The following is a 57,040-nucleotide window of genomic DNA, read 5'->3' as shown; positions in this document are numbered from 1 at the left end:
GCGTGGCAGCTGCCCCCGGGCTTCCCCGAGCCCTTCGTCCCCGCGGACAACCCCATGTCCGAGGAGAAGGTGGTGCTGGGCCGCTTCCTCTTCTACGACGAGCGCCTGTCCGGCAACGGCACCATGGCCTGCGCGAGCTGCCACGAGCAGCAGCGGGCCTTCAGTGACGCCAAGGTGACGCCCAGCGGCTCCACGGGACACGCCGTCCCGCGCAACTCGCCCGGACTGGCCAACGTGGCCTACCTCGCCACGTACACGTGGGCCAACCCCGTGCTGGACACGCTGGAGAAGCAGGCCCTGGTGCCCCTCTTCGCCGAGACGCCGCTGGAGCTGGGCATGGGCACGCGCCTGGACGAGGTGCTGCAACGGCTCCGCGAGGACGCGCTCTACCTGGAGTTGTTCCGCGCGGCCTTCCCCGACGAGAAGAACCCCATCCACGAGGACAACGTCGTGAAGGCGCTCGCGTCCTTCCAGCGCACGATGCTCTCGGGCAACTCGCCCTATGACCGGTACCTCCAGGGAGACATCAGCGCGCTGTCACCCGCGGCCAAACGGGGCATGGAGCTGTTCTTCGGCGAGCGCGCCGAGTGCTACCACTGCCACAGCGGGCCGCACCTGACGAACTCCTTCCGCTCGAAGGACACGAAGCTGTCCGAGCGGGACTTCCAGAACACGGGCCTCTACAACGTGGATGGCCTGGGCGCCTACCCGGTGAACAACACCGGCCTCTTCGAGTTCACCAACAACCCGAAGGACATGGGGCGCTTCCGGGTGCCGCCGTTGCGCAACGTGGCCCTGACGGCGCCCTACATGCACGACGGCAGCATCGCCACCCTCGAGCAGGTGCTGGACTTCTACACGTCCGGCGGCCGCGAGGTGACGAGCGGACCGTACGTGGGCGATGGCCGGGCGAGCCCGCTGAAGAACCCGCTGGTGCGGCCCTTCGAGCTGAGCGCCCAGGAGCGCGCGGACCTCATCGCCTTCCTGGAGAGCCTCACGGACCTGGACTTCGTGAAGGATCCGAAGCTGAGCAACCCGTTCATCGAAGTCAACTGACAAGGCCTCGCGCCTGGCTCGTTCCAAGAGCAACCGAAACCCCACGACGGCTACCGGAGAACGCTCCCTCTCCGGGTGCGTGGTGGAAAAGTCCGTTTTCGCATATCCATCTGCATTTGCACGGAGATCGCATCCAGGCGGATGCGAAACGTGCGAGAACGCTGGAACCGGGGAGGACTCATGGCTCGTCACGTTCGCCGCCATCGGTTGCTGGGCATGGGAGTCGTTGCACTCGCGGGTCTGATGAGCGCCTGCACGGGCGAGCCACTGGAGCCCGGCGCTGGAAGCAACCACTCGCCGATGACGCAAGCGGCCACGATGATCGTCTACACCCCTCGGGGTGGGCCCGTGGACGAGTCGGACTTCGTCTGGCTCGGGCCACCGGAGAACCTGGGCGGACGGGTGCTCGAGGGGAATCCTCAAATCTTCGCCCGCGTCGACTACAGCGCGAATGGCGTGACGGCGGGGCTCTTCAAGGCGACCCGGGGCACGCTCGAGGTGACGTTCCCCTTCACGGAGCACGCCACCATCCTCCAGGGAGACGTCACCATCACGGACAGCACGGGACAGCGCCACCTGTACAAGCCGGGTGACAGCTACTTCATCCGCCAGGGACAGGTCATCACCTGGGAAGTCAAAGACAAACAGGTCATCAAGTCGTTCTTCAACGTCGTCGAGCCCCAGGAGGCCCATGTCACCCCGCTGAGGTCGCGTGACATGGAGGGAGCCCGGCATTAGAAACCGGGCTCCATGACTCCGTCGACTGCGCCTCGGACCTGCCTCGTCACGCGCCGCGAGGAGCTGGAGCAGATCCTCCAGCTCCAGGCCGCCAATCTGCGCGACCACGTCTCACCCGAGCAGGCCGTGAGCCAGGGCTTCCTCACCGTGGCCCATACGCTGGACGTGCTGGAGCGGATGCACGCGCTCGCGCCGAGCGTCATCGCGAAGGATGGGGACACGCTCGCGGGTTATGCGCTGGTGATGCCGGTGGAGGCACGTGCCTTCGTTCCCATCCTGGAGCCCCTGTTCCAGCTCCTGGAGACGCTGAGCTGGCGCGGCCGGCCGCTGCGCGAGTACCGCTACTACGTGATGGGCCAGGTGTGCGTGGCCGAGGCCTGGCGGGGCCAGGGCGTGTTCGACGCGCTCTACCGCGAGCACCGCGCGAGCTACGGCGCACGCTTCGACTGCACCGTGACGGAGGTGGCCACGCGCAACACGCGCTCGATGCGGGCCCACACCCGAGCCGGTTTCGAGCCCATCAAGACCTACCGGGACGCCACGGACGAGTGGGCCGTCGTCGTGCTGGGCCTGCGTGACGGCACACGGTAGTCCCCGGGAATGAGCGGCCCGGTTCAATGTTCCGGGCGCGCGTCTTCCGTTGTCTCTTCACCCAAGAGGGCATCACCCATGATGAATCATCGACTCACCCTTCCGACCCTTGCCGCGCTCGTCGTCCTCGCCGCGACCCCCGCGCTGGCGCAGAAGAGCATTCCGCCCGCGAAGGCTCCCGTCAGCCCCATGCAGATGGCGGCGAAGAAGCTGGATGACACCACGTACGTGAAGGTGACGTACCACTCGCCCCGCATCCAGGATCCGAAGACGGGCCAGAAGCGGGTCATCTTCGGCAAGCTGGTGCCCTATGGCGAGGTGTGGCGCCTGGGCGCGAACTCCGCCACCGAGCTGACCACGACGGGCGACATCGAGCTCGCGGGCAAGAAGCTCCCGGCGGGTACCTACGCGCTCTTCACCATTCCCCAGGCGGACAAGTGGACGCTCATCGTCAACAAGGACGTGGGCCAGTGGGGCGCCTACAAGTACAACAAGGACAATGACGTCCTGCGCGTGGACGTGCCGGTGACCAAGAGCGCGGACACCTACGAGGCCTTCACCATCGCCTTCGATGAGAAGGGCACCGCGCTCAACTTCTCGTGGGAGAACACGCTGGTCTCCGTGCCCGTGAGCCCGGCCAAGAAGGGCTGAGCGCGACGCACGGCCGGGGCCTCAGTGCACCGGGGCCCCGGAGCCGGGCGGCTGCTCTCCCAGTCCGAGCGCTGCCCGGCACGTCTTCGTGTAGAGGTCGCGGAAGATGTTGTCCGGGTCCGTCCTCTGCTTCACGGCCTGCCAGGTCTCCTTGTTCCAGATGCTCCAGAAGGTCTGCTCGTCGTAGTAGTTGTACGAGATGAGCGTCTTGGTGCCGTTGACCCGCTGCAGCTCGTCCTCGAATTCCTTGTAGATGTTGCGGCCCGGCTGCTGCTCGAGCCCGTAGACCGCGAGGTCAAGGAACAGGGGATCCTTCACGCCGGCCCACCAGCGGGGCGTCTGCCACTCGTAGTCCCACATCCGCCGGTAGGGCACGCACCACACCGGGTAGAAGTGCATCTCGCGGTGGTACCAGTCCATGAACTCGGCCGTGCGCGAGAACGGGATGAACACGTCCACGATGACCGGCGGGTTCTTCTTCGGCAGCAAGCGGTGGAAGCGCTCCGCGGCCCTCAGCACGCTGTCCGAGTGCACCAGCTTGCCGAACAGCGCCCGGCCCACGAGGCTCCTGGGCGACACGTGGGTGACGCCCCGGTCGTAGCGGTAGAGGTAGTCGTAGAGCGTGAGGTAGTCCTCCGCGCGGCGGGGAATGCTCTCGCAATACGCCTTGAGCCAGTCGTAGCGGCTCACGTACGGGGCGCGCTCCACGAAGCGGCCCACGCACAGCACGTGCTTCGCCGGGGAGAAGATCTGCCCGTCGAGGTAGTCCACATCCCGGGCGTTGAAGTAGCGCCAGATGGCTTGCTGGAAGGCCTCGAGCGTGGCGTACGTCTCGTACGTCATGTGCACGTAGGGCGCGGCGCGGATGAGCTTGAACTTCAGCTTCGAGAGCACACCGAGCGTCCCGAACGAACCGTGGATCATCTGGAACACGAGCGGGTTCTCATGCGGAGAGCAGCGCAGCACCTCTCCCTTCGCGGTGATGATCTCGTATTCCAGACACGTGTCGTGGAAGCCGCCCTCCCGGAAGGACATGGACTCGATGGAGCACCCCGCGACGGCGCCTCCGAGGGTGATGGTCTTGTGCTCGGGGACGATGATGGGCACGAGCCCGTAGCGCCACGTCGCACGGACCACCTGCTCGAAGGTGACCGCGGGCTCGGCCGTGCACGTCATCGCCACGGGATCGATCTCGAGGATCTGGTCCAGGTCGCTCAGGTCGATCTTCTCGTCGGCCCGCCGCTGGTCGTAGCGCTTGGGCACCTGATGCGGAGGTGTCTTCTTCTTGAAGGACACGGGCCGCGTGCTCGTCCGCTGCCGCAACTGCCGCGCGATCCGCTCGATCTTCGCCTCGTGACGCCCATCGCGTCGCGTGGGTTCCTCAGGCAAGAGCACGTCGGGCGCCGAGTCCATTTGCATTTCATTCCTCCGCCTTCTGAGGGTGGGGAAGCTCCCCACGCCTGGGGAGGGAGGACCCGCCCGCTCGGCCCTCGCCCGCCCGGTTGCTCAGCGGGGGTACGGGCCTGCCAGGTTACTTCGCGAGCGTGGCGCCCTCCTGCTGGAGCTGGCGGAGCACCTCTTCCTCGAACTCGCGCCCCTCGCTCCGGGCCTCGTCGGCACCACCGGAACGCACCAGGCCCGCCTTCAGCAAGCTGGAGAGGGCCTGGGAGGGCCCGGCCACCACATGCGCGACCTGGTCGGTCGTCGCCAATGCGAGCCAACGCACCTCGCTGCCCCGCGCCCGCGCCAGCGCGTTGAGGAACGTGAGCACCGCCTCCACGTCGTACCAGTCCCCGTAGGACTGGGCCCTCGTCTCGTAGCGCTTGCCCCCGCCCCAGGCGATGAGCCGGTAGGAGCCCTTGCCGGCCTCTTCCTCCTCCAACGTGGGCGGCACCTCCTCGAAGAGAACACCTGTCAGGGCGCCGGGAGCGAGCGCGGACAGCTCCCGCAGCAGGGAGTCGTGCGCGTTGGGGAACATGCCCGTCTCCGTATCGAAGACGAGGGCCCGTCCTCTCCAGAGGAGCATTTCCTCCGCGGTGGAAGCGGACTCCTCGGCAACGGCCTTGCCCGGAACAGCCGTCAGGCCGAGCCCATCCAGGTAGGCTCCGAGTGCCCCGGAGGCAGGGAAGCGCGTGAGTGCGCGCACCGTGTCCCGCATCCCCTCCGGCACGGCCCCGCGGTCCCTCGTCTTCGCCACCTCCACGGCCTTCTCGCGCGACAGCGTCGCGAGGGCTTCGAGGCAGCGAGCCACGCGCCAGTCCTTCTCGGAAGGCGCGCTGGCGCAGCCGGCGAGCAGCTCGATGCGCTCGGCGCGCGGAACCTCCTCCCGCCGGGCGAATTCATCGGGAGAGAGCGTTTCCTGGCGCAGCTGCTCGCGCGGGTCGGCGGGAGCCTCCGGACGCGAGGGCTCGTTGCGCTCGCACAGGGGCTCGCGGCCCTGGGCGCACAGGGCCTGGAAGAGGGCGCGCGCCTTGGGATGGCTCTGCCGGAACATCGCCGCCGCGAGGGTGTCGCGGAGCGAGGCGTCGGCCGTCTCCGCATGAAGCTTCAGGAGCGCTTCCGCAGCGCCCGGAGCATCCGTCTCCCCGAGCAGCATGGCGGCCGTCCGGGCGTTGATGAAGTACGGGGCCTCCTTCTCCCGGCGCACCACCTCGGCCGCCGCGCGCTCCAGCTTCGGCGAGAACGGCGCCGGAGGACGAGCGGGGTAGACGCGCCAGCGCCGTGCGTCCAGATAGGAGATAGAGGCGAAGGCGGGGGCCTCCTGCGCCTCGAAGAGGGCCTCCGCCTCCGGCTCGTCGCACCGGGCGAGCCCGAACCAGACCACCTCGCGCGCGGCGGCGGAGCGCTTCGCATCGAGCACCACGCCACGCGCCCACGCGCAGCGCCCCATGCCGCACTCGGAGAAGAGGTTCGCGTAGGCCCTGACAACCTCCGGGCTCCTGGCCCCCGAGGCCACCGCTCGATCCACCGACGCGACCAGCCGCTCGCCCATGTCGGGCTCCCCCGCGCACAGGGCATCCGTCACGTACGAGCGAGGAGGATGCTCCGGTGTCCAGGCGTTCTCTTCTCCTCGGGACAGGTCCGGCAGGGGTGCCTGGAAACGGGCGGGGACTTCGCTGTCCCGTACGTCCATCCGCGCATAACGCCAGGGTTCCACGGGAGTCGAAGCGGCTCGAGGCTCCTGACGCAAGGCCGCCGCGCTCTTGCAGGCATTCGCGCCCAGGGAGAGGACGAGCAGCAGGGGCAGGAGCAGGGACATCCGCGAGAGAAGTGAAGGGTGCATAGGGCGGGCGGCACCCTAACATCCGCACCACCCCTTGCGCTCCGCGTCATGACGAACCGCGTCGAGCCGCGCGTGCGGCGAGGACGAGGCACATGTTTGACATCGTGATTTTTTGGTTGTTACTTTCTTCGGGTATCAAAGAAAGTTGCTCGAGGGGCACAGGGAGCACCGTGCAAGGCGCCCGCCCCGTCGCAGCCACTTCCGCAGCACCCCACCTTCGCCGGAGCGTGAATTGCGTGATGACCCCACGGAATCGCCTGGTCGTGTCCTCGCTGTTGCTTCTGACGGTTGTCGTACAAACGGCGTGCGACCCGGCTGAGAAGCCCACCGCCACGCTGACGGGGGTGAGCGTCACCCCGCCCAGCATCACCCTGTCCGCCGGTGCCACCCAGCAGCTCACCGTCACCGGTACCTACAGCGATGGCTCGACGAAGAGCGTCACGGCGAACGCGACCTTCGCCTCCGACACCCCCGCCACCGCCACGGTGAGCAGCCCGGGTGGACGGGTGACCGCCGTCGCCGCCGGGACGGCCCGGATCACCGCCACCGTCTCCGGCAAGAGCGCTTCCACCACCGTGACGGTCAGCGCGTCCTCGGGACCGACGCTCTCGTCCATCGCGCTCGGCCCGAGCCCGGCCTCCGTGGTCCAGGGCGGCACGCTCCAGCTCACCGTGACGGGCACCTACAGCGACGACTCCAGCCGGCCGCTGACCACGGGCGTGACCTTCAGCTCCAACGCGGAGGGCATCGCCACCGTGAGCACCTCCGGCGTCGTCACCGGCGTCTCGGTGGGGAGCGCGACCCTCACCGCAGCGGCGGGGGGAAAGACCACGACGCTGGAGGTGTCGGTCACCGCGGCATCGACCGCGCCCGACGCGAACCAGATCGTCTTCTATGACGGCTATGGCACGGGCGTGTCCTTCGCGGACTTCGGCGGCGCCGCCAACAACGTCACCGTCGACGCCACCGAGACCTTCAACGGCCGCAAGGTCATCCACTTCCAGGTCACCAGCACCGGTACGTACTCCGGCGGCGCCTGGGTCACCTCGACGCCCCGGGACCTCTCCGCCTACAACGCGCTGACCTTCTGGGCGAAGGCGAGCAAGGCCGAGACGCTCAACGTGACGGGCATCGGCAACGACGCGGGCACCGGCTCCGGTACCGGCTTCGCCAGCGAGCGGACCTCGCTCGAGCTCACCACGGCGTGGCGCAAGTACACCCTCCCCATCCCCAACCCGGCCCGGTACAAGAACGTGGGGGGCCTCTTCCACGTCGCCGACGCACCCGACGGCTACACCCTCTACCTCGCAGACGTCATCTACGAGCACCTCGGCTCCGGCGTGCTCGGCGCGGCCACGGCCTCCATCGGCAACGGCAACGCCAACACGGCGTCGGTCGCGACGGCCGGAACCCGCCCCATCGACGCGAGCCAGAACCAGGCCGTCTTCACCGTCGCGGGCGATCCGGGCAGCCCCGTCACCTTGAAGCCGGTGGCCAACACCTTCTTCGACTTCACCTCGTCCGATGCGGCGATCGCCTCGGTCAACAGCAGCGGCGTCATCACCGGCGTGGCCGCGGGCGGCCCGGTGACCATCTCCGCCCGGCTGGGTGACGTGACGGCCAGCGGCTCCTTCGCCATCACCGTCACCGGCGTGCCGAGCCAACCGGCCACGCTGCCTCCCACGCCTTCCCATGCGGCCGGGGCGTCCGTGTACTCGCTCTACAGCTCCGGGCCGGGCGGCTACTCGGGCACGGCCTCCGACCAGAGCGCCAAGGTGGACACGTGGCGGACGAGCTGGAGCGCCGGGTCCGGTGGTGAGCCGTTCACCCTCACCACCAGCGAGGGCAGCGCCGCCCCCCTCAAGTACGTCTTCAGCAGCCCCTCGGCGACCTACATCGGCGTCGAGTTCTACGGCACCAGCGGTGCCAACCAGATCGACGCCGAGGGACGGGGGCTCACCAAAATGCACCTGGACCTGTGGACGCCGGACAACACGACCAACTTCCAGGTGAAGCTGGTCGACTTCGGGCCCGACGGCGTCTACAGCGGCCCCGGTGGCGACGACACCGAGGGAATCGCCACCCTCACGGCCGACTCCACGCCGCCGCTCTCCGCCGGAACCTGGCTGTCCTATGAGCTGACGCTGGCCAGCGACTTCCCGGGTCTGGCGAACAGGCACCACCTGGCCCAGATGGTCCTGATCGCGCCCAACGGCGGCACGATGTTCATCGACAACATCTACTTCCACCCGTAGCGGCAAGGGTGTTCGCCGGCGCCGTGGCCTCGAGGGGCCCGGCGCCGGCATCCACCTGCCATCCCATGCGTTCCCTCGTATTGGAGGGAAAGCCGAATTTTCGCGTTGCGTATCGCCCGGGGACGCGAATCCGCGCAAAATGGAGGGAGAGCCGTCCGTGTCCGAGTGGAACCAGGGCAGCCGGGCGGCAGGGGAGGCTCACGAATGGAAGTCAAAGGCGTTGCGTTCCTGGCCCGGCAGGCCCACGCGGAGCAGACCTTCGGCACGGCGACGTGGCGCGCGTTCCTCGCCGAGCAGGCGCAGAGGGACCCCATCTTCTCCCAGCCGGTAATGCCGGTGACGCGCATTCCGGCGGACGCCTTCCTGCGGCTCAACGACGCCATGACCCAGCAGTTCTACGCGGGGGATCCGCAGGCCTACTGGAAGTACGGCGTGAAGTCCGCCGAGTACGCGCTGAGCCTGGGCCAGCTCAAGCCACTCTTCAGCAAGGGAGAGTACCAGCGCTTCGCCATGTTCACCCCGGGCATCTGGAAGGGCTACTTCACCCAGGGCGAGCTGACGGCGCAGCTCCAGGGGAACGTGTTGGAGTTGCGCATCACGGGCGTGCCCCGGCCGCACATCTACTTCGAGCTGTCGGTGATGGGCTTCGCGTCCGGTGGGCTCTCCTACCTGAGCAGCAAGGAAGTTCCGCACGAGGTGGGCAAGGGCTTCAGCCGGGGCGACATGGAGGTCGCCTACCGCTTCACCCTGCCCTCCTGAGTCGAGCGCAGCCGCGGCTCAGCACAGTGCAGGCGTATCTCCTGCCCCGGTACTCCGGGCGGAGTATCTTCGCGCCCCGCATGAGACGAACGCTCCCGTTGTTCCTCCTCCCGTTGTTGCTGGCCAGTTGCGAATGGGTGGCCGACCCGCTGTCCTTCACCCGGGAAGACGTTCCCCGGTACAAGGCCCGGGCCGAGCACCCCGCACCGGTGGCCAACCCCACCTCACTCAAGGTGATGGCGTGGAACGTGAAGTACGGTGCCTGCCGCATCGACTTCTGGTTCGACTTCTGGGGAGACCGCGTCCAGATGTCCGAGTCAGAGGTGACGGACTGTCTCACCCGGGTGGCGGCGCTCATCCGCGAGTACGACCCGGACATCCTCATGACGGAGGAGATCGAGGTCGACTCCAAGCGCAGCGCCTACATCGACCAGGTGCGCTTCCTGCTGGAGAACACGAACCTCCGCTATGCGGCCTACATGTCCACGTGGGACTCGCGCTACGTGCCGTCCGAGGGCGTGGGCCGCATCAACCTGGGCAACGCCATCCTCTCGCGCTACCCCATCACCAAGGCCGAGCGCATCCGGCAGCAGGACCGCACGGATCAGGATCCGGTGACGTCGACGTTCTACATCAAGCGAGCCATTGGCCGGGCCGAGGTGGACGTGGGCAACGGCCGGACCATCGCCGCGTACGTGGTGCACACCGAGGCGTATGACCAGGACGGCACCAAGCAGAAGCAGATCCAACAGATATATGACGTCCTCCGGGCGGAGACGCTGCCCTGGGTGATTGGAGGAGACTTCAACGAGCTGCCGCCCGTCTGCGACGAGCGCGCGGCGGCGGGGACCCCCGGGTCCTGTGAGGGCAAGATGAGGCTCTCGGGCTTCCTGGACGAGCGCGAGAGCAGCAAGGGCAGCGATTACGAGCAGCCGCCCTACACGCCCAGCGTGATGAAGCGCTTCCATGACGACTTCGAGCCCTCCATCTCCCTGGCCCGCTACGGCGTGGGCGAGGAGAACCAGCGGCCCTTCTTCACGCACTCGGTGCTCGGACCGGACAGCGTGAATGACCAGGGCGTGCGTGGCACGTGGAACCGCACGTTGGACTATCTCTTCATCCGCAAGGGCGAGGTGTGGACGGACACGGACGTCATCCAGGGGCCCGGGCGTCTCGGGGTCCAGAGCGATGCCAGCCGTCTGTCCGATCATGCCCCCGTCGCCGGTACCTGGAGGCTGCCATGAGAGCCCTGTTGATGGCGGTACTGCTGTGCAGCGCCCTGATGGGCAGCACCGGGGCCCTCGCGCAACCGATGCCGGCCCGGGACACCGCGGACGTGGGCCCCCGGGGCTCCTGGAGCGTGGGCGTGTTCAACCCGCTGCGCATCGCGTTCCACGACAGCGTCGAGCTCCAGACCCATCCCCTGCTCTTCTTCGTGGCGCCCCACGTGGATGCCCGCTTCGCGCTGCTGCGCTCGCCCCTGCGGCTGACGGCCGAGGCCGGACTGTCCATGCCCACGCTCGCCATGCGGCTGGTGAAGGGCTACCTCTTCCCCAGTTGGGACACGAGCCAGAACGACATCGGGTGGATGCTGATTCCGCGGGCGGGGCTGTTGCTCTCGGGGAACGTGCTCGAGCACGACGTGTGGACGCTCCGGGCGGAGGCGGCCTTCCGGGTTCCGCTCGGCCCCAACAGCGCCACGCCGCTCAACTCCTTCCTCACGCCGTTGGATCTCGTGCTCGCGGCACCGCTCACGGGCTTCCGCTCGCGGGTGGGAGGCGCCTATGACCACGCCTTCAACGACCGCCTGCGCCTGCGCGGAGAGCTGAACCTCTACGTCACCGGCTCCCAGGGCCACCTCATCGCCTCGGGCCAGGACGAGGGGCCCATCGCCTCCGTGTCCCCGCTGGTGCTCACGGCCCACGTGGGCGTGGACATCGCCCTCTTCCAGCACAGCCGCCTCACCGCTGGCGTCCTGTGGGCCAACGCGGACCAGGGCGCCACTCGCGTGCTCGAGGGCGCCGATGGTTTCAGCGAGCGCGTCCGCGTCCGGAGCAACGACTTCCTCCCGACGCTGGACTTCATCTGGCAGGGGTTTTGAGCGGAACGCTCAGCTGTCCTTCTTGATCTGCTGGGCGAGGTAGTGCGCCTCGCCCACCTGCTTCATCAGCTCGAGCTGCGCCTCGAGCCAGTCGATGTGCTCCTCGGTGTCCTCGAGGATGGTGTCCAGCAGCTCCCGGCTGCCGTTGTCCCCCAGCGTGCGGCACAGCTCGATGCCCTCGTTGAGGCGCTTCTGCGAGCCGAGCTCCAGCTCCAGGTCCAGGCGAAGCATCTCGGGGATCGTCTCCCCCACGTTCACCTTGCCCAGGCGCTGCAGGTTGGGCAGGCCCCCCAGGAAGAGGATGCGCCGCACGAGCCGGTCGGCGTGCTTCATCTCGCCGATGGACTCCTCGTAGATCTTCTTCTGCAGCCGCTCGTAGCCCCAGTTCTCCGCGATGCGCGCGTGGAGGAAGTACTCGTTGATGGCCGTCAGCTCGGTCGTGAGGATCTCGTTGAGCAGGTCGATGATCTGGGGGTTGCCTTTCATAGGGCCGGGGACGCTAGTTGCAGCGCGGGCACCGCACAACCGTCCCGGCAGGCGGAACGGGCGTTGGCACCCTGACGGCACTCCTTGATCAGATCCGCGATCTGCTCCTGGCAACCCCCACACCCGGTGCCCGCCCGGCAGGCCTGCCCGATGGCTTCCACGCTCCGGGCTCCCTCGGAGATGCGGGCGCGGATGGTTCGGTCCGAGACGACATGGCAGAGGCAGACGATCATTCGAGGCTCACACGACGAAGGGCCACACCACGTGGCCCCAAGTTGCAATTGAGAATAATTCGCAATACCGACTCCGTCAAGCACCCCCCCGGGCGGGCCGGAGACCCTGGCGGCTCCATCTCGTGCTCCCGAAGTGGAGGGGAATCGTTCAATCTTTCCGGGCTGTCCGCGTTTTCCCCCGGTACGCAAAGGAAAGAACCCCATGAAGCTCTTCACGAGAGGATCAGCGCTGTGTGCGTTGATCCTGGCGGTCTCGAGCGCCCCCGCGCTCGCTGGCACGGCGACGGTCTACTACTACACGCCCTACAAGGCCTGGACGTCCGCCTACATCCATCACGACGCCAGTGGCACCTGGACGGCCGTGCCGGGCAACGCGATGAGCGCGGCCTGCACGAACTGGGTGACGAGGGTCATCACCACGGGCTCGGCCACCACCTTCCAGGCGGTCTTCACCGACGGCCAGAACCGCTGGGACAATCTCAACAACCAGTCGGGTGCCAACTACGTCATCCCCACGACGGGCACCCACCAGGTCAAGAACGGCCAGCTCCTGGCCAACACGGGCTCTCCGTGTGCCGCCGATACCCAGGCGCCCACCGCGCCGGGCGCGCTGACCGCGGGCACGGTGACGTCCACGTCCATCTCCTTCTCGTGGACCGCCTCCACCGACAACGTGGGCGTGGTCCGTTACGACGTCTACCGCGCGGGCACGCTCATCGGCTCGGCCACCAACACGAGCTACACCGATACCGGACGCATCCCCTCCACGGCCTACAGCTACACCGTGAGGGCCGTGGACGCAGCGGGCAACGTGTCCGCCGCCAGCCCTGCCCTGTCCGTCACCACCCCCGCGGGCAACAAGGCCGAGGTCTATTACTACACGCGCACCCGCGCCTGGACCGCCGTCAACATCCACTACGCGCCCACCGGTGGCGCGTGGACCGCCGTGCCCGGCGTCGCCATGAACGAGACCGCCTGCACCGACTGGGTGAAGAAGACCGTGGACCTGGGCCCGGCCACCGGCATGAAGGCGGCGTTCAACAACGGCACCACCTGGGACAACAACAACGGCACGGACTACTCCCTGGGCACGGGGCTGATCACCGTCAGGGAGGGTGTCGTCACCGCCAATGCCTCCACTCCGTGCGTGACGCTGCCGCCGGATACCTCCGCGCCGTCCATTCCCTCGGGCGTCATCGCCACGGCCTCGGGGACGCAGATCAACCTCTCCTGGAGCGCCTCGACCGATGACCGTGGCGTCACGGGCTACGAGCTGGTGCGCACCGGGGGAACCCAGGGCACGCAGACCTGGACCACCTCGCTCACCCGCTACAGCGACACCGGCCTGACGGCCCAGACCGCCTACAGCTACACCGTGAAGGCCTTCGACGCGGCCGGCAACAAGTCCTCCGCCAGTGCCTCGGTGTCGGCCACCACCGGCAACGCGCCGCCTCCGGCTCCTCCGGGAGAACCCCTGGGCGGAGACATCCGCGAGGACTCCATCTACTTCGTGCTCACCGCGCGCTTCTACGATGGCGACTCGTCCAACAACCGCGGGGGCAGCATGCACGTCAAGTCGGGCAACGCCGCCAACAACGACCCCATGTTCCGCGGTGACTTCAAGGGCCTCATCCAGAAGCTCGACTACATCAAGGCCCTGGGCTTCTCCGCCATCTGGATCACCCCCGTGGTGCTCAACCGCTCGGACTACGACTACCACGGCTATCACGGCTGGGATTTCCACAAGGTGGATCCGCGCCTGGAGTCCGCGGGAGCCACCTACCAGGATCTCATCAACGCGGCCCACGCCAAGGGCATCAAGATCATCCAGGACGTGGTCTACAACCACTCCAGCCGCTGGGGCGCCAAGGGGCTGTGGAGCGCCAAGGTCTACGGGGTGCGCGACAGCCAGTGGAGCTGGTACTACGACGCGCCCGTCTCCGGCTTCACCTATGACGGGCTCACCGTCGAGCCCACCAGCGGGAAGTCCTATTACAACGGGGACCTGTGGTCGACGTCCGAGCCCGCGGGCAACACGTGCCGCAACTGGGGCGTGCCCACGGGGGGCTACAGCGCCGAGGGCTACAAGCTCTACAACTGCCAGTGGCCCAACCCCACCTCGGGCATGTTCCCCTCGCAGTACTTCCACCAGTGCTGGATCGGAAACTGGGAGGGCGAGGACTCGCGCAGCTGCTGGATTCACGAGGACCTGGCGGACTTCAACACCGAGAGCACGCCGGTGCAGCAGTTCCTGGTGGACGTCTACAACAAGTACATCGACATGGGCGTGGACGGCTTCCGCATCGACACGGCGGTCCACATTCCGCGCGTCACCTGGAACCGGCGCCTGCTGCCGGCGGCCCACCAGCACGCCGAGGAGAAGTTCGGCGCCAAGGGCCGGGACTTCTTCATGTTCGGCGAGGTGGGCGCGTTCGTGAACGACAAGTGGAACCGCGGCTCGCCCAACCACTCGGCGCAGTTCTTCACGTGGAAGGAGCGCAAGACCTATAGCGCGGATGACACCGCGGCCGCGCTCGAGCAGTACAACTACGAGCAGACCCAGGGCACGGCCAACCAGCCCACGTCCACCAATGCCTTCCTCCAGGGCAACCTGTACCACGCTCCGGATCACAGCCAGTTCTCCGGCATGAGCGTGATCGACATGCGCATGCACATGAACTTCGGCGAGGCCAGCAATGCCTTCTGGAACGGCAAGGACTCGGACGACAGCTACAACGACGCCACCTACAACGTGGTGTACGTGGACTCGCACGACTACGGCCCCAACAAGTCCGGCACCCGCTACGCCGGAGGCACCGACGCCTGGGCCGAGAACATGAGCCTGATGTGGACCTTCCGCGGCATCCCCACGCTGTATTACGGCTCGGAGATCGAATTCCAGGCGGGCAAACAGATCGACTGCGGCCCCACCTGCCCGCTGGCCACCACCGGCCGCGCCTACTACGGCGACAACCTCGAGGGCAGCGTCACGGCCTCCGACTACGGAGTGGTGGGCAGCGCCTCCGGCAAGGTCTCGGAGACGCTCGGCAAGCCGCTGGTCAAGCATCTGCAACGCCTCAACCAGCTGCGCCGTAGGATTCCCGCGCTCCAGAAGGGGCAGTACTCGACCGAGGGCGTCACGGGGACCATGGCCTTCAAGCGGCGCTTCACCGATGCGGCCAGGGGCGTGGACAGCTTCGCGCTCGTCACCGTCTCCGGGGGAGCCACCTTCAGCGGCATCCCCAATGGGACCTACCAGGACGCCATCACCGGTGATGTGAAGACCGTGACCAACGGCTCGCTGACGGCCAGCGTCACCGGCAAGGGCAACCTCCGCGTGTATGTGCTCGACCTGCCCGGCAACCCGGCGCCTGGCAAGGTGGGCTCGGATGGCCCGTACCTGAAGCCCTGACGGGCGGTGGCTCCAGGAACCCGCGGGCTGCTGCTTCGCGGGTTCCCGGGGCACGGCGGTCGCCGTGGCTCGTGCCGGTTGCCGCCGTTTCCGCCTGCTTCGCCTTGGCCATTGCCGGCTGCTGCCGCTGGCGGGCGGTCCACCTCAGCTGAGGGTGGTGACGAGGCCTCCCTCGGCGCGGAGCACCGCGCCGTTCGTCGCGGCGGACAGGGGGCTGGCCAGATAGGCGACCAGGCTGGCGATCTCCCCCGGCTCGATCATCCGCTGCAGGAGCGAGGACGACCGGTGTCTGGCGAAGAACTCGGCCACGATCTTGTCGGCCGGGGCCTCGGGCTCGCTGGACACGCTGCGCAGGAAGTCGACGATGCCCTCCGAGTGCGTGGGTCCCGGGAGCACCGAGTTGACCGTCACCTTCGTCCCCTTCGTCAGGTTGGCGAGACCTCGCGAGATGGAGAGCTGCGCCATCTTGGTCGTCGCGTAGTGGATCATGTCCGGAGGAATGGTGAGCGCGGACTCGCTGGAGATGAAGATGATGCGTCCCCAGTTGCGCTTCAGCATGCCCGGGAAGTAGGCCCGCGACAGCCGCACACCGCTCATCACATTGACGTGGAGGTAGGAAAGCCAGTCGGCATCGGTGATCTCCGCGAAGGGCTTGCTCTCGTAGATGCCCAGATTGTTGACGAGGATGTCGACGCCGCTCGCCTCCTTCTGGATCAAGGCCGCGCCCTCGGCGGTCGCCGCATCCGCCAGCACGCCGCGGATGTGCTTGCCTCCGGAGGCGCGGATGTCCTCCACCGCTTGATCGAGCTTGGCCCGCGAGCGGCCGGTGATGAGGACCTCGGCGCCCTCGGCCGCCAGCGTCCGCGCGATCTCGAGGCCGATGCCAGCTGTGGCGCCAGTGACCAGCGCGGTCTTCTTGTTCAATTGCAGGTCCATGAGAGCTCCCAGTCGGGGTGGAGGAAGGGGCGGCGTGAGCCGTGCCGTGGTGCAGATGGAATAACCCTTGCGTACCGGGACGACTATTCGCAGGATGGTCGCAATACTTGTGAACGGGATTCACGAATGGCGCGCATCCTCATGGAGCGCTCCGGAGAGCTGGAGGTCTTCCTGCGGGTGGTACAGGAGGGCGGATTCTCCGCGGCCGCCAGGAGCGTGGGCCTCACTCCCTCGGCGGTCAGCAAGCTCATCACCCGGCTCGAGAAGCGGCTCGGCGCCCGCCTCTTCATGCGGACGACCCGCGCGCTGAGCCTCACCGAGGAAGGAGAGGCCTACTACCGGGCGGGACAGCGCATCCTCCAGGAGCTGAACGACGCCGAGCAGGCCGCCGCCGCGGGGGCGGTCCGGGGCCGCCTGCACGTCAATGCGTCGATTCCCTTTGGTTCCCAGTTCGTCGTCCCCGCCCTTCCCGCCTTCCTCGCGCGCTACCCCGACGTCATCGTCGATCTCAGCTTGACCGATGACGTGGTGGACCTGCTCGCCCAGAAGACCGATGTCGCCATTCGCACGGGCGACCTGCCCGACAGCGCGCTGCTCGCGCACAAGCTCGGGCAGAGCCGCCGCGTCATCTGCGCCTCACCCGCCTACCTCCAGCGCAAGGGCACGCCGAAGACGCCCGACGAGCTCCGGCACCACGACTGCCTGACCTTCAACTTCCGGCGCGCCCGCAGTGGCTGGCCCTTCCGGGAGGCAGGCGGCATCACTCAACGGGTCGTCGCGGGGAGCGTGTTGGTGAACAACGGCGAGACCCTGAAGCAGATGCTGCTGAACGGGGTGGGCATCGGCCGCCTGTCCCTGTGGCATGTGGCCGCGGAGCTCAAGGCCGGCCGCCTCGTCCCCCTGCTGGAGAAGTACAACCCGGGCGACCTGGAGCTGATCCACGCCGTCCATGTCGGAGGCGGGCAGGTGCCCCACCGCGTGCGTGCCTTCATCCGCCACATGGTGGACACGATGAAGGCCTCGCCGCTAACGGGTTAGCGCGAGCGTGGCTCTCACGGCGCGGGCGAACATGTCCTATGAAAAAGTGCGGTGCAGGACGGAGCTGAAAAGTAGCGCCTGGGCGTTGTCCCCTGATTGAAATGAACTCCTGGAGGACGTCATGTCGTTTCCACTGATGACTCGGGTGAAGCCAGCCGTGCTCACAACCATCTTGCTGGTGTCAGCCCTCGGCTCTGCGGGTCCTGCCTTGGATTCGGCCACGAGCGCCTGTCGGCAGAACCCGAACTACTGTGCTCGCGTGGCAGGCGAGGAGGCTGTGGTCCCCACCATCCAGGGAGCTGCCGAGATTGTCTCCGTAGGGGCCACGCTGCGAGTGCTGGACTCCAACACGCAGGCCGACATCGAGAGTTCCTTGGAGAAGTGCGTCGATTGGGCGAATGACCAGGTCAACCGCCGCCGATTCAGCGGCAACAGCCCCTCACGCAAGCAATGCCAGGAGGAGGTATCAGGAACGGACCCGTGTGGAAGAAGAATGACCCGGGCCATGCACTTGGGCACGGAGAAGCATGCCCTGGCCCTCCAGTGCGCGGAGGAGAAACTGGGCGAACTGATTCCAGGGCGCTTCAGCCGGGAGCCGCGATACCGCTACGACCCCCAGACCGGGCAGAAGCAGTTGGTCAGCCGCGAGGAGGCACGAACCCTCCTGCAGCAGGGGTGCGGCAACGAACTCGAGGGGACGATCGTGCCCGACATCGTCATCCACTCGGGCAATCCGCTCGAGGCCCTGGCCGTCTACGACTTCAAGTTCCCTTGCCCCGACACAAACAAGCCCACCTGGAGAGAGTATGAGAAAGGACCCTTCGCAGGCTCGACCCAGGGGAAGATGTACTTGGAGATCTTGAAGGTAGGGCCCAACCTGATCGCACCGATACGAGGAATCATCCGGTGGCTCGAATCCCAGAAATAAGGCTCCACACGAAGCAGGGGGTGCTCGTGGCACGTGAGGGCGTGAGCATTTGTTTCTACATGCGCCGCTCCCACGAGGAGATTGCCCGGGCGGTGATGCGTTCACTGGAAACGTATTCGCGCGCGGTGGGACAACAAGCGCTTGGCTGGTATGTGGACCCGGAGGGGGACTGGCAGGAACTCGATGATGCGGGCTGGAACCTCACCCGTCTCAAGTTGCAGGAGCGAAGCAGCCCCATCCTCAGACTGCGAGAGACTCCGAGTGGTGTCAGCCAATATGCCTTCGATTATTACGGCAAGTCGCTCGACTCCCCTTTGTTCGTGAACAACCCGGGCGCGGTGTGCGCGGTCTCCTTCTGCCTTCCTCCCGAATACCTGGAGACGCATGGACCCGCCCACGTCCGTGAGTTGGCGCTGGAACTGGCAACGCCGCTCCCCTTCAACTCCGGTCACGCCAGCCTTGCATTCAATTCCTTGATGCAACTCCCCGGCGGCTCAGCGGAACTCCGTCCGTGGTGCTTTCGCTACCCTGGAATGAACATCCAGACCCTGGAAGACACCGCCTGGGACATTGGCACACGGGTGCGGGGGGCCTACTGGCTGACCTTCCTGGGTCAGCCGGTGCTTGGCGAGCTGGGTGGGGCCTCGGGTCTACGTGCCCGCCTGTCCTCTCCGGATATCTCCGTGCGGGAACTGGAAGGTGAGCGAGCCGTCGTCACTCTGGGGGACTGGCCCGAGGCTGGCGATACCGAGGAGGGGCGCGAACTGCCGTTGCACCGCGAGTTGGCGCGCATCCTGGAGCCATGGCTCCATCATCGGCAGAACCCCTGGAGCGGCTTCACCCAGGAGGACATGCGTCGATGGGAGCGCCGCTTCCTCGACTGAGCACGCTCCTGCCTCCCCGTCGATTCCCTGGAACCGCATCCCATTTCATATTATGACCATAATACAAAGAAGGGTCTGCACCCGAACGAGGAGAAGTCATGAACGGCCGAATCTCCGCTCCCAAGTCCACGCGGCACCTCCAGGCTCTCGAGCGGATCATGCGAGGAGAGGCACCACCTCCTCCGATCGCGAAGCTGCTGGGCCTCCTGCTCACCAGTGCCGAGACAGGCCGTGTCGTCGTCGAGCTCGACGCCTCGGCGCGCCAGGCCAATCCCATGGGGACGCTCCACGGGGGCGTCATCTGTGACCTGGCCGATCTCGCCATGGGCGCTTCCATGGCCACGACGCTCGAGGACGAGGAGAGCTTCACCACGCTCGATCTCACGACGAAGTTCCTCAAGCCCATCTGGAACGCGCGCCTCCGGGCGACCGGGCGTGTGGTGAAGCGGACGCGGACGCTCGGGCTGATCGAGTGTGACGTCGAGGACGAGAAGAACAGCCTCGTGGCCAGGGTGTTCAGCTCGTGCATGGTCCTCCGTGGAGACGAGGCGCGCGGGCGATGAGTGCCACCCTGCCCGCGGTGGAGGTCCTGCCATGGCTGTGCGCGGCGCCGTTGTGCCTGGGGCTGAACACGTCTCGGCTCAGGACTCCTTCGAGCGCATGACTTCCCGAGTCGTTTCCCCTGCCCCGCGCCGTGGCGATCGCCTAGGTTGCCCCTGCCTCGACAAGGGGGAACACCATGGCAGCGAAGTCACCGCGCAAGAAGGCAGCCACCCGCACCACGACGCGCCGGCCCCGCCGCAAGAAGGCCGAGCCCGCGTCCAAGGGACTCACGGCCGCCGAGGTGGCCAGCGAGGCCGCCACGCCTCCCGTCGAGCTGGTGCAGGGCATCCAGGAGGACGGCGGCCAGGTGCTGAGCGTCTACCGGGATCCGCTCGGCGCGCACACGGTGGTGTTCGCCGCCCTGCCCATCGACAAGGTCGAGCCCACGCCCTACCAGCGCGACGTGTCCGAGCCCCACGTGAAGCGGCTGGCCGGCGCCATGGAGCGCCTGGACCGGTTCCTGGATCCCATCATCGCCATCCGCAAGGAGGGCCGGTACTGGACGCCCAACGGCAACCACCGGCTCCAGGCCTCGAAGCTGCTGGGCGGCAAGTCCATCATGGCGCTGGTGCTGCCCGAGGAGGACGTGGCCTACCAAATCCTCGCCCTCAACACGGAGAAAGCGCACAACCTGAAGGAGCGCTCGCTCGAGGTCATCCGCATGCACCGGGGCCTCACCGGGGCGCGGGCCGGGCGCGAGTCCGAGTTCGCCCACCTCTTCGAGGAGCCCGCCTTCCTCACCCTGGGCGCCGCCTACGAGAAGCGGCCGCGCATCTCCGGAGGCGCCTACCACCCCTTCATCAAGCGCGCCGAGTCCTTCCTGGACCTGCCCATGGCCGAGGCCCTCCGGGTGCGCGAGGCCCGCGCCGACAAGCTCCTGGAGCTGGACGACGCCGTGGTCACCGTGGTGGACGGCCTCAAGGCCCGGGGCCTGCAGAGCCCCTACCTCAAGAACTTCGTGGTGGCCCGCATCAACTTCCTGCGCTTCAAGAAGGAGGGGCCCGTCGAGTTCGAGCCCACCGTGGCCCGGATGATCTCCAGCGCCAGGAAGTTCAACCTGGACAAGGTGAACCGCGAGGACATCGGCCGGATGAGTGGCCCCCTCCTGGCCGAGGATTCGGAATAAGGATTGCAAGGCAGCCCGCACCATGACGACACCGCCCACCACCGTCCTGGTCGTCGACGACGACCGGGCCAACCTCGACTCGGTCTCGCGCATCTTCCAGCGCGAGGGCCTGGAGACCCTCACCGCCAGCAACGGCACCGAGGCCTTGGAGCTGCTGCGCCGCCCCGAGGTGAGCGTCATGGTGACGGATCTGATGATGCCCGGCATGGACGGGCAGGAGCTGCTCAAGGCCTCGCGCACCATCCGCCCGGACGTCGAGGTCGTCCTCATGACGGCCTACGGCACCGTGGAGACCGCCGTGGCCGCCATGAAGGATGGCGCCTACGACTTCATCACCAAGCCCCTCAAGCGCCACTCGCTGGTGAAGTCCGTCCAGAAGGCCCTGGAGCGCCATGAGCTCGCCGCGGAGAACCGCGTCCTCAAGGCGAAGCTCGCGGAGATGGGCAGCACCGGCGGGCGCTCCATGGTCGGCCAGTCCCCCGCCTTCCGGGCGATGATGGACACCCTGCGCCAGGCCGCGCCCTCCACCGCCACCGTGCTGCTGCTCGGTGAGTCGGGCACCGGCAAGGAGCTGGCCGCCCGCGCCCTGCACGAGCAGTCCAACCGGGCCAAGGGCCCCTTCGTCGCCATCAACTGTGGCGCCCTCCCGGAGAGCATCCTCGAGGCGGAGCTCTTCGGCGTGGAGCGCGGGGCCTTCACCGGCGCCGTGGCCCGCCGCGAGGGCCGCTTCGAGCGCGCCAGTGGCGGCACCCTCTTCCTGGACGAGGTGGGTGAGATGCCCCTGTCCGCCCAGGTGAAGCTCCTGCGCGTCCTCCAGGAGGGCGAGCTCGAGCGCCTGGGTGGCACCCAGACGGTGAAGGTGGACGTCCGCATCGTCGCCGCCACCAACAAGGATCTGCAGCGCGAGGTGGCCGAGGGCCGCTTCCGCGAGGACCTCTATTACCGCCTCAACGTGGTGGAGGTGCGCATCCCCGCCCTCGCCTCCCGCCGCGAGGACATCCCCCTGCTGGCCGACGCCTTCCTGCGCCGCTTCGCCTCCAAGAATGGCAAGGTGTTGCGCGGCTTCTCCCCCGAGGCCCTCAGCACCCTGGAGAACTACGCTTGGCCCGGCAACGTGCGCGAGCTGGAGCACGCCGTGGAGCGCGCCGTCGTGCTCGCCCGGTCGGACGTCCTGGAGGTGGGAGATCTGCCCGAGACGGTGCGCAAGGGCCCCCTCGGCTCCGCCGGACAACTCGTCATCCCCATCGGCACCCCCATGGAGGAGATCGAGCGCCGGGTGATCCACGAGACCCTGCGGCACACCAAGGGCGACAAGACGCTGGCCGCCCGCCTGCTGGGCATCGCCGCCCGCACCATCTACCGCAAGCTGGAGCGCGAGGCCTCCGAGACGCCCGGCACCGGCGAGGGCCCCGGCTCGCCCCCCGCCGAGTGACAGCCCGTCAGGCTCTCTGCTCGGCCGCTGACATTTTGTCCCACGGCGCCACGGCGTCCGCTCCTGCCACCAGCGGCCCGGCTTATTCCGGAATGAAATCAAGGACTTGGCTGTAAGGCTCGGGTTGCCCGCCCCCCTTCGCGGGTGGCACCCCGCTTGCTCAATCCCGAGTAGGCCCTCTCTGGACGCGTGATGGAACTCTTCTTCCGCAAGTACTTCTGGACCGTGAACCTGGTCTTCATCCTGCTCGTCGCTCTGCTGGCGGCGCGCACGGTGAACCTGTTCGTCGAGTCCGCCATGACTCCCCTGCCGTCGGGCGAGGTGTCAGCACGGCAGAAGGCGAAGCCCACGGTGACGTTGGCCTCGCTGGATCTCAAGCGCCTGTCGGACCTCACCGGCATCGCCATCCCCGAGCCCGACCCCGTGGTGGCCGAGCCCTCCGGCCCGCCCGAGGTGGATCCCAACGCCGCTCCCGTGAAGAGCGGTCTGCGGGTGAAGCTGCTGGGCACCCTGGTGGCCAGCGACAAGATGTGGTCCGTGTCCTCCATCCAGGACATGAACAACCAGCGCTCCACCACGTACATGGTGGGTGACCAGATCCAGGGCGCCGAGGTCATCGACATCGAGCGCGAGCGCGTCATCATCATCAACGCCGGCCGCAAGGAATACATCGACAACCAGCCGGGTGACGGAGCCGCCGTGGCCTCCTACACCCCGCCGCCGCTGCCCGCCGGGCCCGCCGTGCAGGCCCCTCCCAATGGCAGCGGCATCCGCGCCATGAGCGAGAACGACTACGAGGTGCCTCGAGCGGAGATCGATCGCACGCTGGCCAACCTCAACGACGTGGCCATGCAGGCGCGCATCGTGCCGGCCTTCAAGGACGGCCAGGCCCAGGGCTTCAAGCTCTTCTCCATCCGTCCCGACTCCATCTACTCGAAGATCGGCGTCCAGAACGGTGACGTCATCAAGCGCATCAACGGCTTCGAGCTCAACAGCCCGGAGAAGGCCCTCGAGGTCTACACCAAGCTGAAGGAAGCCTCGCGCATCGAGATCGAGCTGGAGCGCAACGGTTCGAGCGTCCGCAAGAACTACACCATCCGCTAACCCCGCATTACCCCGCCCCTCCATGAAGACGCTTCCGTCCTGGTTGCTCCTGCTGTGCCTGGCGATCGCCGCGCCCGCGCTGGCGCAGCGCGCCCCCGGTTCACCTCCGCCCGCGGGCACCCCCGCCGAGCGGGAGATCACCCCGCAGACGTCCCCTGAAGGCGGGAGCACGGGCGTGCGTCGGACGCCCACGTGCGAGGAGGTCCGCCGCCGCGCCCGCTACGGCATCTACTTCGACAAGGTGGACATCGAGAAGCTGGTGCAGACCGTGTCGGACGCGACCTGCCGGACGTTCATCCTCCCGGAGAACGTGCGCGGGAAGATCTCCATCATCGGCCCGGAGAACGGGCGCGTGGAGGTGGACGCGGATCAGTTCTACGCCGCCTTCCTCGCGGCGTTGGATGCCAACGGCCTGTCCGTCTACCAGCACGGGCGCTTCCTGAAGATCGTGGACAAGCGCGCCGCCAAGCAGAACCCCATCCCCACGCTGGTGGATCCGGACGCGGCGTACACCACCAACGAGCAGATGATCACCAAGCTGTTCCGCATCAAGAACGTGGAGGTGGAGCCTCTGCGCGGGGTGCTGCAGCAGCTGGTGTCCAAGGACGGCGACACCATCCCGTACCCGCCGGACATCGTCATCATCAACGACGTGGGCTCCAACGTGCACCGGCTCGAGCGCATCATCGAGCAGCTGGACACGCGCGCGGCCAGTGACGAGGTGCGCATCATCCAGGTGCAGTACGCCACCGCCGCGGACGTGGCCGCCACGGTGCAGAAGCTCTTCGAGCAGAAGGGCGGCGGAGGCCGTCCCGGCGCCAACCGCGGCGGCCCTCCCGCCGTCATGCCCCCCGGCGGCCCCGACGCCATCCCCATGCCCAGCCAGGAGGGCGGCAGCGGCTCCGGCGGTCCGGTGACGTTCTCGCAGATCATCCCCGACGAGCGCACCAACAAGCTCATCGTCGTGGCCAGCCCCGCCGCCTTCGAGCGCATCCAGGGCATGGTGCGCGAGCTGGACATCCCCACCGCCGGCACCGAGCGCATCAACGTCTACCCGCTGGAGAACGCCAACGCGGAGGAGATCGCCAGCACGCTGCAGACGCTGTCGCAGGGCACCTCCAGCCGTCCGCGCACGCCCATCCCCTCGCCTCCTCCGGGCGTGCCCCGCCCCGGTGGCACCTCGGGCGGCTCCGCCGAGCTGTTCGCCGGTGAGGTGAAGATCTCCGCCGACAAGGGCACCAACTCGCTCGTCATCATCGCCAGCCAGAGCGACTACCGCAGCCTGGTGCGCGTCATCCGCGAGCTGGACAAGGCGCGGCGCCAAGTGTTCGTCGAGGCCGTCATCATGGAGGTCAACCTGGACCGCAACAACGAGTTCGGGCTGAACCTGCACAGCGGCTACTCGCTGGGCACCCCGCTGGGCACCGGCTCCGGCATCCTCGGCACCAAGTACACCACCCAGGGCCTGCCCCCGTCCTTCTCGCTCGCCAACCTGGCCCAGTTCGGCGGCTTCCTCGCCGGCCTGCAGGGCCCCGTCATCCCCGAGCTGAAGAACCTGGGCATCGACATCCCCGCCTTCGGCGTGGTGCTGCACGCCTTCCAGCAGAGCTCGGACGTCAACGTGCTCTCCACCCCGCACATCCTCACCAGCGACAACGAGGAGGCGGAGATCACCGTGGGCCAGAACGTGCCCTTCCAGTCCGGCTTCTCGCCCTCCTCGCTGGGAGGCGGCCTGGGCACCCCCGGCACCAATGGCGGCGTCACCCCGTCGCTGCTCGGCGGCCTGGGCGGCCTGGGCAGCTTCTTCGCGCCCATCACCCGCCAGAACGTGGAGCTCAAGCTCACCGTCAAGCCGCAGATCAACGAGAGCGACTACATCCGCATGACCATCTCCGAGCAGACGGAGGAGATCGCCTCCACGGATCCCGTGCTCGGCCCCACCACCTCCAAGCGCAGCGCCAAGACGACGGTGGTGGCCAAGGATCAGGAGACGGTGGTCATCGGCGGCATCATGCAGGAGCGCGTCCTGGAGTCCGTGGCCAAGGTGCCCATCCTGGGTGACGTGCCCCTGCTGGGCCACCTCTTCCGCCAGACGAACAAGCGCAAGACGAAGACGAACCTGCTGCTCTTCCTCACGCCCCACATCATCCGGGACCAGTCGGACTTCCGGCGCATCTTCGAGCGCAAGATGGCCGAGCGGCAGCAGTTCGTGGAGCAGTTCTACGGCCAGGTGGCCGGCTACGACGTGCCGGTGGACTTCAGCCGCAAGAGCGGGCCCCTGGGCCGCATGCGCCGGGTGCTGGCCACCGAGGAGCAGAAGGTGGAGAACGGCGGTCCCGGCCAGCCCGGCGAGCGCGTCCTGCGGCCGGGCGGACCGGCGGCCGGCTCCTCGCAGCCCTCTTCCACCGGTGGGGAAGTCTCGCCGTCCGAAGGGGGTTCCTTGACTCCGGCGGCGGAGCCGGTCCCCGTGCAGCCTCCGCCCGCGCCCGAAGACCCGGAGCGCCTGCGCATCCAGCCGGACACCGGGGACGAGAGATAGAACATGAGCCTGCTCGCTGACGCCCCACTCGCCAAGCCCGCGGCAGACGCCGCCACCCAGGTCGTCTCCCATGGCCCCGCCTTCCTGTGCGGCCGGCCCCTGGGGGAGATCCTCCGCCACACCTCTGGCCTCACGGAGGACAAGCTGCAGGAGGCGCTCCAGCTCCAGGCCGAGAAGGGCGGCCGGCTGGGCGAGGTCCTGGTGGGCATGAAGGTCATCAGCGAGGAGGACGTGGCCAAGGCGCTCGGCCTCCAGCTGGATCTGCCCTACCTCGCCCGCATCTTCCTGGAGGAGGTGGACGCCGAGCTGATCAAGCGGATGCCCATCAACTTCGCCAAGCAGGCGCGCATCCTCCCCCTCTCCGTGGAAGGAGATGGCGTCACCCTCGCGGTGGCGGATCCGCTGGACACCACCGTGTTGGACCACGCGCGCATGCTGCTGGGCCGGGACATCCACCCGCGCATCGCGCTCGCCTCCACCATCGTGGACGCCATCAACAGCGTCTACGACCGCGCCACCAACGAGGCCGAGCAGCTCGTGGACGAGCTGCATGCGACGGACCTCGACTCGCTCGCCCAGGAGATCGAGGAGGTCAAGGACCTGCTCAACGACGAGGGGGATGAGGCGCCCATCATCCGCCTCATCAACTCCGTGCTCTTCCGCGCCGCCAAGGAGCGCGCCAGCGACATCCACATCGAGCCCATGGAGCGCGAGCTCCTGGTGCGCTTCCGCGTCGACGGCGTGCTGCAGGAGATCATCAAGCCGCCCAAGCGCTACCAGAACGCGATCATCGGCCGCGTGAAGGTGATGGGCCAGCTCAACATCGCGGAGAAGCGCCTGCCCCAGGACGGCCGCATCCGCATCAAGCTGGCCGGACGCGACATCGACATCCGTCTGTCCACCATCCCCACCACCTATGGCGAGCGCATCGTCATGCGCTTGCTGGACAAGAACACCACGCTGCTGGACTTGACCGAGCTGGGCATGGCGTCGCAGATGCTCGCGCAGATGGAGCACGTCATCCGCCGCCCGCACGGCATCATCCTGGTGACGGGCCCCACCGGTAGCGGCAAGACGACCACGCTCTACGGCGCGCTCTCGCGCATCAACACCCCGGACCTCAACATCCTCACCGTCGAGGATCCGGTCGAGTACCAGCTCAAGGGCATCGGCCAGATGGCCATCAGCCCGAAGATCGGCCTCACGTTCGCCCAGGGCCTGCGCTCCTTCCTCCGCCAGGACCCGGACGTCATCATGGTGGGCGAAATCCGCGACAAGGAGACGGCGGAGATCGCCATCCAGGCCTCGCTCACGGGCCACCTGGTGTTCTCCACGGTGCACACCAACGACGCGGCCAGTGCCATCACCCGTCTGGTGGACATGGGCGTGGAGCCCTTCCTCGTGGCCTCCTCGCTCACGGCCGTGCTCGCCCAGCGTCTGGTGCGCCGCGTGTGCCCGGACTGCCGGGTGCAGTACTCGCCCACCGACGAGGAGCTCAAGGAGCTCACCCTCAACCGGGCGCTGCTCAAGGAGCGCTACGGGGTGGAGAAGATCTACAAGGCCGCCGGTTGCCCCTCGTGCAACCAGAACGGCTACCGCGGCCGCACCGGTATCTACGAGCTGCTGCTGGTGGATGACAGCGTGCGCCAGCTGGCCCTGAAGAACGTGGACGCCTCCACCATCAAGAAGGCCGCCATGAGCCACGGCATGCTCACCCTGCTGGACGATGGCGCGCGCAAGATCGCCCTGGGCGAGACCACCATCGCCGAAGTGCTCAGCATCACGCAGGAAGACCTCTAACGGACTCGCGCCCCACCTATCCCGGAAGGGAGAGGCCCGGGGCGCGGTTCTACTCCGCGACCCACCATGCCAGTCTTCGAGTACAAGGCCCTTGATCAGGCCGGAAAACCCATCCGTGGAATGCTGGAGGCGGACTCGCCGAAGACCCTGCGCTCGCAGCTGCGCAAGGACGGCAAGTTCCTCACGGAGGTCCTCGGCCAGGCCGAGGGCGGCCGTGCCGCCGTGCGCAAGGGCGCCAACGCGGCCCAGGCGGACCGCGAGGTCAACTTCGGCAAGATGGCCCGCGGCCGCATCACCACCGACGACATCGCCATCACCACGCGCCAGCTCGCCACCCTGCTGGGCGCTGGCGTGACGCTGGTCGAGTCCCTCTCCGCCCTGGTGGACCAGGTGGAGAAGGAGCGGTTGAAGATCATCCTCTCCGAGGTGAAGAGCCGCGTGAACGAGGGCGCCTCCCTGGCGGACGCGCTCGCGGTGCACCAGAAGGTCTTCGGCTCGCTCTACGTGAACATGATTCGCGCCGGTGAGCACTCGGGCGCGCTCGATGCCGTGCTGCTGCGGCTGGCCGACTTCACCGAGAGCCAGTCCAAGCTGCAGCAGAAGATCATCGGCACGATGACCTACCCCGCCATCATGATGCTGGTGGGCGCCGGCATCCTCACCATGCTGATGGTGGTCGTCATCCCGAAGGTCACGAAGATCTTCACCACGATGAAGGCCACCCTGCCCATCACCACCCGCATGCTCATCTGGGGCAGCAACTTCCTGCGGGACTGGTGGTTCATCATCTTCCCCGCCATCTTCGGCATCATCTTCGCGGCCACCACCTACTTCCGCAGCCCCAAGGGCAAGCCGGCGTGGGACCGCTTCGCCCTCAAGGCGCCCATCTTCGGCAGCCTCTTGCGCCTGCTGGCCATCTCGCGCTTCGCCCGCACGCTCGCCACGCTCCTCAAGAGCGGCGTGCCGCTGCTCACGGCCATGGACATCACCCGGGCCGTCATCACCAACTCCATCCTGGCCAACGTGGTGGAGAAGGCCCGCGACGCCATCCGCGAGGGCGAGAGCATCGCCACCCCCATCAAGCGCTCGGGCGAGTTTCCGCCGCTCGTGTACCACATGATCGCCATCGGCGAGCGCTCCGGCCAGCTGGAGGACATGCTCCTGTCCGTGGCGGACAGCTACGAGAACCAGGTGAACGTGCGCATCGGCGCCCTCACCTCCATGCTCGAGCCGCTGCTCACCGTGTTCATGGGCGTAATCATTGCATTCGTGGCCTTCTCGGTCCTGATGCCGATTCTGCAGGTGAACTCGGCCATCCGGTAACGGAGGCTTCCCGATGAACCACACGCTCGACCGGTGGATCCAGCGCGTCACCCTCGTGGCGCTGCTCGCCCTGACGGCGGCGCTGCTCACCGTGGGGGTGACCCTGTACGCCTCCGACTCCCAGGCCGACACGGCCGGCGGCACCTCCCCGCCGCACGACATTTTGACAGAGACAACCCGATAACGGCCCGGTGGCTTGCCGAAAAGTCACGAGAGGAATGACCATGAGCGACAAGAAGACGAAGCAGCAGCGCCGCCGCCGCGGCATGACCCTCATCGAGATCATGGTGGTGATCACCATCCTCGGTCTCATCATGGCCGCCGTGGGCGTGGCGGTGATTCCCAAGCTGGACGAGGCCAAGCAGGACACGGCCCGGCTGGACATCGCCAACATCCACAACGCGCTGAAGCTCTACTACACGAAGAAGGGCAAGTACCCCGACACGGGCACCGGCCTGAAGGCGCTGGTGGACACGCAGAACCTGGAGAAGATCCCCACGGATCCCTGGGGCAACGAGTACGTGTACATGAACGAGGGCGGCAAGCCCGTGCTCATGTCCTACGGCGCCGACGGCACGCAGGGCGGCGAGGGTCCCGACGCGGACATCTCCTCGCGCGACGCGGGCAAGAAGTAGTCAGGAGACGGCACCATGACCCCCGAGCACGCTCCCACGCAGCAGCAGCATGAAGAGACGGCGCGCCCGTCCCGCGTGGGGCGGCTCCTGGTCGCCGCCGTCATCCTCCTGGCCACGGCGGGCGCCTTCGCCATCGCCAGCCTGACCTTCGACAGGACGCTCAGCCCCCTGCAGCGCCAGGCCCGCGCGGAGATCCGCGGGCTGGAGGGTTACTTCAAGTCCTACCACCGCATCACCGGACGCTTCCCCTCGCAGGCGGAGAACTTCTATCCGCTCCTGCAGGTGGGCCTCATCAAGGAAATCCCCAACGATCCCTGGGGGCGCACCTACCAGTACCGGATGTCGGATCAGGGCAAGGGCTACATCGTGTCCTACGGCTCGGACGGAGTGCCCGGCGGCACCGGCGACGCCTCGGATCTCATCAGCGGTGGCGTGCTGAACAACGCCATCGTCGGGACGCCTCAGCAGCAGGAGGCGGCGCAGGGGGGAGAGCAATGACCGCACAGGGAAGCATCGCGCGGCGCAGGGCCCGGGAGCGCGGGTTGACACTCATCGAGGTGTCCATCGCGATCGGCATCGCCGCGGTGCTGTTCGCCGCCGTCACCATCTCCATCGGCGCCATCACCGGCTCCAAGGCCAAGGCGTCCGCCGCCGAGCTGGCGGGCACCATCCGCTCCATCTACGACACCGCCGCGCTCAGCGGGAAGACGTGCCGGCTCGTCTTCGACCTGCCCGACCCCAAGGACGAGGACGGCATCACGCGCTACCGCGCCGAGTGCGCCGCGGGCAACGTCACCACCTCGCGCGACCGCGACGACATGCTGCGCGAGGAGAGCCGCGCCCGCGAGGACGAGAGGAAGGGCCAGAAGCGGAGCGATCCGCGCCGCAACTTCACCCGCGGCAGCGACGACATGCCCGGCCTGGATGAGATCCTCGCCCAGGAGGAGGGCCGCGTGGAGAACGCCGCGCGCTTCTCCGAGTACACCGCCGAGGAGGTCCGGCCCCGCGAGCTGCCCGCGGGCGTCAACGTGTCCGTGTGGACGCGGCACCAGCGCGAGCCCGCCGAGAAGGGCGTGGCCTACCTCTACTTCTTCCCCCAGGGCTTCACCGAGAAGGCCCAGGTCTACGTGCGCCAGGGTGACAACGTCTGGACGCTCGCCGTGTCGCCGCTGACGGGTAAGGTGGAGATCGTCGGCGAGGCACTGGAGGTGCCCAAGTCATGAGACGCTCCCGTGGCTTCACCTTGTTGGAGACGGTGGTGGCGCTCGCCATCCTGGCGCTGGCGCTGATGGCCATCTTCGACATCAACTCCGGCGCGGTCTCCAACCACGCCTACTCCAAGAAGCTCACCGTGGCCACGCTCCTGGCCCGCTCGAAGATGACGGACCTGGAGCAGAAGCTCTACGACGAGGGCTTCTCCAACGACGACGACGAGGAGTCCGGCGACTTCTCCCAGGAGGGGTGGGACAACTTCAAGTGGCGGGCGAAGATCATCGCCCCGAAGACGGACGGCGTGTCCCCCGAGCAGCTCATCGGCGCCATCTTCAACCTGCCCATCGGCGAGGGCGGAGACATGGGCGGCCTGGCCGCCATGTTCGGCGGGGGCGGCGCGGCCGGCGGCAAGGACGGCAAGAGCGGTCCCTCGCAGGCCACCTCCAACCCCATGGCGGGCGCGGCGATGGGCATGGCCCAGCCCATGTTCACGCAGATGATCCAGCAGATCACCCAGACGGTGCGCGAGGTGCACCTCACCGTCTACTGGAGGGATGGCACGCAGGTGGAGAGCCTGGACCTCGTCACCCACGTGGTGTCGCTGGGGCCCGGCTCGGACCGCAATGGCAACAGCGCCTTCACGCCGCAGGGCGGCCAGCAGCCCGCCGAGGCCAACAACCAGTGGGTGGACCCCGCCAGCGGGATGATCGTCTCGGGCGTGCCCGGCCCCAACGGGCAGATGACGAATCCGCAGACGGGGCAGCCGCTGATGCGTCGCTCGGACTGGCTGCAGCAGCGCATGGGCAGCAACCCGCTCGGCGCCATCCAGGGAGGCACGCGATGAAGCGCTCCGCGCGTCGTGGCTTCACGCTGATGGAGATCATGATCGCCGTGGCCATCACCGCGCTCATGGGCGCCATGGTGGGCATGGCCTTCCAGACGGGCTTCAACGCCAAGGAAGTGGTGGAGGAAGAGGCCGACCACTACCGCATGCTGCGCGCGGCCATGAACCGCATGGCGCGGGAGATCGGCTCCGCGTACGTGAGCGACCGCTACGACGCCCAGCGCTACCGCGACCAGAACGACCGGCCCACCAACTTCATCGGCGAGGAGGACAAGCTGACGATCACCACCTTCGCCCACCAGCGCCTGTACACGGACGCCAAGGAGTCCGACCAGGCCATCGTGGAGTACTCCGTCGAGACGTCCTCGGAGCGAGGGGCCAACGGCCGCATGGACCTGATGCGCCGGGTGAATCCGAATGTTGAAGGCCGGATGGACCGGGGCGGAACCAAGGATGTGCTCTTCGAGGGAGTGAAGAAGCTGGAGTTCGCCTACTGGGACTCCGAGCGCAAGGAGTGGGAGGACGAGTGGGACACGCGCCGCACGGAGCTGAAGTCCAAGCTGCCCACGCGTGTTCGCATCACCCTGGTGGCGCTCGACGAGAATGGCAAGGAGACGCGCTACACCACCCAGACCCGTGTGATGCTCAACACGGAGCTACCCAGGTACTGAGATGACGAGCCCCCACCACACAGAGGCCCGGCCGGCCAACGCCCGCCGCGATGCGCGGGGAAACCGCCGCCGCCGAGGCGTGGCGCTCATCATCGCCGTCGTGGCCATCACCATCCTCACCGTCGTGGCCACGGAGTTCGCCTACAACACCCGCGTGGACCTCCAGCTGGCGGCCAACCAGCGCGACGAGGTGCAGGCCATGTACATGGCCCGCTCCGGCGTGGCGCTCTCCCGGCTGCTGCTGCGCTTCCAGAAGCAGGTGGACCAGACGCCCATCCCCAACATCGGCGGGATGCTCTCCCAGCTGACGGGTGGCGGTGGCGCGGGCGCGGGGGCGGGCGCGGGCGGACAGCAGCCGGCCTCCTCGCTCAACATCCAGCTGTGGAAGCTGGCGCGTGTGGACTGCCACATGCTCAAGGGCCTGGTCGCCGGTGGTGGTGCCGAGGGCGAGGAGGAGAAGGACGACCCCCCTGCCCTGCCGCCCCTCGACGAGGAGGACGACAAGGCGGGCGGTGAGCTGTCCCTGGGTCCCTCCCGGCGCTCCTTCGGCGGCTTCTCGGGCTGCTTCCTCGCCACCATCCAGGACGAGGAGGAGAAGCTCAACCTGCACCGGCTCAACGCGGGCACGGGTGATGCGCTGCCCACCGCCCTGCGGTTGATGGACCTGCTGGGAGACAAGCGCTTCGAGTTCCTGTTCTCCAAGGAGGACGCCAACGGGGTGCGCGTCCTGCCGCAGGACGTCGTCATCGCCATCAAGGACTGGGTGGACGAGGACAAGACGCAGTCCGCGTTCGACCCCAACAACACCGTCAACCCGTTCGCCGCCGGCTTCTCGGATGAAAACGGGCCCTACAGCCGTTTCGATCCCCGCTACGAGTCGAAGAACGCGCGCTTCGACAGCATGGACGAGCTGTACCGGGTGCATGGGGTGAATGACCGCTTCATGGCCGCCTTCCGGGACCGCCTCACGGTGTACCCGGACGTCAACTCCAAGCCCAACGTCAACACGGATGACCCGATGATGATGTACATGGCCATCCTGTCGGCGGCGGATCCCGCGCGGCCGGACCCCCGGTTGAGGGACCCTGTTTTCGTCCAGGAGCTCATCACCCGCATCCGCGCGGCGCGGGCCTTCAGCTTCTTCGGCATGGGCGTGGCGGACTTCGTGACCGCCATCGAGTCCGCTGGCATCGCCGTCAATCCCCAGCTCAAGGCCAACGTGGCCGGCAACCGCCTGCTGGGCGACAAGAGCAACACCTTCAGCATCAAGTCCGTGGGAGAGGCGGGGTCCGTCCAGAAGACGATCACCGCCGTGGTCCGGCTCGACGATGGGCTCGGCAAGCTCCTGTATTGGAGAGAGGAATAACGATGGCCCGGATTCTAGGTCTGGACCTGGGCAGCCACTCGGTGAAGGGGCTGCTCCTCGACGCGAATAGCCGCAACCCGGCCGTGAGGGCCTGGGCCGAGGTGCGCCGCAATCATGAGGGCGAGCGGCAGGACACGCTGCGCACGGCGCTGCGCGAGCTGCTGGCGCGCCCGGAGTTCCACCACCCGGATCAGGTGGTGGTGGCGCTGCCCGGCCCCGCGCTGGTCACCCACCAGCTCGCCCTGCCCTTCACGGATCCCAAGCGGATCGAGGCCACCATCCCCTTCGAGGTGGAGAGCCAGATTCCCTTCGACCTGGGCGAGGCCGTCTTCGACTACCAGGTCGCCTCGCAGGTGAAGGACAAGGGCAGCGAGCTGCTGGTGGGCGTGGTGCGCCGCGAGGAGCTGGCCACGCTGCTGCAGGTGCTCAACGAGGTGGGCGTGGACCCGCGCGTGGTGACGCACCCGGGCATCACCTACCAGAACCTGCTGCTGCAGCAGCCGGCCCTGTTCGCGGGCACGGACGCGGAGGCGGTGGCCATCGTGGACATCGGCCACGAGCGCTCGACGCTGGCCATCGGCCGGCCCGGCGGTGGCGTGGAGTTCGCCCGGACCTTCGCCGGTGGCGGGCAGAACCTCAGCCGCGCGCTGGCCGCCGAGTTCCAGACGCCGCAGCCGGAGGCGCACCACTGGAAGGAGCAGCACGGAGCGCTGGCGAGCGCGGCCACGGCCCAGGGGCCGGATGGTGAGCGGGCGGCGGCGGCCTTCGTGCGCGGCCTGCAGCCGGTGCTGCGCGAGCTGCGCCCGTCCTTCAAGGCCTTCACCGCGCGCACCCGCCGGCAGGTGGGCGCCGTGCTGCTGTGCGGCGGCTCCGCGCGCATGCCCGGCCTCGCCGAGCAGCTGAGCAAGGACCTGGGCATGCCCGTGCGCGTGCTGGCGCTGCCGCAGGAGGCGTCCACGGTGGTGCCCGCCTCGGAGCAGCCGGCGGCGCTGCAGGCGTACTCGCTCGCGCTGCGCGGCCAGGCCTCGGGCCCCAAGGCGCCGCGCTTCAACCTGCGCCGCGGCGAGTTCGCCTTCAAGGGTGACTACGACTACGTGAAGGACAAGCTGGGGCTGCTGGCCTCCTTCGCCGCCACCCTGCTGCTGCTGCTCATCGCCAGCGGCGTGGTGCGCAACTCGGTGCTCGCGCGCCGCGAGGCCCAGGTGGACGCCGTGCTGTGCGACGTCACCCAGCGCATCCTCGGCTCCTGCGAGAAGAACTACGACATCGCGCTCAACCGCCTCAAGGGCGTGGAGAGCCCGGCCGCCGCGCTGCCGAAGATGTCCGCCGTCAACCTCCTGGCGGAGATGTCGCAGCGGGTGCCCACGGACATCCAGGTGACGTTCGACCGCATCGACATCGACTTCGAGCGCATCAGCGTGCGCGGCCTCACCGACAGCTCCAAGCAGATCGACACCATCGCCACCGCGCTGCGCGGCCACCGCTGCTTCAAGGAAGTGAAGGAGGGCAAGGTGGAGAAGACGAAGGATGGCAGCAAGGTCTCCTTCCGCCTGGACATCCAGGTGGAGTGCCCCGAGCAGGCCCAGGGCGGGGAGGGTTAGCACATGGAAAAGCTTCGAGGACTCCTCAACGACGCCAAGGCCTGGTTCGATCGGCTGAGCGGCCGGGAGCGCCAGATGGTGATGGGAACCGGAGGCGCGGTGCTGGCCTTCGTCCTGTTCGTCATCATCTTCTCCTTCGCCAACAGCGCGGACGGCTACCGCAAGCGCACGGACCAGAAGCTGGCCAAGCTGCGCGAGGTGCAGGCGCTGGCGGCCAGCTACCGCGAGGCCACCCAGGAGCGTCAGGTCGTGGAGCAGCAGCTCACCGGCAGCGACGTGCGGCTGATGACGTACATCGAGGAGAAGGCCACCCAGGCGGGGCTGACCGTGCCCAACATGACGCCCAAGAACGACGTGGGCATCGGGGACGGGAAGATCGTCGAGAGCTCGGTGGAGCTGACGTTCACCGACGTGGATCTGCGCAAGCTGCATGACTTCCTGTCCTCGGTGGAGCGCGGGCCCGGCGTGGTGAAGGTGAAGAGCCTGCGCCTCGAGCCGCGCGACGCCTCGGAAACCCTGACGGCCTGGACGACCGTCGCCACCTACAAGATGAAGCAATGACCATGGCTGCCGAGACGACCAAGATCGCCCGCTGGAAGCTCGCCCTTGGCTACGGTGCGTTCTCGCTCGTGGCCTTCATCGTCTGTCTGTTCCTCACGTTCCCGTACGATACGTTGCGCAAGCGCGCCGTGGACGCGGCGGCGGACGCGGGGTACGCGCTGCGCATCGGCTCGCTGCGGCCGGGACTGCGCGGGCTGACGGCCACCCAGGTGCGCATCAGCAAGGTGCCCAACGGCATGACGCCCGAGCTGCACGGCATGCTGGCCAGCAACACCCCCATGCTGCCCGGCCCCGAGGAGCTGGGCGAGCCGCTCATCGTCGACTCCGTGGCGGTGCGGCCCGCGCTGCTGCCGCTCGGGGTGGCGTTCCACGCGGACCTGCTGGGCGGCAGCCTCAGCGGCAACGTGGGCGCCCTGGGCGACATGCGCGTGGCGGTGAAGCTGTCGGACCTGGACACCTCCGAGGGCAACCTCAAGGGCTTCAGCGGGGTGGACCTGACGGGCAAGCTCAACGGCTCGCTCGACCTCACCCTGCCCAAGACGCGCGGCCAGCCGGACCTGAGCCAGGCCAACGGACAGATCGCGCTGGACACCAAGGGCCTGCTCATCCAGGGCGGCAACGTGATGGTGCCCATGTACGGCACCCCCACCCCCATGGACCTGCCGAAGATCGCGCTGGGTGACATCGACGCGCGCATCAAGATCGACAAGGGCCTGGGCACCGTGGAGGCACTGCAGGCCCGGAGCGAGGACCTGGAGATCCTCGGCTCGGGCACGGTGAAGTTCGGCCAGCGGCTGGACGTGAGCCAGCCGGACATGGAGTTCAAGCTGAAGGCCGAGCCGGAGTTCGTGAAGCGGCTGGGCATCATGGGCGCGGGCCTGTCCATCCTGCCCCCGGACAAGAGCGATCCGAAGTACCGCGTGGCGCACCTGGGCGGCTTCTTCAACCGTCCCAACTTCGGCCCCTCGCGCCAGCAGTCGCCGATGCGTTAGTCCCCCGCGCTGGCGGACCCGGACCGGGAGACGGTCCGGGTCTCCCAGGTGGACGACGCCGCGAGTCATCTCCCAGAACACTACCTCAAAAATCATCCCGGAGGGTTGCACGCCGGTCGCTCCACGGATTAGGAGTGTCCCCGCAACTGACTTCTGAGGGAGGGTTCGTCGATGCCGGAGCTGGTGTTCTTTCGTCGAGGCGAGGAGGTGCTGCGGGTGGGGTTGGGGCGCGAGCGGATGGTGCTCGGCCGCGGCGAGAAGAGCGACGTCGTCATCCCCGACCCCGAGGTGAGCCGCCGGCAGGTGGCCCTCGTCTTCGACGGTCAGCGCTGCACCCTGGAGGACCTGTCCGGTAAGGGCACCCAGGTGGCCGGCGCCTCCATGAAGAAGGGCGAGCTGGCCGATGGCGCGGACATCACGCTCGGCCAGTGGCGCGCCGTGTTCCGGCTCCACGGCAGCGGCCAGTCCGACGCCGCCACCGAGGTGGGCGACCGCACGGAGCTCCAGCCCCGCGACTCCGCGTCGCGCTGGCAGCCCGCCCAGGTGCGCATCCGGCAGGGTGGCAACGAGACCGTCCAGAAGCTCAACGCCGACAGCTTCACCGTGGGGAAGGATGCGTCCTGCGATCTCGTCATCCAGGACTCGTTCATCTCCAGCCGCCACCTCAAGGTGACCCGGCGCGATGGCCACTTCCACGTGCTGGACACCAACTCCACCAACGGCACCTGGTTGGGGCCGGTGCGCGTCTTCGAGGTGCAGGTGGGGCTGCCCACCACGCTGCGCCTGGGCCAGACGGACCTCGTCCTCGAGCCCATCACCCCGGCCCGCAAGGAGCTGTCCTTCCACGGCATCATCGGCGCGGATCCGTCCGTGAAGCAGCTCGTGGACCTCATCGAGCGCGTGGCCCCGTCCTCCGCCGCGGTGGCCATCCTCGGCGAGTCCGGCACCGGCAAGGAGCTGGTGGCCCGCGCCATCCACGCGTGCTCCCAGCGCGCCGACAAGCCCTTCATCCCCGTCAACTGCGCCGCCATCTCCAAGGAGCTGATCGAAAGCGAGCTGTTCGGCCACGAGAAGGGCTCGTTCACCGGCGCCACCAACGCGCGCAAGGGCGCCTTCGAGGAGGCCGATGGCGGCACCCTCTTCCTCGACGAGATCGGCGAGCTGCCCGTGGACCTGCAGGCCAAGCTGCTGCGCGCCCTGGAGAGCGGGGAGATCAAACGCGTGGGCGCCAGCAAGCCGTCCAACGTGGACGTGCGCGTGGTGGCCGCCACCAACCGCGACCTGATGGCGGCCTCCCGCGACGGCCGCTTCCGCGAGGACCTGTACTACCGCCTGTGCGTGGTGCCCCTGCACCTGCCGCCGCTGCGCAACCGGCGCAGTGACATCCTCGGTCTGGCCGAGCACTTCCTGCGCATGTACTCGCCCCGGGGCCAGACGGTGCGCCTCACCCCCGCCGCCATGGAGCGGCTCCAGCAGCACGGCTGGCCCGGCAACATCCGCGAGCTGCGCAACGTGGTGCACCGCGCCCTGCTGCTGCGCAAGGGCGACGCCATCGACGCCCCGGACATCACCTTCGACCAGGAGGTGAACCGCGAGACGGGCGTGTCCGTGCCCGAGCTGCCCCCCGGCATGACGCTGGAGCAGATGCTCCTCAAGCTGGAGCGGCAGATCGTCGAGGCCGCCCTGCGCCGCTGCAACAACAACCGCGAGCGTGTGGCGCGTGAACTGGGAGTCGCACGCTCCACCTTGTTCAAACGGCTCAAGGAGTGGGGCCTCACCCGCCAGGAAGAAGAGACGGAGTAGGTCCGCTCCCGCTTTTCATACCCTTTAGATCCTTTTCGCGGCCCATTCGTTCCCACCTCCAGACATCCGATGAGGGTGTTCAGGAGGCATACATGATGGATGCCGCGGTCATCGCCCTTCCTCCCTTCGCCGAGCTGTACCGCCAGTACCGCACACGGGCACTGGCCATCGCACGCCGCATCGTGGGGGATGCGGACGAGGCGGAGGATGTGGTGCAGGACGTTTTCACCCGGCTGGCCCAACGCCCCAGCGGCTTCGACGGCCGCTCGTCGTGCTCCACGTGGTTGCACCGTGTGATGGTGAACAGCAGCATCAACTGGTTGCGGGCCCGCAGGCGCCGCGAGCGGTTGCAGCACGAGCCCGAGAGCCCGGCCTCCCCGGAGGCCCAGGCCGTGGGCTCCGAGATGCAGCGTCACTTCGAGGAGGCCCTGGACAAGGTCAGTGAACAGCAGCGCCAGGTGCTGTGGCTGCGCGAGATGCGCGGCTACAGCTACCCGGAGATCGCCGCCATGCTGCGCATCCCGGAGGGCACCGTGAAGAGCGCCCTGCACCGGGGCCGGCAGCGCGCCCTCGCCGAGCTGGAGGAGCGCGGTCAGCAGCCGTGAAGCCGCGGTGGTGAAAGTACGGGGGGGTGCCACGGTCCGCAACCCGGGATGCGTGGCACCCTCACCCCATCAGTCCTCCGACTTGGAGCCCACGAAGTGGTCTTCCTTGTCGCGGAACAGCAGGTTGAAGCTCGTCAGTGAGCCGTAGATGCGGGTGATGTAGCTCTGCATCTCCACCTTCTCGGCGTCCGTCAGCTTCGGGTGCGCGTTGAGCTTCTGCTCCATCACCCGCAGCTTGTCGCGCACCATGACGATCTTGTGGAAGAAGGCGTCGATGGGCAGGTCCTTGCCCTGCACGTCCGACTTGCCGGGCACCAGCTTGATGCTGCCACCCTCCCACTTGTTGGCCAGCGGCGGCGCCTCACCGCCCTCGCCCACCGCCTCCCGGATCAGCTCCATCAACTCCGCGCGCGTCATGTTCAGCTCCAGGCCTTCCAGGTCCACCACTTCGTTCGGGTCCCGCTCCCGCCGCCGCACCACCGGCCCCACGCCGCGCACCGTCCGCTCGCGCCGCGACGAGTCCGGGGGCAGCGCCTTGGCCGCCACGCCCCGCGGCAGGAACTTGTTGCACAGCGGCGCCGAGGGCGGGAACAACCCCCGCTCCGCCTGCAACCGGCAGACGCCCACCCAGCCCCGGTGATCCACCGAGTGCGCCGCCCACAGCTTGCAGTTGCCGCACACCTTCTCCTCCGGTCCGAAGACCGGCAGGGGCGGCGGGTTGCTCCCGGCCCCGTCCGTCATCAGCGGCGCTCCTGGGCCTTGGGGTCCTTGCGCACGCCCAGCTCGCGCAACAGCCCGTCCGCATCCTCGACCTGATCCAACAGCCACAGCACGTAGCGCACGTCCACGTTCACGTTGCGCGCCACGTCCGGGTTGTAGCCGAAGTCGTTCGCCACGTTCTCCCACACGCGATCGAAGTTGACGCCCACCAGCTGGCCCTTGCCGTTCACCGTGGGGCTGCCCGAGTTGCCGCCCGTGGTGTCCGCGTCCGCCAGGAAGTTCACCGGCACGTCCTTCAACTGCGCGTCCACCCAGGGCCCGTACTTCTTCGCCTCGGCCGCGGCGGCCACCTTGGCCGGCACGTCGAAGGGCTCCTGGCCCGTGTGCTTCTCCATCACGCCCGCCAGCGTCGTCTGCGGCGTGTAGAAGGCCCCATCCCGAGGCGTGTAGCCCTTCACCTTCGCGAACGACACCCGCAGCGTGCTGTTGGCATCCGGAGCAATGGGCTTGCCCGCGTGCGCCATCACCGCCCGGCGCCACTCGGGCATCAGCCGCGTGGTCGCGCCCGCGCGCCGATCCCGCTGCTCCTCCAGCGCCACCACCTCCGCCGACAGATCCAACCCGAAGTCCAGCAGCGCATCCTTCCGCGCCCGGAGCTGCGCCTCCGTCTCACCGGCCATCTTCTGGCGCTCGGCCAGGTTCAGCACCTTCGTCTTCGCGTACAGGGTGTCGAGCTTCGCGGACACCTTCTTCGCGTCGTACGTCTTGCCGAAGTGCTTGTCGATCGCCGCGATGCGCTCGCCCTCGCCGAGCCCCTGCGCCCGCCGCACCAGCGCGAGGAACATCCGCTTGTCCGCGGCCGTGAAGAGGTTCTTCTGCTCGCGCTCCAGCCGGTCCGCCAGCCGGGGCAGCTCGCGCTCCATGAACTCGGGCCGGCGCTCGAGGTCCGGCTTCACCCGCTCCTGAGACAGCCGCGCCAGCAGCACCGCCAGGGCCGGCGCCTTCACCGCGCCGCGCACCGTGTCGAGGAGGAACTCGCGCTCGAACGTCTTCGCCCGCGCCGCCTGCAGGGACAGCAGCTCCGAGCGGGCCGCGAGTGCACCCGCGTACTCCTTGCGCTTCTCCGCCCAGGCCACCACCGCCGCCTCGGACTCGCGCTGCTTCTCCACGATGCGCCCACGCTTGAGCCCCGCGAGCTGCCCGCCCGAGTTCTTGTAGCGGTTGTGCATGCCCTTGAGGTGCGAGGCCACGGCGATCTTCCCCGCCGGATCCTTCTCGCCCTCCTCCTCGAGGATGCGGATGAGCTCGCCGTACACGTCGATGACGCGCGGGTAGAAGCGCGCCTGGCGCTCGGCCATCTCCTCGGCCAGCAGCGTGCGGTAGGTGGTGCCCGGGTAGCCCAGCACCATCACGAAGTCGTCCGGCTTCACGCCCTCGGTGGCCAGCGGGAAGAAGAACTCGGCCTTGTAGGGCACGTTCTTCGTGTCGTACTTCGCCGCCGAGCCATCCGGCGCCGAGTAGGCCCGGACGATGGAGAAGTCACCGGTGTGGCGCGGCCACATCCAGTTGTCCTCCTCGCCCCCGTACTCGCCCACGGCGCGCGGCGGCGCGTACACCAGCCGCACGTCCGCCAGCTCCACCGAGTCGCTCAGCACGAACTGCACCCCGCCGTCGAAGCTGGCCACCCGGCAGCGCGTGGCCGGACGCTTCTCGCACTCGGCGACCAGCTCCTTCTCCTTGCGCTCCAGCGCCTTCTGACGCGTGAGATCATCCGCGCCCGCGGGCACCGCGGCGTACATCTCCTTCGTCACGTCCTTGAAGCTGCGCGGCACCTGGATGCGCGAGCCCTTGCCCGGCAGCTCCTCCTCGCGGCTCTTCGCGAGGAAGCCCTGGGTGATGAGGTCGCGCTGGGTGGTGCTGTGCTCCTGGATGATGGAGAAGACGCAGTGGTGGTTGGTGATGACCAGGCCCGTCTCGGCGATGAAGGCGCCCGTGCAGCCGCCCACGTTCACCGTGCCGGCCAGCAGGCCCGTGCCGCGCTTGGGATCCCACAGCCGCTCGGGCGGCACCTGGAGCCCCTGGGCCTTGAGCCACGCCGGGTCGAGTTCGAGGACCTGTTGGGGGGTCCACTTCCCTTCCCCGGCCAGGGCCGGGGCAGCCACGAGTGAAAGGAGCAGGAGCGTCTTCTTCATCGTGCTCCCCTCCCTACCGCGTCTTCCGCCCGCAGGCGACCGTCTTGGACATCCGTGACGCCTGCCCACCCTCCTGCCGTCCCAGTCCGAGTGCGTGGACCCCTGGAAGAACCCGGGGGCAGGCGTGTTCTGGGACCCGCATGCAGACCTCGAGCGGCTCCAAGTTGGACTCTGGCCGGGTGGCCCTTCTGCTCGTGCTCCTGGGCGCGGGCTGGTACTTCTGGGACTCCCCCGTGGTGTGGCCCCTGAAGTTGCTGGTGGTGATGATGCACGAGGGCGGTCACGCACTCGCCACCCTGCTGGCCGGAGGCGCGGTGGACCGCGTCACGCTGGCGGCGGCCGATTCGGGGGCCTGCCTGTCCCACCTGCCCCAGGGCCTGATGGCGCAGGTGGCCGTGTACTCCGCCGGCTACGTGGGCAGCGCGCTCGCCGGAGCCTTCCTGCTGCTGGCCACCTACCGCTTCCGGATGCGCCGCCTCGTGCTCGTCACCGCGTGCGGGGGCCTCGCCGTCATGGGCGTCCTCTACGCGGGCGACGGCATCACCCTGGCCTTCTGCCTGGGCACCGCGCTCGTGCTGGGGCTCGCGGCGAAGTACCTCCCGGATGGGGGCGTGGACATGCTCAACCTCCTGCTCGCCGCCTTCTCCGCCCTCTACGTGGCGGTCGATCTGCGCTCGGAGCTGTGGAAGGGCGCCGCCCACTCCGTCAGCGACGCGGCCCGGCTCGCCCACCTCACTCCCCTGCCCTCGTGGGCTTGGGCCGCGATCTGGTCGTTCGCCTCGCTCGCGCTGCTCGGCCTCTTCGCCCGCTGGTCCCTGCGCGCCGCGAAACCCGAGGGCCTGGGCAGCTCGCTGCTCTCCGGCCGCCGCTAGGGGCGCTCAGCGCCTCGGGCGCATCCGGTAGGCCACGAAGGAGGCCACGTCCGGGAAGGCGAAGTACGGGTTGTGCTGGCGCACGTCGCTCATGGCCGCCACCGGCACGCTCGCGTAGTCATGCCCGGGGAAGAGCCGGGTGCTGTCCGGCACCTTGAGCAGCACCTGGGACAGCGAGCGGTACATCGCCTCCGGGTCTCCCCCGCGCATGTCACACCGCCCGCAGCCGTTGATGAAGACGGTGTCGCCCGACACCAGCGCGTCCTGGGCCAGCAGGCAGTGCGAGCCCGGGGTATGCCCGGGGGTGTGCAGGGCCTGGAAGTTCCGTCCGCCCACCGTGAGGGTGTCCCCCGGCCCGAGCGGCCGCAGCGCCCCCGACGCCAGATCGCGCAGGTCCGCCGAGAAGTCCACCTCCGCGCGCTGGGCGTACACGGGGACGTCATGCTTCGAGAGCAGCTCGGGGATGCCGTTGGTGTGGTCTCCGTGGCAGTGCGAGACGAAGGCGCCCACCAGGCGCTTGCCGTCCTCCACGAGGGCCTTCTCGATGGCGGGCACGTCCCACGCGGGGTCCACCACCAACACCTCGTCCGAGTCCTTCGGGCCCACCAGGTACACGAAGTTGTCCATCGTCCCGAGCTTCAACTGGCGCACGTACAGAGCTTCCATCGGCATCCTCCAGGCGGCGCACTGCATCACGGCGTCCGGCCCTCCATTCTATGCGCCACGGGCGGGCCGGGGGGCAGCCCTTGAGGAGGAACAGCGCTTCGCATTTGAATGCGGCCCCCTTCCCCCGTCGAGGAGACGCCCTTGAAGAGACCGCTGCTCCCCCTGGCCCTCACCCTGCTCGCCACGAGCGCCATGGCCAAGGACCGGGCCACCTTCCGCCATACGCCCTCGGCGGACGAGGAGCGTCCCGTCGTGGTGGACGCGACGGTGGGCCCCCAGGGCGGTGACTTCGCGCTGCGGCTGCGCTTCCAGAAGCCCCCGTTCGGCCAGGAGTGCGGCTCGCGCTGCGCCAACGCGACCCTCCTGCTCGACACGGATGCCAACCCCCGCTCGGGCCTGAAGCTCTCCGACAAGGCCCCCGAGAATGGCGCGGACCTGGCCATCATCGTCCAGGGCACGCGCGACATGTCCGGCGCGAGCTCGGACCATTACGTGCGCGTGAAGGTGAGGCAGCTCGCGGACGGAGCCCGCACCCTCGAGCAGGGGGAGTTGATCGCCGAGTTGGATCACCTGCGCGACCCGGACCGCGTCCACATCGAGGACAACACCGTGTTCCTGCTCATCGACGCGAGCAACAACGTGCCCTCGGGACGCAAGGCGCGCGTCGTGTATCACCCGCCCGGCGGCAAGGCGGTCCAGGCCACCCTCCCCGGCATGCTCAGCGGCAGTGCGAACAGCAAGGTGATGATCTTCCGCCGCGGCGGCTGGGGAACGGCACGCCAGGGCGGTCGGCGCGTCGGGGGCGAGAGCAAGTAGGCGCGCGGCGAGCTCTCAGGGAGACGGAAGGGAGACGGAGCACACATCCTCGGCAGGAGGGCGGAAGGCCCATGCTCACGCTCTTCCGCTCGCCTGATGTCCTGCCGGGTGGGTGAACCACGCAGGTTGTGTCAGACCCCCGAGGCAGTATCCGCCCATGCCGTGGGAGGCGGGTCCATGCCCTCCAGGCGGGTTCCTCCTCCCACCCTCCGTACGGCTCCGAGCCCACCCGTCGTCCCGGTCCCAACCCAGGCAGGCGAGCGCGGCGACCCCACCTTCGAGGCCCTCCATGACCCGATTTCCTGGCCCCAAAACCTGAACATATGTATAGAAACCCCACCCCCGAGGCGTCGCAACCCCTCGAATTTGTTCCCTTTCACAGTGGGCCGTGCTACTCCCGCCGGCTCATCACCTTCCGTCCCGGGCCCGGAGTGCGCGAGCCGCGCCCCGCGTTCCAGAGGGATACGGACGGTCCTGACCTGAACACATGAGCATGCTCGCACAAGCGGATAACAAGACGCGGAAGAAGCAGGGGGCCTCGGGTGGCGGTGGCGATGGCACCGCCTCGGCCGCGGGAGGCGGTGGCGGTGGTGCCACGCCCGCCGCGCTCGCCGATGAGGCCCGCCGCCGCTACCTCAACTACGCCCTCTCCGTCATCACCTCGCGCGCCCTGCCCGACGTGCGTGACGGCCTCAAGCCGGTTCAGCGCCGCATCCTCTACGGCATGTGGAACGACCTGAACCTCACGCACGACGCCAAGTACAAGAAGTGCGCCCAGGTCGTCGGCGCCATCATGGGCCCCTACCACCCGCACGGCGACACCGCCATCTACGATGCACTCGTGCGCATGGCGCAGGACTTCTCCCTGCGCTACCCCCTCGTGGACGGCCACGGCAACTTCGGCTCGCTCGATGGCGACGCCGCCGCCGCCTACCGTTACACCGAGTGCCGCCTCGAGAAGCTCTCCGACGAGCTCCTCAACGAGCTGAGCCAGAAGACGGTGGACTTCCGGCCCAACTACGACGGCACGCGCACCGAGCCCATCGTCCTTCCCTCGCGCGTTCCCCACCTGCTGATGAACGGCACCACGGGCATCGCCGTGGGCATGGCCACCAACATCCCGCCCCATCACCTGGCGGAGCTGTGCGACGCGCTCACCGCGCTCGTGGACGACAGCAACCTCACCGTCAAGCAGCTGCTCAAGTGGGTCAAGGGTCCCGACTTCCCCACCGGCGGTGAAATCCTCAACTCCCAGAAGGAGCTGCAGGAGATCTACGAGACCGGCCAGGGCAGCGTGCGTCTGCGCGGCGAGTACGAGTTGGAGGAGCTCAAGCGCGGTGGCCAGCAGATCGTCATCACGTCCATCCCCTACACGGTGAACAAGTCCACGCTGGTGGCCAAGTTCGGGGAGATCGTCCGCGAGCGCAAGCTGCCGCTCATCGTGGACGTGCGCGACGAGTCCACCAAGGACGTGCGCATCGTCCTGGAGCTCAAGAAGGACGCCAGCCACGAGCTGGCCATGGCGTACCTGTACAAGAACACGCCGCTCCAGACGAACTTCAACGTCAACCTCACCTGCCTCGTGCCCAACCCGGAGAACCCCGAGGTCGGCACCCCCAAGCGCCTGGGGCTCAAGGAGATCCTCCAGTACTTCCTGGACTTCCGCCTGCTGGTCATCAAGCGGCGCATCCAGTACCAGCTCGACGAGCTGAAGAAGCGCGTCCACATCCTCGAGGGCTTCGAGAAGGTCTACGACGCCCTGGACGAGATGATCCGCATCATCCGCGCCTCCGAGGGCAAGCAGGACGCCGCCAAGAAGCTGATTGCCCGCTTCAAGCTCGATGAGATCCAGGTGGACGCCATCCTGGAGATGAAGCTCTACAAGCTGGCCCGCCTGGAAATCCTCGTGGTCCAGAACGAGCTGAAGGAGAAGCGCAAGCAGATCAAGGACCTGGAGTCGCTGCTCAAGAGCGAGTCGCGGCTGTGGGGCACGGTGAAGGACGAGCTGGCCGAGGTGAAGGCCGCCTACGGCATGCAGAAGCGCCGCACCAAGGTGAGCCGCGGCGGCGCCGAGGAGATGACCTTCGACGCCGAGGCGCTCATCGCGGACGAGGACGCCCACGTCGTCATCACCCGCGATGGGTGGATCAAGCGCGTGCGCGAGGTGAAGGATCCCGCCTCCACCCGTCTGCGCGAGGGCGATGCGGTGATGACGGTGCTCGCCGGCAGCCTGAGGGCGAACCTGGTGCTCTTCAGCAACTTCGGCACCGCCTACGTCACGCGCTTCAACGACGTGCCGGCCTCCACGGGGTACGGCGACCCGGTGCAGAAGCTGTTCAAGTTCGACGACGGCGAGCGGATTGTCGCCGCGCTGTCGCTCGACACCCGCCTGTGGCGCCCGGAGAAGCTGCTGGGAGTCACGAAGCTGGGCATGGGCATGCGCTTCCCGCTGGCCCCGCACCTGGAGCTCTCCACCCGCGCCGGGCGCCGCTACGCCAAGACGGGCGAGGGCGATGAGATCGTCGGCGTGCAGCCGGTGGAGGACAAGGACCTGGTGGGCGTGCTTACCGAGCGGACCGCCGCCCTGGTGTGCAAGGTGGCGGAGATCAACGAGCTGGCCGGCCCGGGCAAGGGCGTCACCGTCATCAAGGTGGACGAGGGCGACCGGGTGGTGGACTTCGTGGTGGCCCCCCAGGGCAACAAGGAGGCGGGGGTCGCCTTCGAGACCCAGAAGGGCCGCAAGCTCGTCCTCCACACGGGCCGCTTCGAAGTGACGGGCCGCGGTGGCAAGGGCCACGAGATGTCGCGCAAGGACGCGGTGAAGGAGGTGGCGCGTGCGCCCCTCTACATCCCGCTGCCGGAGCAGAAGAAGGACTAGCCGGAGACTGTCATGGCGACGACCAAGAAGACGACCTATACGGGCGCGGACATCCAGGTCCTCGAGGGCCTGGAGCCGGTCCGCAAGCGCCCGGCGATGTACATCGGCGGCACCGACGGCACGGGCTATCACCACCTGCTGTGGGAGATCCTCGACAACTCGGTGGACGAGGTCATCAACGGCTATGCGTCCACCGTGGAAGTCACGCTCCACAAGGACAGCCGCACCATCACGGTGGTGGACGATGGGCGAGGCATCCCCATCGACATCATGCCCAAGTTCAAGAAGCCCGCGGTGGAGATCATCCTCACCACGCTGCACGCGGGCGGTAAGTTCGAGCAGGGCAACTACATCCACTCGGGCGGTCTGCACGGCGTGGGCAGCTCGGTGGTGAACGCCCTCTCGCGCAAGCTCGTCGTGGAGATCAAGCGCGACGGCAAGCGCCACGTGCAGACGTACAGCAAGGGCAAGCCCACCAGCCAGCTCAAGCCGGAAGGGCCCGCCCGGGGCACCGGCACGTCGACGACCTTCGAGCCGGATCCGGAGATCTTCGGCGAGAAGCTCAAGTTCGACGCGAAGCTCATCCGCGAGCGGCTCGAGGCGAAGAGCTACCTCCACAAGGGCATGACCGTCATCTGGAAGGACGAGACGGCCACCCCGCACGTGAAGGAGGAGTTCAAGCACGACGGCGGCATCGCCGAGTACCTGTCCAAGGTGGTGGGCGAGCGCGGCAAGCCGGTGGTGCCCTCGGGCAGCACGGCCATCTTCTACCACTCGCGTGACAACGGGGTGCGCCTGGAGGCCGCGCTGGTGTGGACGGAGGCCACGGACGAGCACATCCGCTCGTACGTCAACGGCATCCCCACGCCCCTGGGCGGTACGCACGAGGCGGGGCTGCGCAGCGCCGTGGTGAAGGCGGTGCGCAACTACATGGAGACGCACGAAATCACGCCCAAGGGCGTCACGCTCACCGCGGAAGACATCCGCGAGGGCGTGACGGCCATCCTCTCCACGTACGTGGTGGAGCCGCAGTTCCAGGGCCAGACGAAGGGGCGCCTCAACAACCCGGAGACCTCGGCCCAGGTGGACGGCGTCATCCGCCCCGCGCTGGAGAAGTGGCTCAACGACAACAAGTCCATCGCCGAGTCGGTGGTGGCCCGCATCACGCTGGCCGCCCGCGCCCGCGAGGCCAGCCGGGCCGCCTCCCAGGCCATCAGCCGCAAGACGGCCGTCAGCCACCGGCTCAACCTGCCGGGCAAGCTGGCGGACTGCTCCTCGACCGATCCGGCACAGAGTGAGCTGTTCCTCGTGGAAGGTGACTCCGCAGGTGGCAGCGCCAAGCAGGGCCGCGACCGGCGCACCCAGGCCGTGCTGCCGCTGCGCGGCAAGGTGCTCAACGCCGAGCAGGCATCCACCGACAAGGTGGTGGGCAACAAGGAGCTCACGGACATCGTCAGCGCCCTGGGCTGTGGCATCGGCAGTGACTTCGACATCACCAAGCTGCGCTACGGCCGCATCTTCCTGATGATGGACGCCGACAGCGACGGCAACCACATCGCCACGCTGCTGCTCACCTTCTTCTACCGGCACCTGCGCCCGCTCATCGAGCACGGCCACATCTACCTCGCCCAGCCGCCCCTCTTCCGGGTGGACATCGGCAAGGAGACGTACTGGGCGCTCGACGAGGTCCACCGGGATCGGATCATCCGCGAGAAGACCAAGGGCAACGCCAAGCCCAGCGTCATGCGCTTCAAGGGTCTGGGCGAGATGACGCCGGACGAGCTGAAGGAGACCACGCTGGATCCGAAGCTCCGCCAGAGCCTGAAGGTGACCATCGACAACCCGCTCCTCACCGATCAGGTCATCAATGACTTGATGGGCCGGGACGTCAGCGCGCGCTTCAAGTTCATCATGGAGAGCGCCAACGAGGTCGAGGACCTGGACGTGTAGGAGCCGAGGGGCCCCGGCCGGGGCATGGTGCACGGGCCCCTGGCTCGGTTAGCATCGTGCCCCGTGCGACTGAAGACCCCCCTCGCCCTTTCGCTCGCGCTGCTGCTGGGCACGGCCTCCGGTATCACCGAGGCCGCGCCCCGCCGTGGTTCGTCCGCCTCGGCCCGCAAGGCGAAGAAGAAGAAGACGCCCGCCGCCGAGCAGAGCGCCCCCGCCGGGGAGTCCACCGAGACTCCCGCCAGCGAGGAGCCCCCTCCGGCCGCGGATGCGCCCGTGGCCCCCCGGACGACGCTCGCACCGGCCCCCGCCGCTCCCGTGGAAGCCGCTCCCGCGGCTCCGGCTCCGGCGCCCGCCCTCCAGCCCGCGCCCCCCACCTGGTCGGGCAGCGTCGCGGTGCTGGCCGTCCCCTCGAAGCCGGACGCCACCCCGTCCGCCGCCCGCGTCGAGACCGACCTGCGTGCCGCGCTCGGCGCCCGGACGGAGGTGCGGCTGGTGGACCTCGCGGCCCTCTTCCCGCCTCCGCCCCCCGCGTCCCTTCAGCAGGGCGACGCCCTCTTCGATGAGGGCAAGGGCTTCTACGACAACCTGGACCCGGAGGCCGCGGCGAAGAAGTTCACCGAGGCGGCGGCCTTCTACGAGCGCTACCCGGTGGAGACGAAGCCGGAGCGGCTGGCCCGCGTCTACGTGTTCCTGGGTGCCTCGCGGCTGCTCAACGGAGACACCACCGGGGCCCAGGAAGCCTTCACCCGGGCACAGCTCGTGGCGCCCTCCCTCCAGCCCGAGTCCGAGCTCTTCGGGCAGGACGTGCACGAGGCCTTCGACGCCGCGAAGGTGGCCCTCTCCCAACAGCCGCGCGGCACGCTCACCATCGACTCGGTGCCCTCCGGTGCGCAGGTGTTGATGAAGGGCGAGAACCTCGGCACCACGCCGCTGAAGGACGTGGAGCTCGCGCCCGGCCCCCACCCCGTGGTGCTCACCCTTCCCGGTTACGTCCCCTTCGGCGTCTTCCAGCCGGTGGCGCCCTCCCAGCGCGGCGAGCTGCGCCCCACGCTGGAGCCCACCCCCGCCCTGGCCGAGGCACGGCGCCTGGCCGCCGACGTGTCCACCTCCCGCGCCCTCACGTCCGACACGCTCCCAGCCGGAGTGGCGGAGCTCGGCGAGAAGCTCGGCGCGCGCTATGTGGTGCTCGCCCGGGTGGAGCAGGATCGCCGGGGCCGCGCCGAGGCCGTGCTGTATGCCTGGGACGTGCGGCAGAAGAACCGCCTGCGCGGCGTGAAGCTCCATCCAGAGGATCCCCGTAGCCGCGAGGACGCCGTGCGTCAGGTGCATGCCTTCCTCACCGGCCAACACGTGCCCGGCCCCTCACTGCCCGTGGCGCTGCCCGCGGTGATGAAGAAGCCCTGGTTCTGGGCGGCGGTGGGCGGCGTGGCGGCGGCCACCACGGCGGGCATCCTGCTGGCATCCCAGCCCCAGAAACCCCTGGGCGCCCGGCTCGGCAACTTCGGTGCTGGTTGGTAGCGCTCCCCACGGCCCTTCCTCGAGGACCACGTCATGAAAGCCCTTGTGCTTCTGCTGCTCCCCTCCCTCGCGCTGGCGGCTCCCCCGCCTCCCAAGCCCCAGCGCATCACCTCGCTCCTCGTCCCCATGGACCCCACGGCCGAGTCGAGCGGCCCGAAGATGGAGAGCTACATGAACGAGGCCCTGGCCGAGTTCCAGGGCTACACCCTGCGCAAGCCCGAGGATCTCTTCGGCCTGCCGCAGGATGACGAGGCGCTCGTCGCGCTCAAGCGCGGCAAGCAGGGGTACGAGGAGAGCCTCGCCGCCTTCGACAAGAAGCAGTACGAGGAGGCGGAGCTGAAGATCCGCGCCACGCTGAAGGAGCTGCAGAAGGCGGCTCCGGCGATGACGGCCTCCTGCAATCCGCTGTGTGACGCCACCGCGCTCTACGCCGCGGTGATGTACCAGCGCGGTGACGTGGAGGAGACGAAGCTGGCGCTGTTGGATCTGATGGCGCTCAACCCCACCTACGAGCTGGACACCAAGCGCTACAGCCGCGACTTCATCTCGCTCCGGGTGCAGGTGGCCACGGGCGTGCACGCGGCGCTGCGCGGAGGGGCCACGGTGAAGTCCCGCCCGGCCGGGGCGCGCGTCTACATCGACAACGAGTTCAAGGGCTACACGCCGCTGACGGTGTCCACGCTGCCGGTGGGCAAGCACCTGCTGCGCCTGGAGCGCCCCGGCTTCCGCATCTACGGGCAGCTGCTCGAGGTGAGCCCGGAAGACGTGGAGGCGAGCGCCGCGCTGCAGCCCACGGACGACTACAAGGCCTATGACGCCCGGCTGGACTCGGTGGCCAGCGAGGTGATGCGCGCCAACGTGACCTCCAGCCAGGCGGTGGCCGGGCTGGGCAAGGCGCTCGGGCTGGAGCGGGGCTTCGTGGGCACGGTGCGCGACATTCCGGACAGCGGCACCACGGAGCTGGTGCTGGGCTTCTTCGACATGAAGGACGGCAAGCGGCTCGGCGTGCGGCGCGTGGTGCTGCAGGGCGACGAGTTCGGCCAGCTCAAGTCGGAGATGGCCCGGCTGGTCAATCACCTGCTGAACAATGCCGAGGGCGGCACGGAGAAGCGGGTGAAGTCCTCGGATCCACTGGAGAACAACCACGGCATGGAGGAGTGGAACCGCGAGGACCGTGGCGGCAAGCGGCGCGACCAGGAGAAGAAGGCCAAGAAAGGCGATCCGCTGGAGGGAGTGAACGGTACCGAAGATTGGTGAGTCACGGCGCTTGTACCCGGGAGCGCGGCGCCTAGAGTCGGAGGGCCATGCGTGCCCTCTCGCTGATGCTGTTGCTCCCCGGCCTCGCGCTCGCACAGACGGGGCTCATCGTCCAACCCGCCTCGCCGCCGCGCGGGGTGACGCTGCCGCCCACCTCCGCCGCGCTGGTGGACGAGGCCACCGCGCTCTCCGTCAACCCGGCGGGCCTGCGCTTCGTCGGGCCCGCGCAGCTCTTCTACCTGCACGAGCGCAACCTGGTGCGGGACCAGTTGGGTGACGGCGTCTACCTGGGCACGACGCTGGGCGGACTGGGTGCCGGCGTCAGCATGGAGTGGATGCGCGGACGCGGGCTGCCGGACTACCGCAAGACGTCCTTCGGCCTGGCGCTCGGCTCGCGGAGGCTGTCGCTGGGCGTGGGCTACCACACCCTCTCCTCGCGCGACGCCTCGCTGGACAGGCTGTCCGGCTTCGACCTGGGCCTCACGGTGCGTCCCACGCGCTTCCTCTCCGTGGCTGCGGTGGTGAAGGATGTGAACGCCCCCATGGAGGGGCCCTTCACCCTGCCCCGCCGCTACAACCTCGCCGTGGGCGTACGGCCCTTCGGCGAGCGCGTGACGTTGGGCGCGGACTACCTCGCTTCCGAGGGCGCCTGGGACGAAGGGCGCCTCACGTACACGGTGCAGGCCGCCGTCGTGCCCGGCTTCGGACTGGGCGCGGGCCTGTCGCATGGGCTCGGGGGCGACCGCACCCTGGCGCTGCAACTGGCCGCCACGCTGGACAGCTCGCGCTTCGGCCTCACCTACGCGGGTGGCGGCGCCGAGGGCGGCGGGATGGACCATGTGGTGGCGGTGCGGCTCTCCAGCCAGAAGTACCCGGCCCTGGACTTCGGCGGGGGCACGGTGGCCATGCTGGACCTGGATGACGAGCTGAGAGAGCGGGGCGGAACCCTGTCGCTGCTCGGCTTCTCCGAGCCGGACCCGTACCTGCGGCTGGCGCGGTGGATGGACGAGGCCACGAAGGATCCCCGGCTGAAGGGCGTGGTGCTGAAGGTGTCCGGCCTGCCCGGCGTGGACTGGGGCAAGGCCGAGGAGCTGCACCAGGCGGTGCTGCGGATGCGCGCGGCCGGCAAGAAGGTGCTGACGGTGCTCTACAGCGTGAATGACCTGGAGTACTTCGTGGGCTCGGCGGCGGACGAGGTGTACGCGCTGCCCTCCTCGTCCCTGCTCATCAACGGCCTGGCCGTCCACGTCGTGTCCCTGGGCGGGACGATGGAGAAGCTGGGCGTCACCTGGGACGTGGCGCGCGTGGGCGAGTACAAGACGGCCCCCGAGCAGCTCACCCGCAGCGACATGAGCCCCGCCCAGCGGGAGACCGTCGAGGCCTACCTGGACAACCAGATGGCGCATGACGTGGCGGCGGTGACGAAGGCGCGCCGCATCACCCCCGAGCGCCTCCGGGAGGCCTGGGGCGCCGGCATCCTCACCGCCACCCGGGCCAGGGATTTCGGACTGGTGGACGGGGTGCTGCTGCCCGAGGAGCTGGAGGACAAGCTGAAGAAGCTGATGCCCGGGGCCGCGTACGATCCCACCTACTCGCCGAAGGACGAGCGGGAGCGCCGCTGGACGGGGCGCCGCCGCATCGCCGTGGTGCCGGTGGTGGGCACCATCTCCGGAGGCAAGAGCCGCAAGCCGCCGTTGGTGGGGGGCGAGGCGATCGCCGGCGCGGAGACGGTGGCGCTCGCCCTGGAGCGGGCCCAGAGGGATCCGAAGGTGGCCGCCATCGTGCTGCGGGTGGACTCGGGCGGCGGGGACATCCTGGCCTCGGAGTTGATGTACCGCGCCGTGTTGGAGGCGAAGAAGCACAAGCCCGTCATCGCCTCCATGGGGGACGTGGCGGCCTCGGGCGGCTACTACGCCGCCATGGCCGCGGATGAGATCTGGGCCTCGCCCACCACCCTGACGGGGAGCATCGGCGTCTTCTACTTCAAGCCCGCGCTGCGCGGCCTGCTGGGCGACAAGCTGGGGGTGAACCAGGAGACCATCAGCCGCTCGCCCATGGCCGACGTGCTCGACTCGTGGCGGCCGTGGACGGAGGCGGAACAGAAGGCGGTGCAGGCCTGGGTGGACTCGGCCTACGACGACTTCATCACCCAGGTCTCCGTGGAGCGGAAGCTGGACAAGGCCAGGGTGGATGCCATCGCCCGGGGACGGGTGTGGGCGGGCTCCGCGGCGAAGGAGCGCGGACTGGTGGACGGGCTGGGGGGCCTGGTGGACGCGGTGGAGGCGGCGCGCAAGCGGGCCGGAGTGCCCACCGGAGAGGAGTTGGACCTGGTGGTGGAGGGCGAGGCGCACGGGCTGTTCTCCTCGCTGGGGGGAGAGCCCGGGGTGGACGCGGAGGCCCTTCCGGAGCTGAACCTGGGGCCGGTGGTGCAACCCGCCCTCCCGCCAGGGGTGCAGGCGCTCGTGCGCGAGGCGGGCCTGGACGGGGCCTGGGTGCTGGAGCCGGGACTGAAGGCCGTCCAGCCCTACACGCTGAGGGTCCGCTGACGTCTCCAGGAGGACACGGGAAGCGAAATTCTCCGGGCACCCGGCGGGTCCTCTGTTAATGTTGTGGAGCGCTTTCCGGTGGGCCATCAGGCCGCCGGGACGCTCCAGGGGCCGGCGGTTCGGTCGGCGGGTGGCTCGTGCCAGGCGCGAGCTGTCCCCAAGACCCCGCGTCGGGCTTCTGTCCCACAGACCGCCGTACCTCGTGCGCCTCCGGCCGGGGACTTCTTCCCAGGGGACGCGCCGAACTCCGTAGACCATGAGCGAAACCGACAACCGCGATCCCCGAGACCTCCCGACCCCCATGGCCGCCCGTGCCGAGTCACCCCCGGACATGGACGAAGGCGATGACGAGGGCGATGACGGCCCCGACGAGGGCGAAGGCTCGGCCCCCGGAGCGGGACAGCCCGCGGGTGGCCCGCCCGGCCAGGGTGGAGGCCGCCGCCGCCGCCGCCGCCGCCGCCGCCGGGGTGCCCAGGTGCAGTTCACCCCGGAAGGGCAGGCCTACCGCATGGTGGCCGGCCCGGACGGCCAGCAGCAGCAGGTGTTCCTCACGCCCCAGGAGCTGCAGCAGTACCAGCAGCGGATGGCGCAGCAGCAGCAGGCCCAGCAGCCGCCGCCGCCGCAAGGCCCGCCACAGCACGCGCACGCGCACCACCCGGGGGGTGGGCAGCCGAGGCAGCATCAGCCGGCGCCCCAGCCCTCGCTGGCGCCGGTGGAGGGCGTGCTCGACACCGAGGTGAAGGGCCCCAACGCCTACCTGCGGCAGCTCAAGCGCAACCTGCTACCCTCGCCGGACGACGCGGAGATTCCGAAGAACCTGGTGCAGAAGCTCCGGCTGCGTCCGGGCCAGTACCTCAACGCGCTCGCGCAGACCAAGGGCAACAAGGGTCTCATCCAGCGCGTGGAGCAGGTGGACGGCCGCCCGCTGGAGCAGGTGGGCCGGCTGCCCCACTTCGCGGACCTCACCTCCGTGGATCCAGTGGAGCGCATCAAGATGGAGAACGGCCACCGCGAGATGGTGACGCGGGTGTTGGATCTCATCGCCCCCATCGGCAAGGGCCAGCGCGCCCTCATCGTCGCGCCGCCGAAGACGGGCAAGACGATCATGCTGCAGCGGATTGCCCAGGCGGTGGTGTCCAACCACCCGGAGATCCACCTCATGGTGCTGCTCATCGACGAGCGCCCGGAAGAGGTGACGGACATGCGCCGCAGCATCAAGGCCGAGGTGCTGGCCTCGAGCTCGGACCGGCCGACGGGAGATCACCTCAAGGTGGCCGAGCTGGCGCTGGAGCGGGCGCGGCGGCTGGTGGAGAGCGGCAAGGACGTGATGATCCTCCTGGACTCCATCACGCGGCTGGCGCGCGCCTACAACAAGGAAGTGGACAACTCGGGCCGGACGCTGTCGGGCGGCGTGGACAGCCGCGCGCTGGAGCGGCCCAAGCGCATCTTCGGCGCGGCGCGCGCCACCGAGGAGGCCGGCAGCCTGACCATCGTGGGCACGGCGCTCATCGACACGGGCAGCCGCATGGACGAGGTCATCTTCGAGGAGTTCAAGGGCACGGGCAACATGGAGATTCGCCTCGACCGCAAGCTGGCCGACAAGCGCATCTTTCCGGCCATCGACATCGAGGCGACCGGCACCCGCAAGGAGGAGCTGCTCATGGATCCGGCCGAGGCAGCCGCGGTCTGGAAGCTCCGCGGCGTGCTGCACAGCCTCGAGCCTTCGGCTGCCATCGAGCTCCTCATCAAGAAGGTTCGCGAGACGCACTCCAACGGCGAGTTCCTGGCGGCGCTCACCAAGAACTCGCGCTAGGCCCGGCTGGTTGTCACCCAGCGCCGCCTCGTCGCGTATGCCTTCGGCCGGCGCATCATCAACCTCACTCGCGACGATCCTCGGCCGTCGCGCATGGAGGTGAGCGCACAGCAGCCTTCGCTGCTGTGTCTCGCGTTCGATGCCGGCGTCCTCGCCGAGGGGTACTCCGGGCGTGTCGAGTATCGCTTTCGCGTCGCCGACGCCCAGCGGATCGTCGATCTGCTGCGCGCGCCGCGCTGAGTGT

The 57,040-nt window shown here is 68.4% G+C and carries 49 protein-coding genes (1 of these 49 cut by a window edge); 40 read left to right on the top strand and 9 right to left on the bottom strand.

Annotated elements, in window-relative coordinates:
- From AC16DP_RS35300 to AC16DP_RS35285, 4 genes are all read left to right on the top strand, one after another.
- Window positions 1-1,056, top strand: partial view of an MbnH family di-heme enzyme gene (locus tag AC16DP_RS35300; protein WP_329729164.1) — the 3' portion only. 87 nt of this gene lie to the left of the window's left edge; the window shows 1,056 of its 1,143 coding nt (coding positions 88-1,143); its start codon lies beyond the left edge, outside the window; it ends in the stop codon at window positions 1,054-1,056.
- A 180-nt stretch (window positions 1,057-1,236) separates the two neighbouring features.
- A complete protein-coding gene (locus AC16DP_RS35295) occupies window positions 1,237-1,794 on the top strand; it encodes a cupin domain-containing protein (protein WP_329729163.1) in 558 nt (185 codons plus the stop codon).
- 12 nt (window positions 1,795-1,806) lie between these two features.
- Window positions 1,807-2,385 (top strand): GNAT family N-acetyltransferase, encoded by a 579-nt coding sequence (locus AC16DP_RS35290; protein ID WP_329729162.1) that lies wholly within the window; start codon window positions 1,807-1,809, stop codon window positions 2,383-2,385.
- 78 nt (window positions 2,386-2,463) lie between these two features.
- Window positions 2,464-3,036, top strand: coding sequence for a DUF2911 domain-containing protein (locus tag AC16DP_RS35285; RefSeq protein ID WP_329729161.1), 573 nt, complete (start codon window positions 2,464-2,466; stop codon window positions 3,034-3,036).
- 21 nt (window positions 3,037-3,057) lie between these two features.
- On the opposite strand, the gene AC16DP_RS35280 is transcribed toward AC16DP_RS35285, so the two are convergent.
- Both AC16DP_RS35280 and AC16DP_RS35275 read right to left on the bottom strand, forming a co-directional pair.
- On the bottom strand, window positions 3,058-4,455 hold the full coding sequence (locus AC16DP_RS35280) for an FAD-binding oxidoreductase (RefSeq protein WP_329729160.1): 1,398 nt from the start codon (window positions 4,453-4,455) through the stop codon (window positions 3,058-3,060).
- Between the two features lie 112 nt (window positions 4,456-4,567).
- A complete protein-coding gene (locus AC16DP_RS35275) occupies window positions 4,568-6,319 on the bottom strand; it encodes a hypothetical protein (RefSeq protein ID WP_329729159.1) in 1,752 nt (583 codons plus the stop codon).
- 239 nt (window positions 6,320-6,558) lie between these two features.
- On the opposite strand from AC16DP_RS35275, the gene AC16DP_RS35270 reads away from it, so the two are divergent.
- The 4 genes from AC16DP_RS35270 to AC16DP_RS35255 all read left to right on the top strand — a co-directional run bounded on the left by AC16DP_RS35270 (window position 6,559) and on the right by AC16DP_RS35255 (window position 11,434).
- Window positions 6,559-8,574 (top strand): Ig-like domain-containing protein, encoded by a 2,016-nt coding sequence (locus AC16DP_RS35270; protein ID WP_329729158.1) that lies wholly within the window; start codon window positions 6,559-6,561, stop codon window positions 8,572-8,574.
- A 204-nt stretch (window positions 8,575-8,778) separates the two neighbouring features.
- Entirely contained in the window at window positions 8,779-9,333 is a 555-nt protein-coding gene (locus AC16DP_RS35265; RefSeq protein WP_329729157.1) for a hypothetical protein, read from the top strand.
- A gap of 80 nt (window positions 9,334-9,413) precedes the next feature.
- Window positions 9,414-10,577 carry an endonuclease/exonuclease/phosphatase family protein gene (locus AC16DP_RS35260; RefSeq protein ID WP_329729156.1) on the top strand — a complete coding sequence of 388 codons (1,164 nt, stop codon included), beginning with the start codon at window positions 9,414-9,416 and terminating at the stop codon, window positions 10,575-10,577.
- Window positions 10,574-11,434: a hypothetical protein gene (locus AC16DP_RS35255; protein ID WP_329729155.1), complete on the top strand. Its 861-nt coding sequence runs from the start codon at window positions 10,574-10,576 to the stop codon at window positions 11,432-11,434. The genes AC16DP_RS35260 and AC16DP_RS35255 overlap by 4 nt, the downstream gene beginning before the upstream one ends.
- Window positions 11,435-11,443: 9 nt before the next feature.
- On the opposite strand, the gene bfr is transcribed toward AC16DP_RS35255, so the two are convergent.
- Window positions 11,444-11,920 (bottom strand): bacterioferritin, encoded by a 477-nt coding sequence (gene bfr, locus AC16DP_RS35250; protein ID WP_329729154.1) that lies wholly within the window; start codon window positions 11,918-11,920, stop codon window positions 11,444-11,446.
- Window positions 11,917-12,153 (bottom strand): (2Fe-2S)-binding protein, encoded by a 237-nt coding sequence (locus AC16DP_RS35245; protein ID WP_414640719.1) that lies wholly within the window; start codon window positions 12,151-12,153, stop codon window positions 11,917-11,919. Before AC16DP_RS35245 ends, bfr begins: the two co-directional genes overlap by 4 nt.
- A 202-nt stretch (window positions 12,154-12,355) precedes the next feature.
- On the opposite strand from AC16DP_RS35245, the gene AC16DP_RS35240 reads away from it, so the two are divergent.
- A complete protein-coding gene (locus AC16DP_RS35240; RefSeq protein WP_329729153.1) occupies window positions 12,356-15,565 on the top strand; it encodes a carbohydrate binding domain-containing protein in 3,210 nt (1,069 codons plus the stop codon).
- Window positions 15,566-15,709: 144 nt separating this feature from the next.
- Here AC16DP_RS35240 and AC16DP_RS35235 read toward each other — a convergent pair whose 3' ends face one another.
- Complete coding sequence (locus tag AC16DP_RS35235; RefSeq protein ID WP_329729152.1) at window positions 15,710-16,501, bottom strand: SDR family NAD(P)-dependent oxidoreductase; 792 nt, start codon at window positions 16,499-16,501, stop codon at window positions 15,710-15,712.
- Between the two features lie 126 nt (window positions 16,502-16,627).
- On the opposite strand from AC16DP_RS35235, the gene AC16DP_RS35230 reads away from it, so the two are divergent.
- From AC16DP_RS35230 to AC16DP_RS35125, 22 genes are all read left to right on the top strand, one after another.
- The gene (locus AC16DP_RS35230) at window positions 16,628-17,539 is read left to right on the top strand and encodes a LysR family transcriptional regulator (protein WP_329729151.1); all 912 of its coding nucleotides are present in this window, start codon (window positions 16,628-16,630) and stop codon (window positions 17,537-17,539) included.
- Window positions 17,540-17,660: 121 nt separating this feature from the next.
- Window positions 17,661-18,467 (top strand): hypothetical protein, encoded by an 807-nt coding sequence (locus AC16DP_RS35225; RefSeq protein ID WP_329729150.1) that lies wholly within the window; start codon window positions 17,661-17,663, stop codon window positions 18,465-18,467.
- 41 nt (window positions 18,468-18,508) lie between these two features.
- The gene (locus tag AC16DP_RS35220) at window positions 18,509-19,351 is read left to right on the top strand and encodes a DUF3396 domain-containing protein (RefSeq protein WP_329729149.1); all 843 of its coding nucleotides are present in this window, start codon (window positions 18,509-18,511) and stop codon (window positions 19,349-19,351) included.
- Window positions 19,352-19,449: 98 nt separating this feature from the next.
- The gene (locus AC16DP_RS35215; RefSeq protein ID WP_329729148.1) at window positions 19,450-19,914 is read left to right on the top strand and encodes a PaaI family thioesterase; all 465 of its coding nucleotides are present in this window, start codon (window positions 19,450-19,452) and stop codon (window positions 19,912-19,914) included.
- 176 nt (window positions 19,915-20,090) lie between these two features.
- Window positions 20,091-21,080 carry a ParB/RepB/Spo0J family partition protein gene (locus AC16DP_RS35210; RefSeq protein ID WP_329729147.1) on the top strand — a complete coding sequence of 330 codons (990 nt, stop codon included), beginning with the start codon at window positions 20,091-20,093 and terminating at the stop codon, window positions 21,078-21,080.
- Window positions 21,081-21,102: 22 nt separating this feature from the next.
- On the top strand, window positions 21,103-22,512 hold the full coding sequence (locus AC16DP_RS35205) for a sigma-54-dependent transcriptional regulator (RefSeq protein WP_329729146.1): 1,410 nt from the start codon (window positions 21,103-21,105) through the stop codon (window positions 22,510-22,512).
- 192 nt (window positions 22,513-22,704) lie between these two features.
- Window positions 22,705-23,616: a type II secretion system protein GspC gene (gene gspC, locus AC16DP_RS35200; protein WP_329729145.1), complete on the top strand. Its 912-nt coding sequence runs from the start codon at window positions 22,705-22,707 to the stop codon at window positions 23,614-23,616.
- A gap of 22 nt (window positions 23,617-23,638) precedes the next feature.
- Complete coding sequence (gspD, locus tag AC16DP_RS35195; RefSeq protein ID WP_329729144.1) at window positions 23,639-26,155, top strand: type II secretion system secretin GspD; 2,517 nt, start codon at window positions 23,639-23,641, stop codon at window positions 26,153-26,155.
- 3 nt (window positions 26,156-26,158) lie between these two features.
- Entirely contained in the window at window positions 26,159-27,955 is a 1,797-nt protein-coding gene (gene gspE / locus AC16DP_RS35190; RefSeq protein WP_329729143.1) for a type II secretion system ATPase GspE, read from the top strand.
- A 66-nt stretch (window positions 27,956-28,021) separates the two neighbouring features.
- The gene (gene gspF, locus AC16DP_RS35185; RefSeq protein WP_329729142.1) at window positions 28,022-29,278 is read left to right on the top strand and encodes a type II secretion system inner membrane protein GspF; all 1,257 of its coding nucleotides are present in this window, start codon (window positions 28,022-28,024) and stop codon (window positions 29,276-29,278) included.
- A 13-nt stretch (window positions 29,279-29,291) separates the two neighbouring features.
- Window positions 29,292-29,462, top strand: coding sequence for a hypothetical protein (locus AC16DP_RS35180; RefSeq protein ID WP_329729141.1), 171 nt, complete (start codon window positions 29,292-29,294; stop codon window positions 29,460-29,462).
- Window positions 29,463-29,496: 34 nt separating this feature from the next.
- A complete protein-coding gene (gene gspG / locus AC16DP_RS35175) occupies window positions 29,497-29,913 on the top strand; it encodes a type II secretion system major pseudopilin GspG (protein WP_329729140.1) in 417 nt (138 codons plus the stop codon).
- A gap of 15 nt (window positions 29,914-29,928) precedes the next feature.
- Complete coding sequence (locus AC16DP_RS35170; RefSeq protein WP_329729139.1) at window positions 29,929-30,411, top strand: type II secretion system protein GspG; 483 nt, start codon at window positions 29,929-29,931, stop codon at window positions 30,409-30,411.
- The gene (locus tag AC16DP_RS35165) at window positions 30,408-31,136 is read left to right on the top strand and encodes a pilus assembly FimT family protein (protein ID WP_329729138.1); all 729 of its coding nucleotides are present in this window, start codon (window positions 30,408-30,410) and stop codon (window positions 31,134-31,136) included. Before AC16DP_RS35170 ends, AC16DP_RS35165 begins: the two co-directional genes overlap by 4 nt.
- Window positions 31,133-31,969 (top strand): prepilin-type N-terminal cleavage/methylation domain-containing protein, encoded by an 837-nt coding sequence (locus AC16DP_RS35160; protein ID WP_329729137.1) that lies wholly within the window; start codon window positions 31,133-31,135, stop codon window positions 31,967-31,969. Before AC16DP_RS35165 ends, AC16DP_RS35160 begins: the two co-directional genes overlap by 4 nt.
- Window positions 31,966-32,640 (top strand): type II secretion system protein GspJ, encoded by a 675-nt coding sequence (locus tag AC16DP_RS35155; protein WP_329729136.1) that lies wholly within the window; start codon window positions 31,966-31,968, stop codon window positions 32,638-32,640. The genes AC16DP_RS35160 and AC16DP_RS35155 overlap by 4 nt, the downstream gene beginning before the upstream one ends.
- A 1-nt stretch (window position 32,641) precedes the next feature.
- A complete protein-coding gene (locus AC16DP_RS35150; protein WP_329729135.1) occupies window positions 32,642-34,006 on the top strand; it encodes a type II secretion system minor pseudopilin in 1,365 nt (454 codons plus the stop codon).
- 2 nt (window positions 34,007-34,008) lie between these two features.
- Window positions 34,009-35,607, top strand: coding sequence for a type II secretion system protein GspL (locus AC16DP_RS35145; RefSeq protein WP_329729134.1), 1,599 nt, complete (start codon window positions 34,009-34,011; stop codon window positions 35,605-35,607).
- Between the two features lie 3 nt (window positions 35,608-35,610).
- Window positions 35,611-36,168 (top strand): type II secretion system protein GspM, encoded by a 558-nt coding sequence (gene gspM / locus AC16DP_RS35140; protein ID WP_329729133.1) that lies wholly within the window; start codon window positions 35,611-35,613, stop codon window positions 36,166-36,168.
- Window positions 36,169-36,170: 2 nt separating this feature from the next.
- Window positions 36,171-37,160 carry a type II secretion system protein GspN gene (gene gspN, locus AC16DP_RS35135; protein WP_329729132.1) on the top strand — a complete coding sequence of 330 codons (990 nt, stop codon included), beginning with the start codon at window positions 36,171-36,173 and terminating at the stop codon, window positions 37,158-37,160.
- Window positions 37,161-37,331: 171 nt separating this feature from the next.
- Window positions 37,332-38,963: a sigma 54-interacting transcriptional regulator gene (locus AC16DP_RS35130; RefSeq protein WP_329729131.1), complete on the top strand. Its 1,632-nt coding sequence runs from the start codon at window positions 37,332-37,334 to the stop codon at window positions 38,961-38,963.
- Between the two features lie 95 nt (window positions 38,964-39,058).
- Window positions 39,059-39,568: an RNA polymerase sigma factor gene (locus AC16DP_RS35125; RefSeq protein WP_329729172.1), complete on the top strand. Its 510-nt coding sequence runs from the start codon at window positions 39,059-39,061 to the stop codon at window positions 39,566-39,568.
- 69 nt (window positions 39,569-39,637) lie between these two features.
- Here AC16DP_RS35125 and AC16DP_RS35120 read toward each other — a convergent pair whose 3' ends face one another.
- Both AC16DP_RS35120 and AC16DP_RS35115 read right to left on the bottom strand, forming a co-directional pair.
- Complete coding sequence (locus AC16DP_RS35120) at window positions 39,638-40,309, bottom strand: hypothetical protein (RefSeq protein WP_329729130.1); 672 nt, start codon at window positions 40,307-40,309, stop codon at window positions 39,638-39,640.
- Complete coding sequence (locus AC16DP_RS35115) at window positions 40,309-42,480, bottom strand: S46 family peptidase (protein WP_329729129.1); 2,172 nt, start codon at window positions 42,478-42,480, stop codon at window positions 40,309-40,311. The genes AC16DP_RS35120 and AC16DP_RS35115 overlap by 1 nt, the downstream gene beginning before the upstream one ends.
- Before the next feature lie 140 nt (window positions 42,481-42,620).
- Here AC16DP_RS35115 and AC16DP_RS35110 point away from each other — a divergent pair, with 140 nt between their 5' ends.
- Complete coding sequence (locus tag AC16DP_RS35110) at window positions 42,621-43,352, top strand: M50 family metallopeptidase (protein WP_329729128.1); 732 nt, start codon at window positions 42,621-42,623, stop codon at window positions 43,350-43,352.
- A 6-nt stretch (window positions 43,353-43,358) separates the two neighbouring features.
- Here the strand turns inward: AC16DP_RS35110 and AC16DP_RS35105 are convergent, their stop codons facing one another.
- Window positions 43,359-44,018 carry an MBL fold metallo-hydrolase gene (locus tag AC16DP_RS35105; RefSeq protein ID WP_329729127.1) on the bottom strand — a complete coding sequence of 220 codons (660 nt, stop codon included), beginning with the start codon at window positions 44,016-44,018 and terminating at the stop codon, window positions 43,359-43,361.
- A gap of 141 nt (window positions 44,019-44,159) precedes the next feature.
- Between AC16DP_RS35105 and AC16DP_RS35100 the strand changes: the two genes are divergently transcribed.
- From AC16DP_RS35100 to sppA, 6 genes are all read left to right on the top strand, one after another.
- Window positions 44,160-44,834 carry a hypothetical protein gene (locus AC16DP_RS35100; protein WP_329729126.1) on the top strand — a complete coding sequence of 225 codons (675 nt, stop codon included), beginning with the start codon at window positions 44,160-44,162 and terminating at the stop codon, window positions 44,832-44,834.
- A 493-nt stretch (window positions 44,835-45,327) separates the two neighbouring features.
- The gene (locus AC16DP_RS35095) at window positions 45,328-47,712 is read left to right on the top strand and encodes a DNA gyrase/topoisomerase IV subunit A (protein WP_329729125.1); all 2,385 of its coding nucleotides are present in this window, start codon (window positions 45,328-45,330) and stop codon (window positions 47,710-47,712) included.
- A gap of 12 nt (window positions 47,713-47,724) precedes the next feature.
- Window positions 47,725-49,662: a DNA gyrase/topoisomerase IV subunit B gene (locus tag AC16DP_RS35090; protein ID WP_329729124.1), complete on the top strand. Its 1,938-nt coding sequence runs from the start codon at window positions 47,725-47,727 to the stop codon at window positions 49,660-49,662.
- A gap of 63 nt (window positions 49,663-49,725) precedes the next feature.
- A complete protein-coding gene (locus AC16DP_RS35085; protein ID WP_329729123.1) occupies window positions 49,726-51,180 on the top strand; it encodes a PEGA domain-containing protein in 1,455 nt (484 codons plus the stop codon).
- Between the two features lie 33 nt (window positions 51,181-51,213).
- A complete protein-coding gene (locus tag AC16DP_RS35080; protein ID WP_329729122.1) occupies window positions 51,214-52,437 on the top strand; it encodes a PEGA domain-containing protein in 1,224 nt (407 codons plus the stop codon).
- Between the two features lie 47 nt (window positions 52,438-52,484).
- Window positions 52,485-54,983, top strand: a complete 2,499-nt coding sequence (gene sppA, locus AC16DP_RS35075) for a signal peptide peptidase SppA (protein WP_329729121.1) — start codon at window positions 52,485-52,487, stop codon at window positions 54,981-54,983.
- Between the two features lie 319 nt (window positions 54,984-55,302).
- On the opposite strand, the gene AC16DP_RS35070 is transcribed toward sppA, so the two are convergent.
- The gene (locus tag AC16DP_RS35070) at window positions 55,303-55,665 is read right to left on the bottom strand and encodes a hypothetical protein (RefSeq protein ID WP_483956937.1); all 363 of its coding nucleotides are present in this window, start codon (window positions 55,663-55,665) and stop codon (window positions 55,303-55,305) included.
- A 39-nt stretch (window positions 55,666-55,704) separates the two neighbouring features.
- Here AC16DP_RS35070 and rho point away from each other — a divergent pair, with 39 nt between their 5' ends.
- Both rho and AC16DP_RS35060 read left to right on the top strand, forming a co-directional pair.
- Window positions 55,705-56,796, top strand: coding sequence for a transcription termination factor Rho (gene rho / locus AC16DP_RS35065; RefSeq protein WP_483956936.1), 1,092 nt, complete (start codon window positions 55,705-55,707; stop codon window positions 56,794-56,796).
- A 93-nt stretch (window positions 56,797-56,889) separates the two neighbouring features.
- Window positions 56,890-57,036 (top strand): hypothetical protein, encoded by a 147-nt coding sequence (locus AC16DP_RS35060; RefSeq protein ID WP_483956935.1) that lies wholly within the window; start codon window positions 56,890-56,892, stop codon window positions 57,034-57,036.
- Window positions 57,037-57,040 lie beyond the last annotated feature (4 nt).

It is taken from the genome of Archangium sp. (assembly GCF_057119385.1).
This window is presented reverse-complemented; position numbering and strand designations above follow the sequence as displayed.

Bases quoted from the DNA above. Each gene is read 5' to 3' on its own strand.
- AC16DP_RS35170 (WP_329729139.1), top strand. From the start codon at position 29,929: ATGACCCCCGAGCACGCTCCCACGCAGCAGCAGCATGAAGAGACGGCG.
- AC16DP_RS35230 (WP_329729151.1), top strand. From the start codon at position 16,628: ATGGCGCGCATCCTCATGGAGCGCTCCGGAGAGCTGGAGGTCTTCCTG.
- AC16DP_RS35060 (WP_483956935.1), top strand. From the start codon at position 56,890: ATGGAGGTGAGCGCACAGCAGCCTTCGCTGCTGTGTCTCGCGTTCGAT.
- AC16DP_RS35155 (WP_329729136.1), top strand. From the start codon at position 31,966: ATGAAGCGCTCCGCGCGTCGTGGCTTCACGCTGATGGAGATCATGATC.
- AC16DP_RS35180 (WP_329729141.1), top strand. From the start codon at position 29,292: ATGAACCACACGCTCGACCGGTGGATCCAGCGCGTCACCCTCGTGGCG.
- AC16DP_RS35295 (WP_329729163.1), top strand. From the start codon at position 1,237: ATGGCTCGTCACGTTCGCCGCCATCGGTTGCTGGGCATGGGAGTCGTT.
- AC16DP_RS35160 (WP_329729137.1), top strand. From the start codon at position 31,133: ATGAGACGCTCCCGTGGCTTCACCTTGTTGGAGACGGTGGTGGCGCTC.
- AC16DP_RS35225 (WP_329729150.1), top strand. From the start codon at position 17,661: ATGTCGTTTCCACTGATGACTCGGGTGAAGCCAGCCGTGCTCACAACC.
- AC16DP_RS35090 (WP_329729124.1), top strand. From the start codon at position 47,725: ATGGCGACGACCAAGAAGACGACCTATACGGGCGCGGACATCCAGGTC.
- sppA (WP_329729121.1), top strand. From the start codon at position 52,485: ATGCGTGCCCTCTCGCTGATGCTGTTGCTCCCCGGCCTCGCGCTCGCA.
- AC16DP_RS35130 (WP_329729131.1), top strand. From the start codon at position 37,332: ATGCCGGAGCTGGTGTTCTTTCGTCGAGGCGAGGAGGTGCTGCGGGTG.
- gspM (WP_329729133.1), top strand. From the start codon at position 35,611: ATGGAAAAGCTTCGAGGACTCCTCAACGACGCCAAGGCCTGGTTCGAT.
- gspC (WP_329729145.1), top strand. From the start codon at position 22,705: ATGGAACTCTTCTTCCGCAAGTACTTCTGGACCGTGAACCTGGTCTTC.
- AC16DP_RS35070 (WP_483956937.1), bottom strand. From the start codon at position 55,665: ATGCTGCCTCGGCTGCCCACCCCCCGGGTGGTGCGCGTGCGCGTGCTG.
- AC16DP_RS35080 (WP_329729122.1), top strand. From the start codon at position 51,214: ATGAAAGCCCTTGTGCTTCTGCTGCTCCCCTCCCTCGCGCTGGCGGCT.
- AC16DP_RS35285 (WP_329729161.1), top strand. From the start codon at position 2,464: ATGATGAATCATCGACTCACCCTTCCGACCCTTGCCGCGCTCGTCGTC.
- AC16DP_RS35280 (WP_329729160.1), bottom strand. From the start codon at position 4,455: ATGCAAATGGACTCGGCGCCCGACGTGCTCTTGCCTGAGGAACCCACG.
- bfr (WP_329729154.1), bottom strand. From the start codon at position 11,920: ATGAAAGGCAACCCCCAGATCATCGACCTGCTCAACGAGATCCTCACG.
- AC16DP_RS35235 (WP_329729152.1), bottom strand. From the start codon at position 16,501: ATGGACCTGCAATTGAACAAGAAGACCGCGCTGGTCACTGGCGCCACA.
- gspG (WP_329729140.1), top strand. From the start codon at position 29,497: ATGACCATGAGCGACAAGAAGACGAAGCAGCAGCGCCGCCGCCGCGGC.
- AC16DP_RS35165 (WP_329729138.1), top strand. From the start codon at position 30,408: ATGACCGCACAGGGAAGCATCGCGCGGCGCAGGGCCCGGGAGCGCGGG.
- AC16DP_RS35120 (WP_329729130.1), bottom strand. From the start codon at position 40,309: ATGACGGACGGGGCCGGGAGCAACCCGCCGCCCCTGCCGGTCTTCGGA.
- gspN (WP_329729132.1), top strand. From the start codon at position 36,171: ATGGCTGCCGAGACGACCAAGATCGCCCGCTGGAAGCTCGCCCTTGGC.
- AC16DP_RS35290 (WP_329729162.1), top strand. From the start codon at position 1,807: ATGACTCCGTCGACTGCGCCTCGGACCTGCCTCGTCACGCGCCGCGAG.
- AC16DP_RS35205 (WP_329729146.1), top strand. From the start codon at position 21,103: ATGACGACACCGCCCACCACCGTCCTGGTCGTCGACGACGACCGGGCC.
- gspD (WP_329729144.1), top strand. From the start codon at position 23,639: ATGAAGACGCTTCCGTCCTGGTTGCTCCTGCTGTGCCTGGCGATCGCC.
- AC16DP_RS35125 (WP_329729172.1), top strand. From the start codon at position 39,059: ATGGATGCCGCGGTCATCGCCCTTCCTCCCTTCGCCGAGCTGTACCGC.
- AC16DP_RS35095 (WP_329729125.1), top strand. From the start codon at position 45,328: ATGCTCGCACAAGCGGATAACAAGACGCGGAAGAAGCAGGGGGCCTCG.
- gspE (WP_329729143.1), top strand. From the start codon at position 26,159: ATGAGCCTGCTCGCTGACGCCCCACTCGCCAAGCCCGCGGCAGACGCC.
- AC16DP_RS35150 (WP_329729135.1), top strand. From the start codon at position 32,642: ATGACGAGCCCCCACCACACAGAGGCCCGGCCGGCCAACGCCCGCCGC.
- AC16DP_RS35115 (WP_329729129.1), bottom strand. From the start codon at position 42,480: ATGAAGAAGACGCTCCTGCTCCTTTCACTCGTGGCTGCCCCGGCCCTG.
- AC16DP_RS35105 (WP_329729127.1), bottom strand. From the start codon at position 44,018: ATGGAAGCTCTGTACGTGCGCCAGTTGAAGCTCGGGACGATGGACAAC.
- AC16DP_RS35240 (WP_329729153.1), top strand. From the start codon at position 12,356: ATGAAGCTCTTCACGAGAGGATCAGCGCTGTGTGCGTTGATCCTGGCG.
- AC16DP_RS35275 (WP_329729159.1), bottom strand. From the start codon at position 6,319: ATGCACCCTTCACTTCTCTCGCGGATGTCCCTGCTCCTGCCCCTGCTG.
- AC16DP_RS35110 (WP_329729128.1), top strand. From the start codon at position 42,621: ATGCAGACCTCGAGCGGCTCCAAGTTGGACTCTGGCCGGGTGGCCCTT.
- AC16DP_RS35270 (WP_329729158.1), top strand. From the start codon at position 6,559: ATGACCCCACGGAATCGCCTGGTCGTGTCCTCGCTGTTGCTTCTGACG.
- AC16DP_RS35265 (WP_329729157.1), top strand. From the start codon at position 8,779: ATGGAAGTCAAAGGCGTTGCGTTCCTGGCCCGGCAGGCCCACGCGGAG.
- AC16DP_RS35255 (WP_329729155.1), top strand. From the start codon at position 10,574: ATGAGAGCCCTGTTGATGGCGGTACTGCTGTGCAGCGCCCTGATGGGC.
- gspF (WP_329729142.1), top strand. From the start codon at position 28,022: ATGCCAGTCTTCGAGTACAAGGCCCTTGATCAGGCCGGAAAACCCATC.
- AC16DP_RS35215 (WP_329729148.1), top strand. From the start codon at position 19,450: ATGAACGGCCGAATCTCCGCTCCCAAGTCCACGCGGCACCTCCAGGCT.
- AC16DP_RS35210 (WP_329729147.1), top strand. From the start codon at position 20,091: ATGGCAGCGAAGTCACCGCGCAAGAAGGCAGCCACCCGCACCACGACG.
- AC16DP_RS35145 (WP_329729134.1), top strand. From the start codon at position 34,009: ATGGCCCGGATTCTAGGTCTGGACCTGGGCAGCCACTCGGTGAAGGGG.
- AC16DP_RS35245 (WP_414640719.1), bottom strand. From the start codon at position 12,153: ATGATCGTCTGCCTCTGCCATGTCGTCTCGGACCGAACCATCCGCGCC.
- AC16DP_RS35260 (WP_329729156.1), top strand. From the start codon at position 9,414: ATGAGACGAACGCTCCCGTTGTTCCTCCTCCCGTTGTTGCTGGCCAGT.